Source organism: Pseudomonas sp. WC2 (assembly GCF_050586545.1).
Taxonomy (GTDB): Bacteria; Pseudomonadota; Gammaproteobacteria; order Pseudomonadales; family Pseudomonadaceae; genus Aquipseudomonas.
The window spans coordinates 112,595-169,376 of record NZ_JBOBDR010000014.1 but is presented as its reverse complement, the minus strand read 5'-3'; the positions used below and the strand labels follow the sequence as shown (position 1 = coordinate 169,376).

Below are 56,782 nucleotides of genomic sequence, written 5' to 3'. Positions count from 1 at the left end.
AACTGGCCTGACGGCTGCCGATCATGGCCTGGACTTCGCCGGTCTCCGGATTGGTCACGACCATCGCTGCTTCGACATCGTCGGAGCCTTTGCGCCCGGCCAGACGTTTAAAGGTGTCGTTGACCGACGCCTCGGCTTTCATCTGCAGGATCGGGTCGAAACTGGTGAAGATGCGCAGGCCCTCTTCGGTCAAGTCTTCGTCGCGGTAATCTTCACGCAACTGACGTTTGACCAGATCAATGAAGCCCGGGAAAGAACTGTCGGCCAGCTTGCCGCGCGTGGTCACGCCCAGTGGCATTTTCTTCGCCGCTTCGACCTGTTCGGCAGTCGCTACGCCTTGCTGGGCAAGCACGTCGAGCACCAGATTACGGCGCTCCAGCGCACGCTCAGGATTACGCCGCGGGTTGTAATAGGACGGGCCTTTGACCATGCCGACCAGCAACGCCACCTGATGCAGTTTCAGCTCGGACAATGGCTGACCGAAGAAGAACTGACTGGCCAGACCGAAACCGTGCACCGCACGCTGACCGTCCTGACCGACGAAGACTTCGTTGAGATAAGCCTCAAGAATTTCCTTCTTGTCGTAATGCAGCTCCAGCAGCATCGCCATCATCGCTTCGGTGAGCTTGCGGGTCAGGCTGCGTTCGCTGGTCAGGTAAAAGTTTTTCACCAACTGCTGGGTCAGCGTACTGCCGCCCTGAGTCATCTTGCCGCCTGAGGTGTTGACCCAGATGGCGCGGGCAATCGACTTCGGCGACACGCCCCAATGGCTGTAGTAATCGCGGTCTTCGACAGCGACCAGGGTGTCGAGCAGATACGGTGGCACCTGATCGAGTTTGATCAGAATGCGGTCTTCGAGATTCTTCGGGTAAATGCCGCCGATCATCAGCGGCTCAAGGCGCACCACGGACAATTTCGAGCCGTTGGTCGCAGAAAGCTCGGCGACGTAGTCGCCAGAGAAACGCACGCGCACCGGCTGCGGTTTTTCCAGGCCTTCATAGAACTGGAAGCCACGGGTATTCAGATCGACAGTATTGCCATTCACCGCAGCGGCACCGGGGCCATTGCTCACGGCTTCGCGACGATAGCCAAGGGCATCGAGTTCGGTGAGGAAATCGTCCTTGCTGAGCTTTTGTCCGACGAACAGCTCGAGCGGGCGCGCGTAGACCTTGGCCGGGATGGTCCAGCGCTTGCCGGAGAACTTCTCCTGCACCACGGCATCGAGGTAAACGGCGAAGCCAGCCAGCACCACGAGGCCGACCAGACTGAGTTTAATGGCCCAGCTCAACCATGGCCTCAGGCCCTTGGAGGGTGGTTTTTTCTTGGTACGGGGAGATCGAGTTCGAGTCATGGCGGCGGATTATACGCACTTTATTCATCCTCAACAGGCGCGCTCCGAGGTTTGCGTCAGGCTGGCGAGCGGCCATAATGGCCGCCTCGAATTTCCCCCCAGTCTCTGAAGGATCGCCCGTGAGCCAGTCACTGATCGCTGCCCTGCAAAACCCGGCCCTCTACCCGCACCCCGTCGAAGGGTTCCAGGTCATCGAAACCCATATCTCGTGGGTGATCCTCACAGGTCCCTTCGCCTATAAAGTGAAGAAACCGGTGAATTTCGGCTTCCTCGACTTCACCGGCCTCGAATCACGCGGCCATTTTTGCGCGGAAGAGCTGCGTCTCAACCAGCGCCTGACTGACGATTTGTATCTGGAAGTGTTGCCGGTGACCGGCAGCGTCGAGGCACCGCAACTGGGTGGCGAAGGGCCGGCGATCGAATATGTGCTGAAGATGCGCCAGTTCCCGCAAACCGGGTTGCTCAGCACCTTGCAAGCCAACGGCGAGCTGACGACCCAACATGTCGACGAAATGGCCGAACAAATCGCCCGTTTCCACTTGAGCGCGCCAAAGGTCCCGGCTGAACACGATGCCGGCACCCCGGACAGCGTGATGGCGCCGGTGTCGCAAAACTTCGAGCAGATCCTGCCGTTCCTCAGCGACAAAAACGATCTGCTGCAACTCGAGGCCCTAAAAGCCTGGGCTGAAAGCAGCTTTGAACGTCTCAAGCCTTTGTTCGCTCAGCGCAAGACCGAGGGCTTCACCCGTGAATGCCACGGGGATATCCACTTGGGCAACGCCACGGTCATCGACGGCAAAGTGGTGATCTTCGACTGCATCGAGTTCAACGAACCGTTCCGCTTCACTGACGTCTGGGCCGACACCGGTTTCCTGGCAATGGACCTGGAAGACCGTGGCCTGAAATCCCTGGCTCGCCGTTTCATCAGCCAATACCTGGAGCTGACCGGCGACTATCAAGGCCTGGAAGTGCTGAACTTCTATAAAGCCTACCGCGCCCTGGTTCGCGCCAAGGTCGCCCTGTTCAGCATGCCGGCAGACGCGACGCCGGTGCAGCGCGCCACCACCCTGCGCCAGTACCGCAACTACGCCAACCTGGCGGAAAGCTACAGCACCATTCCTTCGCGCTTCATGGCGATTACCCACGGCGTTTCTGCCGTCGGCAAAAGCCACGTGGCCATGCGCCTGGTGGAAGCGCTGGGCGCCATTCGTCTGCGTTCCGACGTTGAGCGCAAGCGCCTGTTCGGTGAGCAAACCGTCGCCAACGACGTACAGGCCGGCATTTATAGTGCTGACGCCAGCGTGGCGACTTACGCGCGCCTGCATGAAATTGCTGAAATCATCCTGCACGCCGGTTTCCCGGTCGTGATCGATGCGACTTACCTCAAGCGTGAACAACGCGACAACGCCGCGAAGATCACCGAAGCCACCGGCACGCCGTTCCTGATCCTCGACTGCAACGCGCCACAAGCGGTAATCGAGAGCTGGCTGGCGATTCGTCAGGCGGACAAACAGGATCCGTCCGACGCCACTCTGGCCGTGATCGAAGCGCAACAGACCAATCGTGAAGCGCTGACGCCGGAAGAAATCCTGCGCAGCAAACGCGTGCAGACCAATGAATCCGGGACGCTGGACACCGTGGTCGCGCAGATTCGCCAACGCCTGCCAGGCCTGTAAGAAACTCTTTCGGCCGTGGAGCCCTCGCTTGCTTCACGGCCGCCAAATAGTGGCACTATACTGGCGTCATAAAACCAACGGTGATATGACATGAGCCAGCCGAAACTTCTCGATTCCCCCCTGTATGTCTTGCTGCACAAAGACGACATCACAGGTTTCAACAAAGAACGCCCGCAAGATGGCGCGATCGATATGGTCGGCGGCGACTTCCGCGGTCTCGATCTGCGCGAACTGAATGCCGATGGCGTGGATTTCCGCGACGCTTACTTCCGTTCCGCTGATCTGCGTGGCATCGATTTCCGTAATGCTTCGCTTGAAGGGGCGAGCCTCGCTCATGCGCAGATTTCCGGGGCTTACTTCCCGGCGGAGTTGAGTGCTGACGAGATTCTGATGTCGATGAATTTCGGTACGCGTTTGCGTTATCGCACTCGCTGATATCTCCAAAGACTGTGGGAGCAGGCTTGCTCCCACATTTATTTCTGCGTTTCCCCCTCCTTTGTGCGTTCGCAGGCCTTTCAAGCCCCTTTCTTAGAAGCATTTGCGTCGAATCCGACCAAAGAACCACGCTTTTCCTACTGATGGCTACACTCCTGAGAAGCTCGCCCACGCACCATTCGGCCGTCGCAAGGAGGCTTGATGAATGATGAACTGCAACACCTGAAGAATCTTGGCAAGACGTCGGCGCAATGGCTGCATGCCGTGGGCATCCACAGCGCCTCGGACTTGCGTCGGCTGGGCGCTGTTGATGCCTACCGGGCCGTGCGTACCCGCGGGTTTCGCGCATCGAAGGTGTTGCTGTATGCGATCGAAGGCGCGTTGATGGATGTGCACTGGAACGATATTCCCGCCGAGCGCAAGGACGCCCTGAACAAGCAGCTCGAAGCCATTTCCGCGCGCCACAAGAACTGACCGGACACCGCCGCCATGTATTTGCTGGGGGAACAATCGGCGTACGCCGACGCTTTGATCATCCGTTTGCAGAACTTGTCTGCGCAGTGGCTCGAAAGTCTCGCGCCGTGTGGACCCGAGATCGAGTTTGTAGCGACCGATGATCTGTTGGCGCAGTTGCCGGGCGACCAACTGTTTCTGCTCAGCGAAGGCGTGATCACTGGCTGCATCGGTGCCCGGCCCCTGTTTTATTGGCAGGAAGGCGATTTGATTGGCCTGCAACGCGGCGATGCCTGGAGCGACTGCCGTTTGTACAGCGAAGGGCCATTGCGCCTGCTGCCCTATCGGCGCAGAGAAGTTTTTCAGCATTTGTATGCCGAGCCATCCCGAGCGGATCAGTTTCTCGAATACCTGCTGGGGCAAATGGCGCTCCTCGCCCATGCGGTGGCCGAACTGAAGCCGCAGGAGTTTCGCAGTACCCATGGTTTCAAACGTGTTGAGGCGGGTGAAGTGCTGATCCGTCAGGGCGACGTCGCCGATCATGTCTTTGTGATCATCGAGGGGCATGCCGAGGCGTTTGTCGATGATCTGAAGGTTGGTGAAGTGCCCAAGGACGAGATTTTCGGCGCCATGGCAGTGTTCACGGGCGAACCGCGCAATGCCACGGTGATTGCTCGGGACGCGAGCACGGTGATGTTGATTCCCGGTGATCATTTTTTGAGCATGACTCGCTCGAATCCAAAGATCGCCCACAGCCTGATCGAGAGCATGGCGCGGCGCATCGGCCAACTCAACAAACAGATCACTCGGCTGACCGCGATAAAAGGCTAACGTGCAGCCCGCTGTTTCCGGGGCATTCCGGTCATTTCGAAGACTAAATCACATAAATGCAGAATCAGTGGTTGACTCGGTAATGAGAATCGCTATGATTATCACAACTGGTCGCGAGATCAGTCGATATTCTGAAAAGCCCTTGGTTCGGACTCTCAGATTATCTCCTCATCAGGCTAATCACGGTTATTTGACCCGGTTTTTACCGGGTCTTTTTTTGCCTGTGGAAAAGTCATTTGCCGAATTGTTTGCGCATCTGTTCGCAGTAATCCTGCTTCGGCGTGGCGGGTGTGTACCAGACATAATCGGCCATCGCGGCGGTCACCTCGCCGCCCTGCTCTGCCAGCATCAAAACCGTGGGTGGCCGAGCCGCGCCCAAATCCAGCAAGTGCAGCGGCACGCCGACATCCTTGCGCGCGTGCCACGCTCCGGCCAACAACAGAGAAGGTTTCGCTTCAGCCAACAGGCGCTCGGCCATACGCCGATCACGTTGTTGCTGCACAGCGAGCATCGCCGGCATCTGTGATTCGGGCAGCAAACCGCAGTGGGAATCGCTGATCTGTTCCAGCAGCGTTCGCTTCACCGACGCCGCGTTACTGCCCGCCCCGGTCAGAACGGGAGGGTTGCGATAGAAAGCGCGGATTTCGCTGTTTTCGAGATTGGCCGCTCGCAGAGGATAAGGCTGCGCGAGGGCGAAGCGCACGATTGGGCCATAAAGATTCCAGTCCCAGCCATCCTGCCAGGCCAATGCAGCGGGAAGATCAGCGGGGGGCGAGGCAGACTGGCGCAGGGCATCGACCTTCGGCTGCTGATCCGGGGTCAGCATTTCCAGCAACAGACTGCCTTGCGCTCGTTGCTCGCCGAGCGACTGCAAGATCCACAACTGCGTGGCGTGATGATCTGCATTGTCATGTTGCTCACCAATGATCAGACGCTCAGGCACGGCGAGACGCTTTACCAGTTGCTGCGCTGTCAGCACCTCACCGCTGCGCAGATCGCGAATCTCGCCACTGATCGGCGGTGGCACACTTAGCTGCTGACACCCCGCGAGCCACACCACCGCCAACAGCCACAAGCCACGCATGCCATCACCTCGATAAAAATCAGCGGGCGATGATCAACGGATGCCCACGCTCCGGATGCGGCTGCACCAAGACTTCGAGACCGAACACAGCCTTCAGCGAATCCGGTCGCAGCACTTGCTCCGGCGTATCCAGCGCCACCGGGCGGCCGCCTTCAAGCAGCAGAATACGATCACAATAGCGTGCCGCCAGATTCAGATCATGCAGGATCACCAGCACCGCCGCGCCGCGATCGGCAAACTCGCGCACCGCTTGTAACGTCGTGTGTTGATGCAGCGGATCCAACATCGACGTCGGTTCATCCAACAATAGCGTCTGCCCGGCCTGCCCCGGCCAGAGTTGCGCCAGCACCCGCGCCAGATGCACGCGCTGACGTTCACCGCCAGACAGCGCCAGATAACTGCGCCCGCTCAGGTGCCCGGCATCGGCTGCCGCCAGCGCCGCCGCGATAATCTCGTCGTCACGCACTTGGCCGCTTTGATAGGGCAAGCGGCCCATGCCGACCACTTCCTCGACGCGAAAGGCGAAATCCAGGGTCGAGACCTGCGGCAGCACCGCCAGACGCTGGGCGCGCTGCGTGCCCGTCCAATGACCCAACGCCTCACAGTCCAGCGAGACCTCGCCCTCACTGGCCTTCAGCTCGCCGCACAAGGCACCGAGCAAAGTACTTTTGCCCGCACCGTTCGGTCCCAGCACACCGAGCACTTCGCCCGGTTCAAGTTGCAGGGAAACCTCGCTGAGCACGGTTTTGCGGCCCCGCTGGATGTGCAGATTGTGCGCACGCAACATCAGGCACGCCCTCGCAGCAGCAAATAAAGAAAGAACGGCGCACCGATAAACGCCGTAACAATGCCGATCGGCAGTTCCGCCGGGGCCAGCGCCAGACGCGCTACCAAGTCAGCCAGCAGTAACAAGCTCGCACCGGCGAGCACCGACGCCGGCAGCAACACTTTGTGATCCGGGCCGGCCAGCAAGCGCACCAGATGCGGCACCACCAACCCGACGAAACCGATCATGCCCGCCGCTGCCACTGCCGCACCAACGCCCAACGCCGTGCAAAACACCAACTCACGCTTGAGCCGCTCGACATCGATGCCCAAGTGCCCGGCTTCCGACTCACCGAGCAACAACGCGTTCAGCGCCTTGGCCCGACGCGGCAACCATAACGCCACACCGGCGCTGATGATCAGCAGTGGCCACAGTCGCGCGTAACTGGCGCCATTCAGACTGCCGAGGTTCCAGAAGGTCAGCGTACGCAACGTCGCGTCATCCGCCAGATACGTGAACAAGCCGACTGCCGAACCGGCCAGCGCGGTCAGGGCGATGCCCGCCAGCAACATGGTCGCGACATTGGTCTGGCCATTGCGTCGACCGAGTCGATAGACCAGCGCCGTCACCCCAAGACCGCCGAGAAACGCGCAGACCGACAACAGATATGGCCCGAACCATTCCGGCAAACCGCCAAAAAAAGAACCGCCGACAATCGCGATCGCTGCGCCCAATGCCGCACCGCTGGACACCCCGACCAATCCCGGATCGGCCAGCGGGTTACGAAACAAACCCTGCATCGCCACACCGGACAACGCCAGCACGCCGCCGACCGCCAGCCCGAGCAAGGTTCGCGGCAGACGAATCTGCCCGAGAATCAGCTCGGCCTGTTCCAGTCCATCCGGCGCCAGCGGCACGCCAAGCATGCGCAGCGCCGCGCGCAATGTGTCGAACAGCGGCAAACTCACCGGCCCCAGCGACAACGACAGCCAGATCGCCAGCACACACAGAAGCGTCAGGCCAATGAACAAGCCACGGGGTTTTACCAATGTGGTCATTGGCCGCTCTTGGCCGGGTAGAAACCGTCAGACAGGGTTTTCAGCGCTGCCGGCAAACGCGGCCCGAGCCCACCGACCAGCAGCGTCGGATCCAGCTCCAATACGCGCCCACTCTTGGCTGCGCGGCTGGAATTGAGAATCGGATTTTCCTTGAACAGTGCTGCTTTCGCCGCGTCACCGGTCAACGCACGGTCGGCGAACACCAGCACTTCAGGATCGAGGCTGGCGAGGGATTCCACGGAAAACGGCTTGTAACCGGTATGCGTCGCCAGGTTGCGCCCGCCGGCCTGTTGCAGCAGCCAGTCGGCGGCAGTGTCCTTACCGGCGATCAACGGCTTGCCACCCGCATGGCCAAGCAAAAACAGCACGCCCGGTGCTTTCTGTTTGCTCTGCACTTGAACAACCCGTGCCTTCTGAGCATCGAGTTGCTGTTGATAACGTTGCAGCAACTGCGCAGCCTGCGGTTCGGCCCCTAGCAACTGACCCAAATGAGTGAGGTTTTTTTCCAGCGTCGGCAAATCCGGCTGCGCCGAGAACAACTCCACCTGAACCTTGGCCGCTTTGACTTGTGCCAAAACCGGTGGTGGGCCCATTTCTTCGGTGCCGATCAAGATATCCGGGCGCAGACTGAGAATGCCCTCAGCCGACAGGCTGCGCTGATAGCCAATGCTCGGCAGCGCCTTCAACGATTGCGGATGCTGGCTGGTGGTATCGACGCCGACCAGTTTCGACTCGCCCCCCAGCGCCGTGACCCACTCCGACAATGCGCCGCCGGCACTGACCCAACGTTGCGGTAAATCCGCCGCTGCAGCCTGGTGGCTGACGAACAGTCCGGCACACAACACAGCCACGCGGGTACTCAGGCGCATACACAGCTTCCTTGGATAAGGTTTTTCCCGGGCGTCTGAATGGCCGGCCAAGTATCCTCGGCATCTGCCAGCCGCCCTGCGGACGAAGGCCGCCATTTGATAATTGTTTGCATTTAAACGTCAAGCTCGGACATATCCGGACACGAGCAGACACTAGAGGATAGCCATGAAGTTTCTCTGCGCAGGCGCTGAACTCGCCGAAGCCGCCAGCCGTGGTTTTGAAGTCGACGGGAAAAAGCTCTTCGCCGTGCGCCGTAACGGTCAGGCCTATGTCTATCTGAACCGCTGCCCACACCGCGGCGTCGGCCTGGAATGGCAACCCGACCAGTTTCTCGACCCGAGCAACAGCCTGATCCAGTGCGCCACCCACGGCGCACTGTTTCTGATCGAGGACGGTGAATGCGTCGCCGGGCCGTGCGCCGGGCAAGCACTCTCCGCTATCCCCAGCCGCGAAGACGGGCAAGGCCTGTGGATCGATGTTTAGCCGTTGAGCAATACGTCGAGACGGCGATCAATGACCATCTCTTCATGATCCAGACGAACGCCGTAAGCCAGCACTTCAACGCCACACGCCACCGCTTCGCGCAGGGCCTCGGCGTAGGCAGAATCGATTTCCTCGGCCGGACGCACCGCTTCAATCCCGCTCAAATTCACGCAGTACAACTGCACCGCGCGGATGCCGTCCCGGGCCAAATGCGCCAGCTCACGCAAATGCTTGGCACCGCGCTGGGTCACGGCATCGGGAAACGCCGCCACCGCGGTGCCGTCGAAGCCCAAGGTGACGCTTTTCACTTCCACATACGCCGGGCCACTCGGGTATTCGAGGCGGAAATCGATACGGCTCTTTTCCTGCCCGTAGGCGACTTCACGCTTCAACGCGGTAAAGCCGTTCAACTCAGTGATAACGCCAGCCTGCAACGCCTCTTCGACCAACCCGTTGGCACGAGCAGTATTGACGCAGAACAAGCGGCCCTGCGGCGTTTCGCCGATCTCCCAGGTGCCAGGCAATTTGCGTTTCGGATCGTTGGAACGGCTGAACCAGACCTGCCCGCCCTCGACCTGACAATTAAGCATCGAACCGGTGTTCGGGCAGTGAATAGTCAGCAACTCGCCGCTAATGGTCTCGATATCGGCGAGAAAACGCTTGTAACGACGAATCAGCCGCGCTTCTTCAAGGGGTGGATAAAAGCGCATCAGCCTTGCCAACTCTTCAAGCCACGGGCAATGCGCTCCACCGCTTCCTGTAAGCGTGGGAGGTTTTGCGTGTAAGCAAAACGCACATGGTGACTGGCCTGATAGCGACCGAAGTCTAGCCCCGGGGTAAACGCCACATGCTCGGTTTCGAGGAAATGTCGGCAAAACGCGAAGGCATCACCGCCGAACTGGCTGATATCGGCATACAAGTAGAACGCGCCCTCCGGTTCCACGGCGATGTTGAAACCCAGTTCACGCAAGGCCGGCAGCAGGAAGTCGCGACGACGGCCGAATTCGGCGCGGCGCTCCTCCAGAATCGCGATGGTGTCCGGTTCGAAACAGGCCAACGCCGCATATTGAGCCATGCTTGGCGCGCTGATGTAGAGATTCTGCGCGAGCTTTTCCAGATCGCTCACCGCAGCCTCCGGCGCCACCAGCCAGCCGAGGCGCCAACCGGTCATGCCGAAATATTTCGAGAAACTGTTCAGCACGAACGCGCTGTCATCGACCTCAAGAACGCTGGCCGCATCGGTGCCGTAAGTCAGGCCGTGATAGATCTCGTCCACCACCAAATGCCCGTGCCTGGCCTTGATGGCTGTGGATAACCCGGCCAGTTCATCGCGGGTCAGGATCGTGCCGGTCGGGTTGGCTGGCGACGCGACCAGTGCGCCGACGCTGGCGTGATCCCAATGCCGCTCGACCAGATCCGGGGTCAGTTGATAACGCACGTCCGGCCCTACAGGAACAAGCTGCGCCGCACCTTCGACCAGACGCAGGAAGTGCCGATTGCACGGATAACCGGGATCCGCCAGCAGCCAGTGTTTACCGGGATCGACCAGCAACGCACTGGCCAGCAACAGCGCACCGGAACCGCCCGGAGTGATCAGAATCCGTCGCGGATCGATATTCAAGCCATACCGCGTTTGATAAAACCCGGAAATGGCTTCGCGTAACTCGGGAATGCCACGCGCAGCGGTGTAACGCGTCTTGCCCGCCGTCAGCGCCGCCTGCCCCGCGCGGATGATCGGTTCGGCGGTGGTGAAGTCCGGCTCGCCGATCTCAAGGTGAATCACATCATGGCCGGCGGCCTGCAATTCATTGGCCCGCGCCAGCAGCGCCATCACATGAAACGGTTCGATAGCACGACTGCGCGCACTGTACGGCTGAGCCATTGGTTTTCCTTCGGCAGGGAAAAAGAGACGATTCTACCCATCTGCCGGAACGAGCGAGAACCCGCAGCGGTCACAGCCTCAAGAACGCTGGACTGTAACGATATGAGCGTACGCTCCAGGATTGACTAAAATCAGTGATTGAACAGGTCTTCAACACCACCAGACACGGCTTGCCAAACATTTGCAAGCGCCACCCGCCGGGGCCTCGACATCCGGGAGTAGCGCAGGCCGAATTGATCTGGTAAGTTCGCCCGCTTGCAGCCGCAGGGCCGGCAGGTGTCGGTGATGGAGCAATCCTGCGCAATGGATTACAAGAGTAGAGGCGGTCCATTTCATGCCCACCCAAGCAAAGCAACAGCAGCAAACGACGATCAGCGGTTTCGAACCTTACGTTCCGGCGAAAGGTGAGGAGTACATGGGCGCCCCGATGCGCGCGCACTTCACCAAGGTTCTGAACAAGTGGAAACAGGAGTTGATGCAGGAAGTCGACCGCACTGTTGACCACATGAAGGACGAAGCTGCCAATTTCCCGGATCCGGCCGACCGTGCCAGCCAGGAAGAAGAGTTCGCTCTTGAGCTGCGCGCCCGCGACCGCGAACGCAAGCTGATCAAGAAAATCGACAAGACGCTGCAACTGATCGAAGACGAAGAGTACGGCTGGTGTGATTCGTGCGGCGTCGAAATCGGCGTGAAGCGCCTTGAAGCACGCCCTACAGCCGACATGTGTGTCGACTGCAAGACCCTGGCTGAAATCAAGGAAAAGCAGGTCGGCAAGTAATTTCGACCTGAACGAAAAACGGAGCGTGCGAACGCTCCGTTTTTGTTTCTGTCTTTTGCCTTTGCCTTTTGCTCTTGTGGGAGCGAGCCTGCTCGCGAAAGCGGTGTGTCATTCAGCATTCAATCGTCTGACAGTACGCTTTTGCGAGCAGGCTCGCTCCCACAGGTTGACCGGCGTATAGCCTGAAAAGTAGTTTCGTTTCCATGACTGCCAAGAAATCCCCCGCCTACATCGGCCGCTTCGCCCCAACCCCCAGTGGCCACTTGCACTTTGGTTCGCTGGTCGCCGCCCTCGCCTCCTACCTCGACGCCCGTTCAGTCGGCGGTCGCTGGCTGGTGCGCATGGAAGATCTCGATCCGCCGCGCGAAGAGCCCGGTGCTCAGGCTGCAATCCTCAAGGCGCTGGAAAGCTACGGTTTCGAATGGGACGGTGACATGGTGCGCCAGAGCGACCGGCACGCTGCTTACGCTGAAGTCCTCAACAGCTTGTTCAACCACGGTCTGGCCTACGCCTGCACCTGCTCGCGCAAACAGCTCGAAGCATACAACGGCATTTATCCGGGTCTGTGCCGCAATGCCGGCCACGACCAGCAGGACGCCGCGATCCGCCTGCGCGTGCCGGAACTCGAATACCACTTCACTGACCGCGTCCAAGGCGAATACCGCCAGCATCTGGGCCGTGACGTCGGCGACTTCGTGATCCGCCGCCGTGACGGCCTCTACGCTTATCAATTAGCCGTGGTGCTCGACGATGCCTGGCAGGGCATCACCGACATCGTCCGCGGTGCTGACCTGCTCGACTCGACACCACGTCAGTTGTATCTGCAAGAACTGCTCGGCCTGCGTCAGCCGCGCTATCTGCACCTGCCGCTGATCACCCAACCCGACGGCAACAAGCTCGGCAAGTCCTATCGCTCGCCGCCGCTGGAGGCCGATCAAGCCACGCCGTTGCTGCTGCGAGCCCTGCGTGCATTGGGGCAAAACCCTGGCGCCGAACTGGCCCACGCCTCGCCGCAAGAATTGCTCAATTGGGGCAGTGCAAACTGGGATGCGACGAAGATCCCGCGCACACTGACCCTGCCCGAAGCGCAACTGCTATGACGACACTTGCAGTCGTGCGCCCATCCGTTACCATCGCCGCACGTTTTCGGGCACGCGCATAAAAAAGAGAGGCCGGGATGTACATCTATCGCTTGGTCCTGCTTTTAGTCGTGGGGATCTACCTGTTTTCCCCCGCCATCATGGATTGGTGGATCGACGCTACGGGCGCCTGGTATCGCCCCTATCTGCTCTGGCTGATCCTGATTGTCGTGACCTTCATCCTGCAGAGCCAAAAAGATGCCGATGAGCTTTAGCCTGACCCAGATGATCCTGATCAGCGCCGCGTACCTGGCGGCGCTGTTCGGCGTTGCCTGGGTCAGCGAACGGGGCATGATCCCGCGCGCGATCATTCGCCACCCGCTGACCTACACCCTGTCGCTGGGGGTTTACGCCAGTGCGTGGGCGTTCTACGGCACGGTCGGCTTGGCGTATCAGTACGGCTACGGCTTTCTCTCCAGTTACCTCGGCGTGTCCGGCGCATTTCTGCTGGCGCCGGTGTTGCTCTATCCGATCTTGAAGATCACCCGCACCTATCAACTGTCGTCGCTGGCCGACCTGTTCGCGTTTCGCTTTCGCAGCACCTGGGCCGGCGCGCTGACCACGATCTTCATGCTGATTGGCGTGTTGCCGTTGCTGGCCCTGCAGATTCAGGCGGTGGCCGACTCCATCGGCATCCTTACCGGCGAACCCGTGCAGAGCCGCGTGGCGCTGGCGTTCTGTGCACTGATCATTCTGTTCACGATTTTCTTCGGTTCTCGGCACATCGCCACCCGAGAGAAACACGAAGGACTGGTGTTCGCGATTGCCTTTGAGTCGGTGATCAAACTGGTCGCCCTCGGCGGGGTTGGCTTGTATGCGCTGTACGGCGTATTCGACGGCCCGCAACAACTTGAGCTGTGGCTGCTGCAAAACCAGACTGCCCTCGCCGCCCTGCACACGCCGTTGCAGGAAGGCCCGTGGCGCACGCTGCTGCTGGTGTTCTTCGCCTCGGCGATCGTGATGCCGCACATGTATCACATGACGTTTACCGAGAACCTCAATCCGCGCTCGCTGGTCAGTGCGAGCTGGGGTTTGCCGCTGTTTCTGTTGTTGATGAGCCTCGCGGTGCCGCTGATCTTATGGGCCGGCCTGAAACTCGGCGCCACGACCAACCCGGAATATTTCACCCTCGGCATCGGTATCGCTGCCAACAGCAAACCACTGGCGTTACTCGCCTATGTTGGCGGTTTATCGGCGGCCAGTGGACTGATCATCGTCACCACGCTCGCGCTGTCGGGCATGGCGCTGAACCATCTGGTGCTGCCGCTCTATCAGCCTCCGGCCGAAGGCAATATCTACCGCTGGCTGAAGTGGACGCGGCGCGCGCTGATCGTCGCGATCATCATGGCCGGTTTCGGCTTCTACCTGATGCTCGGCGCGGAGCAGGATCTGGCCAACCTCGGCATCGTCGCTTTCGTTGCCACACTGCAATTCCTGCCCGGCGTGTTGTCCGTGCTGTATTGGCCGACCGCCAACCGCCGTGGCTTTATCGCCGGTCTGTTGGCGGGGATTCTGGTCTGGGTAGTCACCATGCTGTTGCCGCTGGTCGGCAATCTGCAGGGCTTCTACATTCCGCTGCTGAACATGATTTACGTGCTCGACGACACCAGTTGGCACATGGCGGCCATCGCCTCGCTCGCCGCCAACGTATTGATGTTCACCCTGATCTCACTGTTCACCAACGCCAGCCCGGAAGAGGCCAGTGCCGCCGAAGCTTGCGCTGTGGATAACGTGCGACGCCCGCAACGGCGCGAACTGCACGCCGCCTCGCCACAGGAATTCGCCACACAACTGGCGAAACCGCTGGGCGCCAAGGCTGCGCAGAAAGAAGTCGAGCAGGCGCTGCGTGATCTTTATCTACCCTTCGACGAACGCCGCCCGTATGCCTTGCGCCGGTTGCGTGACCGCATCGAAGCCAACCTCTCCGGCCTGATGGGCCCGAGCGTCGCGCAGGACATGGTCGAGACCTTCCTGCCGTACAAGGCCGGCGGTGAAAACTATGTGACCGAAGACATCCACTTCATCGAAAGCCGCCTCGAGGATTACCACTCGCGGCTCACCGGTTTGGCCGCCGAGCTCGACGCCCTGCGCCGCTACCACCGTCAGACCCTGCAAGAGCTGCCGATGGGCGTCTGCTCGCTGGCCAAGGATCAAGAGATCCTGATGTGGAACAAGGCCATGGAAGAGCTGACCGGTATCGCCGCCCAGCGTGTGGTCGGCTCGCGACTGAGCACCATCGCCAATCCGTGGAAAGAATTGCTTCAGGGTTTTATCAACCTACCCGACGAGCACTTGCACAAACAGCATCTGGCCCTCGACGGCCAGACCCGCTGGCTGAACCTGCACAAAGCGGCCATCGATGAACCGCTTGCACCGGGTAACAGTGGCTTGGTGTTGCTGGTCGAGGATTTGACCGAAACGCAAATGCTCGAAGACAAACTGGTGCACTCCGAGCGTCTGGCCAGCATCGGACGTCTAGCGGCGGGCGTGGCCCACGAGATCGGCAACCCGGTCACCGGCATCGCCTGTCTGGCGCAAAACCTGCGCGAGGAGCGCGAAGAAGACGACGAGCTGACGGAAATCAGCGGGCAGATTCTCGAGCAAACCAAACGCATATCGCGCATCGTCCAGTCCTTGATGAGTTTTGCCCACGCCGGCAGCCATCAGCACAGCGACGAGCCCGTTTGTCTGGCGGAAGTGGCCCAGGACGCGATCGGACTATTGGCGCTGAACCGACGCAATTTCGAAGTGCAGTTCTACAACCTGTGCGATCCGGATCACTGGGTCGAAGGTGATCCGCAGCGACTCGCCCAAGTACTGATCAATCTGCTCTCCAACGCCCGCGACGCCTCGCCGCCGCACAGTGCGGTACGGGTCAAGAGCGAAGCCGGCGAACACACGGTCGACCTGATCGTCGAGGACGAAGGCAGCGGGATTCCGAAGAACATCATGGATAGATTGTTCGAACCCTTCTTCACCACCAAGGATCCTGGCGAAGGCACCGGTCTGGGCCTTGCACTGGTCTATTCCATCGTTGAAGAGCATTATGGACAAATCACCATCGACAGCCCGGCTGATGTACAAAGCCAACGCGGCACCCGTATCCGGGTGACCTTACCGCGTCATGTCGAAGCGACGTCCGCTGTGAACTGAGACCGTCGAGAGTATCGAATCAATGCCGCACATTTTGATCGTCGAAGACGAAACAATTATCCGCTCCGCCTTGCGCCGCCTGCTGGAACGCAACCAGTACCAGGTCAGCGAAGCCGGTTCAGTGCAGGAAGCACAAGAACGCTTCACCATTCCTACGTTCGATCTGATCGTCAGCGATCTGCGTTTGCCGGGCGCGCCAGGAACCGAGCTGATCAAGCTCGGCCAGGGCACGCCTGTGCTGATCATGACCAGTTACGCCAGCCTGCGCTCGGCGGTCGACTCGATGAAGATGGGCGCGGTCGACTACATCGCCAAGCCGTTCGACCACGATGAAATGCTTCAGGCTGTCGCGCGGATCCTGCGTGATCGTCAGTCAGCCCCTGCTGCCGGCGAGCCCGTTGCCGTGAAAGCGACCAACGGCAGCGGCAAATCCGCCGTCGACAACAGCAACGGCGAGATCGGCATCATCGGTTCCTGCCCGCCAATGCAGGATCTGTACAGCAAGATCCGCAAAGTCGCGCCGACCGATTCCAACGTGTTGATCCAGGGCGAGTCCGGCACCGGTAAAGAACTGGTGGCCCGCGCCCTGCACAACCTGTCGAAACGCGCCAAGGCGCCGATGATTTCGGTGAACTGCGCGGCCATTCCGGAAAGCCTGATCGAGTCCGAACTGTTCGGCCACGAGAAAGGCGCGTTCACTGGCGCCAGCGCCGGGCGTGCCGGTCTGGTGGAAGCGGCGGACGGCGGCACGTTGTTCCTCGACGAAATCGGCGAACTGCCGCTGGAAGCTCAGGCTCGCCTGCTGCGTGTGTTGCAGGAAGGTGAAATTCGCCGTGTCGGTTCCGTGCAGTCGCAGAAAGTCGATGTGCGCCTGATCGCGGCCACGCACCGGGACCTGAAAAGCCTGGCGAAAATCGGCCAGTTCCGTGAAGACCTTTATTACCGTCTGCACGTGATCGCGTTGAAACTGCCGGCCCTGCGCGAGCGCGGCGCCGACGTCAACGAAATCGCCACTGCCTTCCTGGCTCGCCAAAGCGCGCGCATCAATCGTACCGACCTCAAATTTGCTGCGGATGCCGAACAGGCCATTCGTCATTATTCCTGGCCAGGTAACGTGCGTGAGCTGGAGAACGCAGTCGAGCGCGCGGTGATTCTGAGCGAAAGCCCGGAAATCTCTGCCGATCTGCTGGGCATCGACATCGAGCTGAGCGATCTGGAAGACGACGAGTTCATCGGCCTGCCGCCGCAAACGGGCGGTAACGCCAGCAACAGCAGCCATGAGCCGACCGAAGACTTGTCGCTGGAAGACTACTTCCAGCATTTCGTCCTCGAGCATCAGGACCATATGACCGAGACCGAACTGGCGCGCAAACTGGGCGTCAGCCGTAAATGCCTGTGGGAGCGTCGTCAGCGTTTGGGCATTCCACGGCGCAAGACCGGCGTCGCCAGCGAGAGCTGAACGTTACCTGTCGAGTGTGCGGGTAACGGTTGAAGATGTGAAAAAACTGTTACCGCAGTCGATTCACGTAACAGAAGCCGGGGTTATCGGTAACGAAACCCCCGGCTTTTTTTCGCCTCGACAAAACGGTTATATCGACCTAACCCTTTGTTTTACTGGGCTTCGCTAAAGTTGGCACGGCCCCTGCTATATGTTTGGTACAAGAACAATAACAAGCAATGCACAAGACAATAAAAATAAGACGAATCGACTCACGCACAATAAAAACAAGACGGCGAGAGGCGCAGCTAACTGATTCTTTTGGAGAGGCGTTGTATTTGGGGCTTGCCCCACGACCAGGCCGAGAACAACAAAAACTGTCCTAAGACAGAGCCTGTACTGGTTGGATCGAGAGATCACTGCAATTCAGCGACCAAAGCAATCCGTTTGCTCTTGGCTCCCGATTGGGAGGGCCACGAAGGAAAAGCTTCGTGGCGAGGGCACTCAACAAAAACAAGAAGCCCGAATCAATAATAAAAAGAGCACGCAACTACTTCTTGGGGAGCTTCGGCTCCCCTTGTAGTTTCTCCTCCGCTGCAAAATCCCCTATTTTTATCGTGCGCGATGCCTGTAGCCTGCGGCTTGCAGCTCAAATCGGCCGTGTCCTACACCATCCCCCGACTAAATGCTAGAATCTGCGCCCATCATGCGGTCATTCTTTGGTATGGCCGAACATTCCTTCAAACAGTGCATCCCATGCTGAAGAAGTTGTTCCAGTCATTCCGAACTCCCGTGCGTCGTACGCAACACATCCGCAGCACCCCTGAAGTGCTCAACAGCGGTCAACATTCGCTGCAGAAAACGCAGTTCAGCCGCTATGCGGTGAATATCGTCGAACGCCTGCAAGGTGCCGGTTACCAGGCTTATCTGGTCGGCGGTTGCGTGCGTGACATGCTGCTGGGCATCACGCCCAAGGATTTCGACGTCGCCACCAGCGCCACGCCTGAGCAGGTCCGTGCCGAATTCCGCAATGCGCGGATCATCGGCCGTCGCTTCAAACTGGTGCACATCCATTTCGGTCGTGAAATCATCGAAGTCGCGACCTTCCGCGCCAATCACCCGGTCAACGAAGACGACGAAGACAGCAATCAGTCTTCGCGTAACGAGAGCGGGCGGATTCTGCGCGACAACGTTTACGGCACCCTGGAAGAAGACGCGCAACGCCGCGACTTCACCATCAACGCCCTGTATTACGATCCGGTCAGCGAGCGCATCCTCGATTACGCCAACGGCGTACACGACATCCGCAATCACCTGATCCGTTTGATCGGCGATCCGAAGCAACGCTATCAGGAAGACCCGGTGCGCATGCTGCGCGCCGTGCGTTTCGCCGCCAAGCTCAACTTCGGCATCGAGAAGCACACCGTGCAGCCGATCCGTGAACTGGCGCCGATGCTGCGCGAGATCCCGTCAGCGCGGCTGTTCGAAGAAGTGCTCAAGCTGTTCCTCTCGGGACACGGCGCGATCACTTTCGAAATGCTGGTCGACCTGCAACTGTTCGCCCCGCTGTTCCCGGCCAGTGCCGATGCACTGGAACACAACCCGGAATACACCCACACGCTGATCAGCGAAGCGCTGACCAACACTGACCTGCGCATCAAGCAGAACAAACCGGTGACCCCGGCGTTCCTGTTCGCCGCTTTGTTGTGGCCGGCCCTGCCGGCCCGCGTGTTGCGCTTGCAGGAACGTGGCATGCCGCCGATACCGGCGATGCAGGAAGGCGCCCACGAACTGATCGCCGAACAGTGCCAGCGCATTGCGATTCCAAAGCGCTTCACCATGCCGATCCGCGAGATCTGGGACATGCAGGAACGCCTGCCACGTCGCAGCGGCAAACGCGCCGACCTGTTGCTCGACAACCCGCGTTTCCGCGCCGGTTACGACTTCTTGCTGCTGCGCGAAAGCGCCGGCGAAGAGACCGATGGCCTCGGCGAATGGTGGACTGACTATCAGGACGCCAACGACAGCGAACGCCGCGACATGATCCGCGACCTCAGCGGCAAGGGTGATGACGCCAGCGGCGCGCCACGCAAACGTCGCCGCAGCAGTGGTTCCAAGCGCAAACGCGCCGGCGCCCCGAGCGCTTCGACCGGCGAGTAACGGCATGGAACGCATCTACATCGGCATGGGCAGCAACCTCGCTGACCCGGCCGAACAATTGCGCAGCGCCGTCGAGGCGCTGGGGCAATTGCCGCAGACCACACTCGTGGGCGTTTCCGCCTTCTACCAAAGCGACTCCCTGTTGCCCGGCCAACCGCGCTACACCAACGCGGTGGCGGCGCTCGACTGCTCGCTCGCCCCACTGGAACTGCTCGATGCATTGCAAGCCATCGAGAATGACCAAGGTCGCGAACGCCTCGAGCGTTGGGGCCCGCGCACGCTGGATCTGGATATTCTGCTGTTCGGCGATCGACTGATCGACGAGCCACGCCTGAAAGTCCCGCATTACCAGATTCAGGAACGCGCGTTCGTACTCTATCCCCTTGCCGAATTGGCGCCGCAAGATCTGCGTCTGGCCGACGGTCGGACCCTCCCCGACTTGCTGGCAGCCTGCCCGTTCGTCGGCCTGGAACGCGTCGCGACAGATTGATTGCAATCCCCTGTGGGAGCGAGCCTGCTCGCGAAAGCGGTGTGTCATTCAACGCTGTGTTGGCTGATCCACCGCTTTCGCGAGCAAGCTCGCTCCCACATTGGTTTATTCCACACCCGGGATTTTGTCGGACAAAAAACCGCCGAATCAGCCCCGCCGCACCGCTGAATCGCATCAGTAACGCCGGTAACACTCCCCTCGTAACAATGCGGTAACACACGCAATTGACTTCCTGTTGGCTCATCACGACTATAGGCGTCCCGCTGCCGCCAACCGGCACATACGGGCGCAATCCAGGCCTTATAAGCACGACAAAAGAGCGTGCGCCTGAGTAGATGACGAATCACGCGCGTTACTCGCAGTAGTTTCCAGAGCGCCTGAACGAGGATTTTTTACATGCCAGCCATTACCCTGACCACGCTCCAGAGCCTCAAGCAGAAAGGTGAAAAGATCACCATGCTGACCTGCTATGACGCGACCTTCGCCCACGCCTGCAATGAGGCCGGTGTCGAAGTGCTGCTGGTGGGCGACTCCCTCGGCATGGTCCTGCAAGGTCACGACAGCACGTTGCCGGTGACCACCGCAGAAATGGCCTACCACACCGCGTGCGTCAAACGCGGCAACACTGACGCGCTGATCCTCGCCGACCTGCCGTTCATGGCCAACGCCACCCTCGAACAAACCATGACCAACAGCGCCATGCTGATGCAGGCCGGTGCGCACATGATCAAGGTTGAAGGTCAGCTGTGGCTGGCAGAGTCGATTCGTCTGCTCGCCGAGCGCGGTGTGCCGGTTTGCGCACACATGGGCCTGACCCCGCAAGCGGTGAACATTCTCGGCGGCTATAAAGTGCAGGGCCGCAACGAGAACCAGGCGCGGCAGATGCGTGCCGATGCGATCTCACTGGAACAGGCTGGTGCGGCCATGCTGCTGCTGGAATGCGTGCCGAGTGAGCTGGCCGCTGAAATCAGCCAGGCCGTGAAGATTCCGGTGATTGGTATCGGTGCCGGCAACGCCACCGACGGCCAGGTTCTGGTGCTGCACGACATGCTCGGCCTGTCGATTACTGGCCGTGTGCCGAAGTTCGTGAAGAACTTCATGCACGGTCAGGACAGCATTCAGTCCGCGCTGAAGGCTTACGTCAACGAAGTCAAAGCCACCACGTTCCCTGGCATCGAACACGGATTCTCTGCATGAACACCGTAAAAACCGTGCGCGAACTGCGCGCCGCTGTCGCCCGCGCCCGCAACGAAGGCAAGCGCATCGGCTTCGTGCCGACCATGGGCAACCTGCACAGCGGCCACGTCGCGCTGATCACCAAAGCCACGCAACGTGTGGATTTCGTGGTCGCGAGCATTTTCGTCAACCCGCTGCAGTTCGGCGCCGGCGAAGACCTCGACAAGTACCCGCGCACCTTGGCGGCGGATCAGGAAAAACTCCTCGAAGCCGGCTGCTCCCTGCTGTTCGCGCCAACGGTCGAGGAAATGTACCCCGACGGCATGGCCGGGCAGACCCGGGTCAGCGTGCCGCAACTCTCCGAAGGCCTGTGCGGCGCCAGCCGTCCGGGGCACTTTGAAGGCGTGGCGACGGTGGTGAGCAAGCTGTTCAACATGGTCCAGCCGGATCTGGCGATTTTCGGCCAGAAGGATTACCAGCAACTGGCAGTGATCCGCGCGTTGGTGCATGACCTGAACATGCCGATCCAGATCATCGGCGAGCCAACCGTTCGCGCGGCCGATGGCCTGGCGCTGTCATCGCGCAATGGCTTCCTCAGCGAAGAGCAACGCGCCGTGGCACCGGTGGTTTATCGCAGCCTGAGCAACATTGCCGAGTCGATCAAGCAAGGCGAACGCGATTTCCCGGCGCTGATCAGCGACCAGTTGCAGCAGCTGGAAGCGGCGGGCCTGCGGCCGGATTACCTGGAAATCCGCCACGCCCTGACCTTGCGTCCGGCGACGGTGCAAGACCGTGATCTGGTGATTCTGGTGGCCGCGTTCCTGGGCACCACGCGGTTGATCGACAACCTGCACCTGAATCTGGACACCCCCGCTTAAAAACACCGCAATACCAACTGTGGGAGCGAGCCTGCTCGCGGAAGCGGTGTGTCATTCAGCACAAATGTTGACTGACACACCGCTTTCGCGAGCAGGCTCGCTCCCACAGTGGTTTGGGGCGTATGAAAGATCGCATTTCAGCTGTATTGCCGCCTTAAAAGCCTTCGGGCACACTGCCCGCCGTTCGATTCCAACCCGGGAAAACCCACATGCACGCGATCATGCTCAAGGCCAAACTGCACCGCGCCGAAGTCACTCATGCAGTGCTCGATTACGAAGGTTCGTGCGCCATCGATGGCGAGTGGCTGGACTTGTCCGGCATCCGGGAATACGAGCAGATCCAGATTTATAACGTCGACAACGGCGAGCGCTTCACCACTTATGCCATCCGTGGTGAGGAAGGCTCGCGGATGATCTCGGTCAACGGCGCCGCCGCGCACAAGGCCAAGGTCGGCGACCGCGTGATCATTTGCGCCTACGCCCACTACAGCGAAGCCGAACTGGAAAACTTCAAGCCGCGCATGCTCTACATGGCACCGGGCAATGAGCTGAGCCACACCAGCAACGCCATCCCGGTTCAGCTCGCCTGAACCCGAAACTGCCTCACCCCCTCCGTTTGTCGGCCAAATCCCCGTCGCGATGTTAAAAAAGTACAGGGATCTGGTCAGACAAAGTCAAGACAGAACGCAGCGCGAGGTTTACTGTATTCGCCCTGTGTCCAGAAATCGTGTCGACGCAGCTGGCCCCACGCCCAAACATGGCGTGCCGTGGCTGTTCCGTGTTCAAAAGGCCGTTCAAGTAAAAAGGAAAACCGCAGCGATGGCGTACTACCGCACTCCTCACGACGTTACCGCTCTGCCCGCCTGGCAAGCGTTGAAAGATCACCGCCAAGCCATGCAGGATTTCAGCATGCGCGAAGCCTTCAACGCCGATCCGCAGCGCTTCAATCAGTTCACCCTCAGCAGCTGCGGACTGTTTCTCGATTATTCGAAGAATTTGATCAACGCCGAGACCCGCAACTTGCTGGTGGGTCTGGCCAATGAAGTCGATCTGAAAGGCGCGATCAAAGCGCTGTTCGACGGCGAAATCGTCAACGCTTCCGAAGGCCGCCCGGCGCTGCATACCGCCCTGCGCCGTCCGGTCGGCGACAAGCTGTCGGTCAACGGCGTCAACGTGATGCCGGAAGTCCACAAAGTGTTGAACCAGATCACTGATCTGGTCGGCCGTATCCACGACGGTCTGTGGCGCGGTTACACCGAGAAGCCGATCACCGACGTGGTCAACATCGGCATCGGTGGCTCGTTCCTCGGCCCTGAGCTGGTTTCCGAAGCGCTGCTGTCCTACGCGCAGAAAGGCGTGCGTTGCCACTATCTGGCGAACATCGACGGCAGCGAGTTCCACGAGCTGACGCAAAAGCTGCGCGCCGAAACCACGCTGTTCATCGTTTCGTCGAAATCGTTCAACACCCTCGAAACCCTGAAGAACGCTCAAGCCGCCCGAGCCTGGTACTTGGCGCAGGGTGGTTCGGAAGCAGAGCTGTATCGTCACTTCATCGCCGTATCGAGCAACAATGCCGCGGCCGTGGCGTTCGGTATCCGCGAAGAAAACATCTTCCCGATGTGGGACTGGGTCGGCGGTCGTTACTCGCTGTGGTCGGCCATCGGTTTGCCAATCGCGCTGGCCATCGGCATGTCCAACTTCAAGGAACTGCTGTCCGGTGCCTACACCATGGACCAGCATTTCCAGACCGCGCCGTTCGAACAGAACATGCCGGTGCTGCTGGCGCTGCTCGGCGTCTGGTACGGCAACTTCTGGGGCGCGCAAAGCCACGCGATCCTGCCGTACGACCACTACCTGCGTAACATCACCAAGCACTTGCAACAACTGGACATGGAATCCAACGGCAAGAGCGTGCGTCAGGACGGCACTCCGGTGTCGACCGATACCGGCCCGGTGATCTGGGGCGGCGTCGGCTGCAACGGTCAGCACGCTTACCACCAGTTGCTGCACCAAGGTTCGCAACTGATCCCGGCCGACTTCATTGTGCCGATCGTCAGCTTCAACCCGGTCTCCGACCACCATCAGTGGCTGTACGCCAACTGCCTGTCGCAGAGCCAGGCGCTGATGCTCGGCAAGACCCTGCCGGAAGCCGAGCAGGAGCTGCGCGACAAAGGCATGAGCGAAGAGCAGGTGCACAAACTCGCGCCGCACAAGGTGATCCCGGGCAACCGTCCGAGCAACACCCTGGTGGTCGAACGCATCAGCCCGCGTCGTCTCGGCGCGCTGGTGGCGATGTATGAACACAAAGTGTTCGTGCAGAGCGTGGTCTGGGGCATCAACGCCTTCGACCAGTGGGGCGTGGAACTGGGCAAGGAATTGGGTAAAGGCGTTTACAACCGTCTGGTGGGCAGCGATGAAACCGTTGCCGATGACCCTTCCACCCAAGGCCTGATCAACTACTTCCGCGGTCGTCACCGCGGGTGATGTGAATGGGTTGCCCACAATTCCAGTGGGCAACCCATATCCAATGTGGGAGCAGTTGTTTTACACATGACTTGAACCTCGGCATCGCTCGGCGCATCTTTATTCCTGTCGCACCACAAGAATAAGGAACCGTCATGTTCGATATCAGCACGTTCCCCAAAGCCGATGCCGTCCGCCGGGCTGCGCAATTGAGTCAGGATGACTATCGGCGCCTGTACCGCGAATCCATTGAACACCCCGACACCTTCTGGGCCGAACAGGCCACGCGTTTCCTCGACTGGAGCACGCCGTGGCAGACCGTTCAGCGCTATGACCTGAAAACCGGTGAGGCCGCTTGGTTTGCCGGGGGCAAACTGAACGTCAGCTACAACTGCATCGACCGTCACCTGGAAAAGCGCGGCGCACAAATCGCCCTGCTCTGGGAAGGCGACGACCCTGCCGAGTCCGCGCAAATCACCTACCAAAAACTCCACCACCATGTCTGCCGCTTGGCCAACGTGCTGAAAAGCCGTGGCGTGAAGAAAGGCGACCGGGTGTGCATCTACATGCCGATGATCCCCGAAGCCGCGTACGCCATGCTCGCTTGCACGCGGATCGGCGCGGTCCATTCGGTGGTGTTTGGCGGTTTCTCCCCGGACTCCCTGCGTGACCGCATTCTCGATGCCGACTGCCGCACCGTGATCACCGCCGACGAAGGTGTGCGCGGCGGCAAGTTCGTGCCGCTGAAACAGAATGTCGACAAAGCCCTGCAAAGTTGCCCGGATGTCAGCACCGTCGTGGTGGTCGAACGCAGCCAAGGCAACGTCGACTGGGTCGAGGGCCGCGACCTCTGGTATCACCAAGCCGTGCGCGACGTCAGCGACGATTGCCCACCGGAGCCGATGGACGCCGAAGACCCGCTGTTCATCCTTTACACCTCCGGCAGCACCGGCAAACCCAAAGGCGTGCTGCACACCACCGGTGGCTACTTGCTGCAAGCGGCGATGACCTTCAAATACGTGCTCGATTACCGCGATGGCGAAGTGTTCTGGTGTACCGCCGACGTCGGCTGGGTCACCGGCCACAGCTACATCGTCTACGGCCCGTTGGCCAACGGCGCGACCACACTGATGTTCGAAGGCGTGCCGAGCTACCCGAGCAGTTCGCGTTTCTGGCAAGTCATCGATAAACACAAGGTCAACATCTTCTACACCGCCCCCACCGCCCTGCGTGCGTTGATGCGTGAAGGCGCCGAACCGTTGCAGGAAACCTCGCGCGCCAGCCTCAGATTACTCGGCAGCGTCGGTGAGCCGATCAATCCAGAGGCGTGGGAATGGTATTTCAACATCGTAGGAGAACAGCGCTGCCCTATCGTTGATACCTGGTGGCAGACCGAAACCGGCGGCATCATGCTCAGCCCGTTGGTCAGCGCACAACGGATCAAACCGGGTTGCGCGACACAGCCGATGTTCGGCGTGCAACCGGTGTTACTTGATGAACAAGGCAAGGAAATCCAAGGCGCCGGCAGCGGCGTGCTGGCGATCAAATCCAGTTGGCCGGCGCAGATCCGCAGCGTCTATGGCGACCCGCAACGGATGGTCGACACCTATTTCAAACCCTACCCCGGTTACTACTTCACCGGTGACGGCGCGCGGCGCGACGAGGACGGCGATTATTGGATCACCGGGCGCATCGACGACGTGATCAACGTTTCCGGCCACCGCATCGGCACCGCTGAAGTGGAGAGTGCTTTGGTCCTGCACGACAGCATCGCCGAGGCCGCCGTGGTTGGTTACCCGCACGACGTCAAAGGTCAGGGCATCTATGCCTTCGTCACGCCCATGAACGGCGCGGAACCGAATGACGAACTGAAGAAGGAACTGCTGGCCCACGTCAGCAAGGAAATCGGCAGCTTCGCCAAACCGGACCTGATCCAGTGGGCGCCAGCCTTGCCGAAAACCCGCTCAGGCAAGATCATGCGCCGCATCCTGCGCAAGATCGCTTGCAACGAACTCGACAGCCTCGGCGACACCTCGACCCTGGCCGACCCGAGTGTGGTGCAAGGCCTGATCGACAAGCGCCTCAATCAGTAACATCCCGGGCGCGGTCAATCGGCCGCGCCCGCCCTCCTTCATTGAGTGGTCATGGAATTCATCCGCAGCCGTATCGAACAGCAACTCATGAGCCTGACCGGGTTGTCCCTCGGTCAGCTCGACCTGGAAAACCCTAAGGGCGATCCCGGCCTGTTCGGCCCTGATTCGGTCAGTTGGCAAGTGCACGGCGACTTCAGCAGCATGTTGATCGGCGGCATCAGCGCACTGTTGTTGCAAGCGCTGCATCCACTGGCGCTGGCCGGGGTCTGGGATCATTCGAATTTTCGTCAGGACATGCTCGGGCGCTTGCGGCGCACCAGTCAGTTTGTTTCCGGCACTACCTTCGGTTCGCGGCGGGATGCCGATTGGCTGATCGAGAAAGTCCGCACCATTCACCTGCAAGTGGTCGGCACCGCGCCGGATGGCCGGCCTTACGCCGCCAGCGATCCGGACTTACTGACATGGGTGCATGTGGCCGAAGTCAGCAACTTCCTCGCCGCGCATTTGCGGTATCGCAATCCGCAGTTGTCGGGGGCGGATCAGGATCGTTACTACGCGGAAATTGCCGTGGTCGCCGAGCGCTTGGGCGCGCGAGCCGTACCGAAATCGCGGCAGGCCGTGGCTGACTACCTGCAACGCATGCAGCCGCAGTTGTTGTGTGATGGACGCAGCCGTGAAGTCTTGCGCTTGTTGCTGGCCGCGCCAGCGCCGAGTGTTTTGGCGCGGCCGTTTGGTGATCTGATGATGAAGGCAGGGATTGATCTGCTGCCGGACTGGGCCAGCGACATGCTTGAGGTGCGGCAGAGTTCGCTACAACGCCAGTTGGTTCGCGCCAGCGTTCGACGCAGCGCACCGATGCTGCGTTGGGCGATGCGCAATGGCTCGGTGCAACGAGCGAAACGCAGGATGGGGCTGAGCTGACGCTCAGAGCTGCAAGTTTGGAGCTTGAAGCTTGAAGCTTGGAGCTTGCAGCTCAGTAACTGCTAAACTCCCGCGCCCCAATTCTCTCCAGCAAGGCGCCCGCATGTCTTCCTTGAATCAGGCGCTGCGCGCCGCCCTCGATCAACGTCAGGACTTGCTCGCTGAGCTGCACAGCCAGGGCACCGATTGCTATCGCCTGTTCCATGGCAGCCAGGAAGGCGCCGGTGGTCTGACCATCGACCGCTACGGCCCGCAACTGCTGGTGCAGAGCTTTCACCAGACGCTTGAACGTGATGACCTGCTGCAATTGCACGCGATGGTCAGTCAGACGCTGGGTCTGGAATTGCTGTTGGTCTACAACGATCGCTCCCGTGGCAACTCGCGGATCGACCGCGAAGACAACGTCTACAAAGCCGACGAGGCGGCGCTGGCCGATCTGGTTGGCCACGAATGGGGCCTTAAGTACTGCGTACGCGGGCGTCATGCCGGGCAAGATCCGCTGCTGTTCCTCGACCTGCGTAACACCCGTGGCTGGGTCAAGGACCACGCCAAGGGCAAATCCGTGCTCAACCTGTTCGCCTACACCTGCGGCGTTGGCCTCAGTGCCGCTGCCGGTGGCGCCAGCGAAGTGTGCAATCTGGATTTCGCTGAAGGCAATCTGGCGGTCGGTCGCGAAAACGGTCTGCTCAACCCGCAATTGCCCGAGATGCAATTCATCCAGTCCGACTACTTCCCGGCGATCCGCCAACTCGCCGGCTTGCCGATCAGCCAGCGCCGCGGGCAGAAACTGCCGAGCTACCAGCGTCTGGAACAGCGTCAATACGATCTGGTGTTGCTCGATCCGCCGGCCTGGGCCAAGAGCGCGTTCGGCACCGTCGACTTGCTGCGCGACTATCAAAGCCTGCTCAAGCCAGCCCTGCTGACCACCGCCGACAACGGCGTGCTGATCTGCTGCAACAACCTGGCGAAAGTCAGCATGGACGATTGGCGCGAGCAAGTGCTGCGTTGCGCCGAAAAGGCTGGCCGACCAGTGCGCGAGTGGAGCGTAATGACCCCGGGGGCTGACTTTCCGTCCCTCGACCAGCAACCGCCACTGAAAACCCTGATCCTGCAGCTCTGATCCGCTGACAACTTTCCCATGTGGGAGCGAGCCTGCTCGCGAAAGCGGTGTATCAGGCAACAAATAAAGCGACTGATATGACGCCTTCGCGAGCAGGCTCGCTCCCACCTGTAATGAGTTCCTACAGAAGAATCTGAGCAATCCTGCAGCACGGCGGTTACTTCGGAACCAGAATCGCGTGCCATACTCCAAGGCACTCCGATTCAGACAGATGAAGCCGCACATGCCCAAAGGATTGATTCGCGCGATTGGCGCCTTGTTGACAGCTCTGGCCCTCTACAGCCTGCTGGGGTTTCTGATTTTGCCGGGTATCGCCCTGCGCGTGGCCAATCAGCAACTGGCCAACTATGCGACCGTACCTGCGCATATCCAGCGTATCGAACTCAACCCGTTCAGCCTTGAGGTCACCCTGTGGGGGCTGGTCATCGGCGAGCCGGGCAAGGAGCAGGTCGGCTTCGAGCGTCTCTACGCTGACCTGCAAATCGACAGCCTGTGGACCAAAGCTCTGCACCTGGCCAACATCGAACTGGACAAACCCAAGAGCGAAATCCTCTTCGCCAAAGACGGCAAGCTCAATCTGCTCGGCCTGTTCAACGTGCCAGCCAGCGAGCCAACCCCGGCCGATCCCAACGCCAAACCGTTCCCGCTGCGCATCGACAACATCAAACTGGCCGGCGGCGTCGTGCATTTTCAGGATGTACGCCCCAGCGAACCCATCGAATTCCTCTACGACGACCTCAGCTTCGAGCTGAAAAACCTCAGCACCCTGCCCGAAGACAGCGCCGACATGACCCTGGTCGCCATCGGCCCGGCCGGTGGGCGCATCGACTGGAGCGGCAATTTCAGCCTGATCCCGTTCACCTCCGAAGGCACCCTGAAAGTCACCGACGGCAAGATGAAAGCCTTCTGGCCGTACGTGCGTGACTCGGTGCCCTTGGTGCTCGAAGACGGCGTGATCAGCCTCAGCACTGAATACAAACTCAATCTGTCGAAAGAAACCGAACTGCTGCTCAACAACGTCGCCGTCAGCATTGCGCCGTTTGCGATCAAGGCTCCGGACGGGCGCCCACTGGCAAAACTCGAACGTCTGGACGTCAGCGAAACCTCCGTCGACCTGGCCAAGCAGCAAGTGGTGGTCGGCAAGGTTCGCAGCCAGAAACTGGAAACCTGGGCCGCGCTTGAAGCCGACGGCCAACTCGACTGGCAGAAGCTGTTCGCCAGCCAGCCGTCGAAACCGGCGGCCAAAGCCGCCGCAGAACCGGCCAGCACACCGGCAGCCGCTGATTCGCCGAAAGCTGAACCGAACGCCCCGAGCAAACCGTGGCAAGTGCTGCTCAAAGATGTGCAATTGCGCAACTACACCGTGCATGTGGCCGATCGTTCAGCGAATCCGCCGGTGGCGCTGGATATCACCCCACTGAACGTTGACCTGGAGGGTTACGACAGCCTCAACGGCTCGCCCTTCAAGCTCAAGCTCGACAGCGGGCTGGGCAAGCAAGGCAAGATCAGCGCCGACGGCACGGTCAATCTGGCCCCGGTCAACGCCCAGCTCAACGTCAAAACCCAAGACATCGACCTGCGTGTCGCGCAGTCCTACATCAACCCGTTCATTCGCCTCGAACTGCGCAGCGGCATGCTCGGCAGTGACTTGAAGGTCAACCTCAAGAGCACCGAACCGCTGGCGCTCAGCGTCACCGGGCGGGCGCAGATCGATCAGTTGCACACCCTCGACACCCTGAAAACCCGCGACTTCCTCAAGTGGCAGCAAGTGGTGGTCGAAGGGCTGAACTATCAACACGGCGACAGCCTGTCGATCGACAAGGTCAATCTGTTCCAGCCGTATGTGCGGTTCATGATCAACGATGACCGCACCACCAACATCGACGACCTGCTGATCCCGCAGCCAGCCGACGGTGGCGCAAAAACCGCCGCGGCCCAACCGGCCAGCAAAGACAAGCCGCTGGGCATTCACATCGGCGGCATCGCTATCAATGACGGCTCGGCCAACTTCGCCGACTTTAGCCTGACGCCGAACTTCGCCACCGCCGTCCAGCAGCTCAACGGTCAGATCGGCACCATCGACAGCCGTCAGGCAAAACCGGCCAGTGTCGACATCAAGGGCAAGGTCGACCGTTACGCGCCAGTGACCATCAAGGGTGCGGTCAATCCGTTCGATCCGATGGCCAGCCTCGACATCGCCACCAGTTTCAAGCGCGTCGAACTGACAACGCTGACGCCGTACTCCGGCAAGTTTGCCGGTTACCGCATCCGCAAGGGCCGGCTCAACCTCGACCTGCATTACCTGATTACCAAAGGCCAGCTCAAAGCCGAGAACAAAGTAGTGGTCGAGCAATTGCAGCTTGGCGAGAAAGTCGACAGCCCGGATGCCGTGAGCCTGCCGCTGAAACTGGCGATCGCCTTGCTCAAGGACGTCGACGGCAAGATCTCCATCGAGTTGCCGGTCACCGGTGATCTGAACAATCCGCAGTTCAGCGTGATGCCGATTGTCTGGCAGACCCTGCGCAACCTCATCGTCAAAGCCGCTGCAGCGCCGTTCAAGTTGATTGGCGGGCTGGTCAGCGGTGGTGGCTCACAGGATCTCGGCACCGTGTCGTTCGCCCCGGGTTCCAGCGAGTTGAACAAGGACGCCGAAGCCGCGCTGGTCAAACTGTCTCAGGCGCTGAAAGAGCGTCCGGCCCTGCGCCTGGAAATCGAAGGCACGGCGGCCAAAAGCAGCGACGGTCCGTTGATCGCCGAGCAGCGTCTGGAACGTGAATACCAGTACAACTACTACAAGATGCTCCAGCGTCGCGGCGACAAAGTCCCGGCTCAGGCCTCGCTGATCGAAGTGCCGGACAGTGAGAAAGGTCCGTTGCTTGAAGGCATCTACCGCACCCGCCTGAAAACCCAGCCGCCGGCTGAATGGAAGGATCTGGGCAAGGAAGAACGCACGGCGAAGCTGCGCGAAGGCGTGATCCAGTTCTGGAGTGGCAGCGATGTGCTGCTGCGTCAGCTCGGTCAAGACCGGGCCAGCAGCATCAAGGATTATCTGGTCGACAAGGGCCAATTGGCCGACGACCGCGTGTACTTCATCGACGCCAACCTGGGCGAGGCCGAAAGCGATGGCCGCGTAGTGACGCAAATGCACCTGGATGCCGAATGATGAAACGCCATTGGCTGGCCGTGCTGACACTGAGCTTCGCTGCCGGCCATGCCGCCGCGTCCGATACCCTGCGTTGCGGCAGCCAGCTGATCAGCCTGGGCGACCGCTCCAGCGAAGTGCTGCAGAAGTGCGGCGAGCCGGTCAGCCGCGACGTGCTGGGCTACAAGCGCAGCGCCAACCGGCGCGAGGAGTTTCAAGTCGAGGAATGGACCTACGGCCCGAGCAACGGCATGTACCAATACCTGCGCTTTGAAGGCAATCGCTTGCGGCAGATCAACAGCAAACGCGGTAACTAAACCAACACCAAACCCCTGTGGGAGCGAGCCTGCTCGCGAAAGCGGTGTGTCAGTCAAAGCTGTTTTGAATGACACACCGCTTTCGCGAGCAGGTTCGCTCCCACAATTGTTTTATGTTGCCCCTGAAATAGAACAGGCCCCGACACAAGTGGCGGGGCCCGTAATGGTCACATCCGTGTGACCGTTCGCATGAACTCTAAAGTTGCGGCAGACGTATGGCTCGGCCCGTCTGTCGCGCCTTCTCCCGGTCCAGGCGAGAAGTCATGCCTTACTCGGCTTTCAGGCCATCAGCGGAGACCGCTTTAACGCCTTTGATTTTCTTGGCGATCGCAACAGCGATGTCTTTCTGCGAATCGGTTACTGCAGTAGTCGACGACAGCGACACAACGCCTTTGTTGGTTTCTACTTTGATGTCGGTGCCTGGGATGCCTTTCTCGGTAACCAGGTCAGCTTTGACTTTGGTGGTGATCCAGGTATCTGAAGTAGCTTCTTTAGCCTGGGTAACTTCACCAGCAGCCAAAGTCATTGGAGCAGCCTGAGTGGTTTGGGCGAATGCGCCGGAAGCCATGGTCAGGGTCAGCGCGGTAGCAGCAGCGGCAGTGATAGCGAACTTCTTCATACGAGTAACTCCTGTTTTTCTGGAAAGTCTGCTGCATGTCTTGTCAGCAGGGTTACCGAGGTAGTTGCGAACGTTGTGCCAACTTTTTCAAACACATAAAAACCATATAAATCAATGAGTTATGAGAATCGAAAAATTCCGGATTCATGCAAAATGCATGACTCGGTAAATATTCACATGCAAGTTGCGGCTTTTTGGAAAGTTCCTAAGACGCTGAAATTATTGAAGCTTTTTTGAAGTACCGCGCAATGAAAAATGCCCCGCAAGTGCGGGGCATTTTTGTACAGCGACGAGGTTAAACGCCTGGGCAACTGGTGGTGCTGTAGTCTTTGGAGCCGGAGAACTTGCAGGTCCAACCGGCAGCGGCAGTACGGGTCAAGGTAACGGTTTGCCCCAGAACGGGCGCTGGAGCGTTGAGCAATGTGCAAGTAATAGTGCCCGTGCCATCGGCAACCTTGCCGGCCGCTGCCAATGTGCAGTTTTGGGTCGCTGATTTATCAGCGTTCACATTAGTGATGCTCGGATCAGCCGAACCAGCATTGATCACGTCTTCGAAATTGACCTTCAGCGCCGAAGCCTCGGCAATCCCTGCCGTCACCTTCGCACGCGCCTGATACTTGGAATACTGCGGCAAGGCGATGGTCGCCAGAATGCCGATGATCGCCACAACGATCAGCAGCTCGATCAGAGTAAAACCTTGTTGTTTTTTCATAGACACGCTCCATGCATGAGTCGAAATCTCATGATCTGAAAGTGACGCAGCATAGGCCATGCCAATGCGTTCGAGGCCCCATACTCGGGGCGTGAACCGCGAACAGCGCCATTTCCTACAACCTGCAACCGCACTATCTGACACTTTTTGTCACCTGCACCCGACGTGTTTGGCGCTGTCACTTGACTAGGCTATAAGTCATGAACTGCAAGCGTGCGGAATCCCCATGAATGACATCGCTCTGAGCGGTCTGGCCAAGCAATTGGTGCAGGCCGAACTGCTCACGGAAAAAAGTGCCCAGCAAGCCTGGCAGCAGGCCCAACGCAATCGCCAGTCGCTGGTCAGCTATCTGGTGCAGAACAAACAGGTGAAAGCCCTGCAGGTCGCCGAGATCGCGTCGGAGCATTTCGGCATGGCGTTTCTCGACCTTAACTGCCTGGACAAGGAAACCCAGCCCAAAGGTCTGGTCAGCGAGAAACTTGTGCGCCAGCACCACGCCCTGCCCCTGTGGCGGCGTGGCAACAAACTGTTCGTGGGGATTTCCGACCCGAGCAATCATCAGGCAATCAACGACATCCAGTTCAGCACCGGGCTGAGCACCGAAGCCATTCTGGTCGAGGATGACAAGCTCACCGATGCCATCGAGCGCTTCTTCGACACCCACGCTTCCGGCCTCGAAGACATGGCCGACGTTGACCTCGACGGCCTCGATGTTGAATCCGGAGATGACAACAAACAGGACGCCATTGGCGGGCTCGACGCCGACGATGCGCCGGTGGTGCGCTTCGTTCACAAGATGCTGCTGGACGCGATCAAAAGCGGTTCCTCCGACCTGCACTTCGAGCCGTACGAAAAGAACTACCGCGTGCGGGTGCGCACCGATGGCATCTTGCGCGAGGTGGCCAAGCCGCCGATCCAGTTGGCCGGGCGCATTGCCGCGCGCCTGAAGGTCATGGCCAGTCTCGACATCTCGGAACGGCGCAAACCCCAGGACGGGCGGATCAAGATGCGCTTGTCGAAAAGCAAGTCGATCGATTTCCGGGTCAACACCTTGCCGACCCTGTGGGGCGAAAAAGTGGTGATCCGGATTCTCGACCCTTCCAGCGCGCAAATAGGCATCGATGCGCTGGGCTATGAGCCGGCGCAGAAAGATTTGTACATGGCCGCGCTCAAGCAGCCGCAAGGGATGATTCTGGTGACCGGCCCGACCGGCTCGGGTAAAACCGTGTCGCTGTACACCGGCCTGAATATCCTCAACACCGTCGACATCAATATTTCCACCGCCGAAGACCCGGTGGAGATCAACATGGAAGGCATCAACCAGGTCAACGTCAATCCCCGGCAAGGGCTCGACTTTGCCCAGGCCCTGCGCTCGTTTCTGCGTCAGGACCCGGACGTGATCATGGTCGGCGAGATCCGTGACCTGGAAACCGCTGAGATCGCCATCAAAGCCGCGCAGACCGGTCACCTCGTACTCTCGACCCTGCACACCAACAGCGCAGCTGAAACCCTTACGCGTCTGCACAACATGGGTATTCCTGGCTTCAACATTGCGACGTCGGTCAGCCTGATCATTGCCCAGCGGCTGGCGCGCAAACTGTGCAGCCATTGCAAACGGCCCATCGAGATCCCCCGCGAAACGCTGATCAAGGAAGGTTTCCCCGCGGAACGCATCGGCCATTTCACGATCTACGAGCCGGTCGGTTGCGACCATTGCAACGGTGGCTACAAGGGCCGCGTGGGGATTTATGAAGTGGTGAAAAACACTGCAGAACTGCAACGGCTGATCATGGCCGAAGGCAATTCACTGGAAATCGATAGTCAAATGCGTCGCGACGGCTTCGACGATCTGCGCACCTCCGGGCTGCACAAGGCCATGCAAGGCATCACCAGCCTTGAAGAAATCAACCGGGTTACCAAGGACTGAACATGGCGGTCAAGGCAGCGAAAATGAACGTCTACGCCTGGGAAGGTACGGACAGGAAAGGCAGCAAGATCACCGGAGAGTTGAGCGGGCTGAATCCCGCACTGGTCAAGGCGCAGTTACGCAAACAGGGGATCAATCCCGGCAAGGTGCGCAAGAAATCCGCGTCCCTGCTGAGTTTCGGCAAACGCATCAAGGCCCAGGATATCGCCCTGTTCACCCGGCAAATGGCAACCATGATGAAGGCTGGCGTGCCATTGCTGCAGTCATTCGACATCATCGGCGAGGGCTTCGAAAACCCGGCGATGCGCAAACTGGTGGACGAGGTGAAACAAGAGGTCGCCGCCGGTAACAGCTTCGCCACAGCACTGCGCAAGAAGCCGCAGTATTTCGACGAGTTGTATTGCAACCTGGTCGATGCCGGCGAGCAGTCCGGTGCCCTCGATACGCTGCTGGAACGGGTCGCGACCTACAAGGAAAAAAGCGAACGGCTCAAGGCCAAGATCAAGAAAGCCATGACCTACCCCACCGCCGTGGTCTTGGTCGCTGCGGTTGTCACCGGGATTCTTTTGGTGAAAGTGGTCCCGCAATTCCAGTCGGTGTTCAAAGGGTTTGGCGCCGAACTGCCGGCCTTCACCCTGATGGTCATCAGCCTGTCGGAATTCATGCAGCAATGGTGGTGGGCGATTCTCGTCGCTTTGGTGGGGGCGATTTTTGGCACCCGCCATGCCCTGAAGAAATCCCAGGCCTTGCGTGATCGTCGCGACACCTGGCTGTTGAAACTGCCGCTGGTTGGCACATTGATGTACAAGTCCGCCGTCGCCCGTTTCGCGCGAACCCTTTCGACGACGTTTGCCGCCGGTGTGCCGCTGGTGGAGGCGCTCGACTCGGTGGCTGGCGCCACCGGCAATGTGGTGTTCAAACGCGCGGTGCTGCGCATTCGTCAGGATGTCGCGACCGGCATGCAGTTGAATTTTTCCATGCGCAGCACCGGTGTCTTTCCCAATATGGCCGTGCAGATGACCGCGATTGGTGAAGAATCGGGTGCACTCGACGACATGCTCGACAAGGTCGCAGGGTTCTACGAGGAAGAAGTGGATAACATGGTCGACAACCTCACCAGCCTCATGGAGCCGTTCATCATGGTCGTGCTGGGGGTGATCGTCGGCGGGCTGGTCGTGGCCATGTACCTGCCGATCTTCCAACTCGGCTCAGCGATCTGACATGCCTATCGACGAACTGTTTGTCCTGTACCCGCTGGCCTTTGTCGGCACCGCGCTGCTGTTGGGGCTGGTGGTCGGCAGCTTTCTCAACGTGCTGATCTGGCGTCTGCCGAAAATGCTCGAGCGCGATTGGCGCCAGCAGGCCCAAGACGTGCTCGGTCTACCCGGCGAAACGCCACTGCCCACCTACAACCTGATGCTGCCGCACTCCGAGTGCCCGCATTGTGCGCATCGCATCCGCCCGTGGGAAAACATTCCGCTGCTCAGTTATCTGTGGCTGCGCGGACGCTGTTCGGCCTGCGCCGCACCGATCAGCAAGCGTTATCCACTGACCGAGCTGGCGTGCGGTCTGCTGTCGGCCTTCATTGCCTGGCATTTCGGTTTTGGCTGGCCCGCGTGCTTGCTGATCTTCCTGACCTGGGGCTTGTTGGCGATGAGCCTGATCGACACGGAGCACCAGTTACTGCCCGATGTGCTGGTCATGCCGCTGCTGTGGTTGGGGTTGATCGTCAACAGTTTCGGGCTGTTCGTGCCGCTGCACGATGCTCTGTGGGGCGCGGTGGCGGGTTACATGGCGCTGTGGTCGGTGTTCTGGCTGTTCAAGTTGCTGACCGGCAAGGACGGCATGGGCCACGGTGACTTCAAGTTGCTGGCCCTGCTCGGCGCGTGGGGCGGCTGGCAGATTCTGCCGCTGACGATCCTGCTGTCGTCGCTGGTGGGCGCGATCATTGGCGTGCTTGTGTTGCGTTTGCGCAAGCAGGAAACCTCGACGCCGATCCCCTTCGGCCCCTATCTGGCAATTGCCGGCTGGATTGCCTTGCTCTGGGGTGGTCAAATAACCGACTTCTATTGGCAGTTTGTCGGTTTGAAATGAATACCCCTGTGGAAAAACCCTGGATTCTCGGCCTGACCGGCGGCATTGGCAGCGGCAAAAGCGCGGCGGCCCAGCACTTCATCGACCTCGGCGTTCATGTGGTCGATGCCGATCATGCAGCGCGCTGGGTAGTCGAGCCGGGCCGGCCGGCACTGGCGAAAATTGCCGAGCATTTCGGTCCCGACGTGTTACAAGCTGACGGCACGCTGGACCGTGCAGCCCTGCGCAAGCTGATCTTCGAAGTGCCGGAGCAACGGCGCTGGCTCGAAGCCCTGCTGCATCCATTGATCGGCGAGGAAATCGCTCATCACCTGGCACTGGCAAAATCGCCTTACGCGATTCTGGTTTCGCCGCTGTTGATCGAGTCCGGCCAATACGCGATGACCCAGCGCATCCTGGTGATCGACGCCCCGCAACAACTGCAGATCGAACGCACCTTGCAGCGTGACCAGACCAGCGAGCAGCAGGTTCAGGCGATCCTCAAGGCGCAATCCAGCCGTGAAGATCGCGTGAGCCGTGCCGACGACGTGGTGGTCAACGACCGCGACCTCACCTGGCTGCACAGCGAAGTCGAGCGTCTGCATCACTTTTACCTGACTTTATCCGGAGGCCAAGCATGAGCCAGATCCCCACCGTTGAATGCCCAACCTGCGGCGCACCCGTTGAATTCACCCCTGAAAACAAGTTTCGCCCGTTCTGTTCCGATCGCTGCAAACTGATTGACCTCGGCGCTTGGGCCTCGGAAGAACACAAGATTCCGGTCGCGCCGGATGCGGAAGACGAACTGTTTTCCGGCGATTTCGATCCGCGCCACTGATCCCGCTCAGGACAGCTCTGGTGGGAATCAAGGCTTGGGATCGTCGTCCTTCCACGGCGCCGAAAGGTAGCGCGTGCGGTTGAAGGTCTCGAGCCATTCCGGGCTGAACACCACGAGTGCACTGATGATCATGCCGTTGATGAACGCCTCGGGAAAAATGATCAGCCACAGGTAACCGATGAAATCCTCCAGCCATTCGGGCATGGCGAAGATGCCGTCGTACCAGAGCAACGTCAGGCTCAGTAGCAGGCAAAGCAATGCCGACAGCGCGGCTGACAGAAAACCGGAGCAGAAGATGTAGACGAATGGATTTCGTGGCTGCGCGCGCTCGACGAGGATTGCTATGCACTCAGTGATCAACACCGGCAGCAGAATGAACAGTGAGCCGTTGACCCCAAGCGCCGCGAGATCCTGACGCCCGAGCAGCACCAGACCAAGCTGCGCCACCAGCCCGCCGACAATCGCCAAGGGCCAATCGAGCAGCAACGTCACGGCAGTCATACCGATAAAGTGATAGGACACGCCGGTATCGAAATCCCTGCGCACCAGCCACAGCAGAAACAACGCGAACACCGTGCCGAACAACAAATGCTGACGGCGACTGTCGCTGAACAACTCGAGCCACGGCGAACGCATGATCGCCCACAGCAGCACAGGCAGGTAAATCAGCCAGCCGAGCGTCAGGCTTGTCGTCGAAAGCAGTTCAGCCCCGATCATCATTCCCTCACTTTATTCGCGGGTTTGCGTCCTTTATCGCAGTCTACACCGCCACCCGAGGAGCATCCGCCACGCAAAGCTTTCTGCTTGTCGCATTTGAACGCTAAGCTTGGGCCTATGGATGACTCAGATTATTTACGCCTGCTGACCATCGCGGCCGAGCAGGCCAACGCGTTCCTGTCCAATGCCCGCAAATGGGAGCGTGAGCGTTGGGTCTGCCAGCGCCTGCTGCAAGGCCTGAACATTCCCTATCGCGCCGACGAATTCGCCCCTGCCGGCGAGCCGCCGGACGTATTGTTTCGCGATGCCAATTTCGAAGTGTTCTTCGTCCTCGATGAAGGCCGACGGCTCAATGACGAGTGGCGCGACGAACTGCAGCGCCGGCGCAGTGCCTTTTCCCTCAGCCAACTGGTGCGTCGTGAAGCCAAGCCCAAGCGCATCCCGGCCAATGAATTTCTGATGCGACTGGCACCGACCTTGCGCAAAAAAGCGCATAACTACAAGGAACGCGGTATGGATCTGGGCGAACTGGACATCATCGCCTTCGCCAGCCTCAAGCGTGAAGTGCTGGATTTGAACAGCCACTTTCCGCCGCCCACCGAATATTTGCGTCAGGGCTGGCGTTCACTGTCCCTTGTCGGTCCGACCTTCGCCCGCGTGCTGTTCGCCCACCCGGACGCGCCGGATTTTCTGCGCAGCAACCTGGGGCGCAGCATAGTCTTTGATGTAGGAATCAGCCTGTGACGCCGCTTCAACAACTGATCGCCGACGTGCCGCAGACCGGGCGCGTGCGCTGGATTGGCGTGCGACCTGAATCCCGTGGGCCGATGATCGAGCTGGATGCCGTCGAGGCGCGGCTCGAGGCAGGGCTGACTGGCGACCACGCCCGTCCCGGTGTGCGCAATGCGCGGCAGGTGACGCTGATTCAGTGGGAACATCTGGCGGTGATCAGCGCCTTGATGGGCCGTCACGACGATCAGCCGGTCAGGCCTGAAGATCTGCGGCGCAATCTCGTTATCAGCGGTATCAATTTGTTTAGTCTGAAGGGTCGGCGCTTTCGCATCGGTCAGGCAATATTCGAAACCACGGGCTGGTGTCAGCCCTGCGCACGCCTGCAAAACAACCTTGGCCCCGGCACGTTTCAAGCGGTGCGCGGGCATGGCGGAATTACTGCGCGGGTGTTACAAAGCGGGATCATTCGCCTGGATGATGGCGTGTCTGTCGAGCCGGTTCCGGACAGCGGCTATGCTCCGTTCAACCCCGGATAAAAACCGCTGTAGCTTCTGCCCATTCAGCAACGTCTACCTGACGAGGCAAATATGACCAGCCGCCTGAACCCCAAAGACCAGAAACATGTCGAAGAGTACCTGCAACTGTCCCAACACCGTGTCGAGCGCCGGCCTTTCCGGCCGTGGATGCTCCTGGTGCTGGTGCTGGCAGTGACCATTGGTCTGGGCCTGTTGAGCCGATTTATCAGTTACCTGACGCTATGAGCTGCATCGCGCTCGCTTGGGTAACCGCACCGATTTCCTTTAAAAACCTTGCGAGTTATCCCTATGTCCCATCGTATTGTTATTGTCGGCGGCGGCGCCGGCGGTCTGGAGTTGGCTACCCGTCTGGGTAAGATTCTGGGCAAGCGCGGCACCGCCAGCGTGATGCTGGTCGACGCCAACCTGACGCACATCTGGAAGCCTTTGCTGCACGAAGTGGCCGCCGGATCGCTGAACTCCTCCGAAGACGAACTCAACTATGTTGCCCAGGCCAAATGGAACCACTTCGAGTTCCAGCTCGGGCGCATGAGCGGACTCGATCGCGCGCAGAAGAAAATTCAGCTGGCCGCGACCTATGACGAAAACGGCGTAGAACTGGTCCCGGCGCGTGAAGTGCAGTACGACTCGCTGGTGATCAGCGTCGGCAGCACCACCAACGATTTCGGCACCCAAGGCGCGGCGCAGCACTGCCTGTTCCTCGACACCCGCAAACAGGCCGAGCGCTTTCATCAGCAACTGTTGAATCACTATCTGCGTGCGCACGCCGGGCAAACCGATGTGGTCGAGCAGATCAGCGTAGCGATTGTCGGCGCCGGCGCCACCGGCGTTGAGCTGGCGGCAGAACTGCACAACGCGGCGCACGAATTGGCGGCGTATGGTCTGGACCGGATCAAACCGGAAAACATGCACATCACCCTGATAGAAGCCGGGCCACGGGTGCTGCCAGCACTGCCTGAACGCATCAGCGGGCCGGTGCACAAGACCTTGGAAAAACTCGGGGTCAATGTGATGACTAACGCGTCGGTCAGCGAAGTGACGGCTGATAGCCTGATCACCGCCGACGGCAACGAGATCAAGGCCAGCCTGAAAGTCTGGGCGGCCGGTATTCGCGCTCCGGGCTTCCTCAAGGACATCGATGGCCTGGAAACCAATCGCATCAATCAGCTGCAAGTGTTGCCGACCCTGCAGACCACCCGCGACGAGAATATCTTCGCCTTCGGTGACTGCGCGGCGTGCCCGCAACCGGGCACCGATCGCAACGTGCCGCCGCGTGCACAAGCGGCGCACCAACAGGCCTCGTTGCTGGCCAAGTCACTGAAACTGCGCATCGAAGGCAAGACCCTGCCGGAGTACAAATACACCGACTACGGCTCGCTGATTTCGCTGTCACGTTTTTCGGCTGTGGGTAACTTGATGGGCAACCTGACCGGCAGTGTGATGCTCGAAGGGTGGCTGGCGCGGATGTTTTACGTGTCGCTGTACCGCATGCACCAGATGGCGCTGTACGGCCCGTTCCGCACGGCGATGCTGATGCTTGGTAGCAAGATTGGTCGCGGGACTGAACCGCGTCTGAAGCTGCACTAAAATCAAGTCCTGTGGGAGCTGGCTTGCCAGCTCCCACAGTTGATCTTCATTGTCTGGAAGAAGCCTCGCACTCAGCGGGGCTTTTTCTCGGCTGTCGATTACAGCTGAAACCGCCGCACCATGCCTTGCAACGCATTGGCCAGTTGCGACAGTTCATGGCTCGACGCGCTGGTCTGGTCGGCGCCTGCCGCTGATCGCACCGACAGATCGCGAATGTTCACCAGATTGCGATCCACTTCCCGCGCCACTTGCGCCTGTTCCTCCGCCGCACTGGCAATTACCAGATTACGTTCGTGAATCTCGTGCACCGACGCCGTGATGGTTTGCAACGCTTCACCGGCACGCTCGGCCAACACCAGTGTGCTGGCGGCACGCGAGGCACTGGCCTGCATCGAGTCCAGCGCCAGGCTCGAACCATTGCGCATGCCTTGCACCATCTGCTCGATCTCCTGGGTCGATTGCTGCGTGCGATAAGCCAACGCTCGCACCTCATCGGCGACCACCGCAAAGCCTCTGCCGCTCTCCCCCGCGCGCGCCGCTTCAATCGCCGCATTGAGCGCCAGCAGGTTGGTCTGCTCGGCGATTGCCCGGATCACATCGAGCACTTTGCCAATGTCCTGAGACTGGTTCGCCAGTGACTGCACCAATTCGCCGGTGTGCTGCACATCGTTGCTGAGCGCGCTGATGGCGCTGGCAGTTTCGCTGACGCGTTCCTGCCCGGCATGCGCCGACTCGCTGGATTGCCGCGTGGCATCGGACGTGGACACGGCATTACGCGCGACCTCTTCCACGGCGGTGGTCATCTGATTGACGGCGGTGGCCGCTTGTTCGATCTCGTTGTTCTGCTGTTGCAGGCCCTGCGTGCTGTCGAGGGTCACCGCGCTGAGCTCGTCGGCAGCGGTGGCAAGTTGCGTGGCTGAACCGCTGATGCCTTGCAAGGTATCGCGCAAATTCTGCTGCATGGTTGCCAGGGCTTTGAGCAGGCGGCTGACTTCGTCATTGCCATGGGTTTCGATCGGCCGGGTCAGGTCGCCCTGCGCCACGCTCTCAGCGGCGCTGACTGCGCTGCTCAGCGGACGGACGATACTGCGCGTCAATAACATCGCCAGCGCCACCGTGGCCAACGCCGCCAGTGCAATGAACAGGCTGACAATGGTGCGAGACGTCTGGTAATGATCAGCGGACTTCTGGCTTTCCGCGGCGACCTGCTTGGCGAACAGATCCGCCAGGTCATTGAGTTGCTTGCCGGAGCCATCGACAACGGTTTTCATGTCGACCAGCAACAGCTTGGTCAACTCGTCGCGCTTGCCCTGCTGGGCGAGGGTGAAGGACTGAGCGATACCGGTCCGATACGCCGCAAAGGTTGTTTTGAATTGATCATAGAGCTGCTGGCCTTCCGGGGTGGTGACCAGCTTGTCGTAGGCGGCGATTTTCTCGCTCAGCTCCTTGTCACGGGTGTCCATCTGGCTGCGGTAGGTGGCGATATTGTTCGGATCCTGATCCAACGCCATGCGCAGCGAGATGGTGCGGATGCGCAGCATGATCTCGCGAATCTCGTCGCCGCCACGAATACTCGGCAACCACTGATTTTCTACCGCGACCTCACTGTCGCGAATGCTCGACATCTGCCCCAGCGCAAACACGCCCAGCAGAGCAACCAACACCGCGATCAGAGCGAACCCCAGGGCAGCCCGGGGAGCAATATTCAACTGACGAAGCAACATGACGAACGCCCTTATTCTTGTGTTGGCCAGATTCAAGGGGCGAAGCAGTGGCAGTCCCCTTTCGTTAGCGGGCTATCGGCAGGTTGTATGACGACTTGAAGGGGAAATGAGTTTTTGTCGGACAAAAAAAATCCCCGTATCTTTCGATACGAGGATTTTTAATATGGTCGGGGTAAGGGGATTCGAACTCCTGACATCCTGCTCCCAAAGCAGGCGCGCTACCGGACTGCGCTATACCCCGGTAAAAAAAAGGCGACCTTTCAAAGATCGCCTTCTTCGATCAGCGCTTTTGGCCTCTGATCTTAAGATTCGATCCCAGCGCTAACTGGTTTCAAAAATGGTGGGTCGTGTGGGATTCGAACCTACGACCAATTGGTTAAAAGCCAACTGCTCTACCAACTGAGCTAACGACCCAAAAATGGTCGGGGTAAGGGGATTCGAACTCCTGACATCCTGCTCCCAAAGCAGGCGCGCTACCGGACTGCGCTATACCCCGGCTTGAAATTGGCTCCGTGACCAGGACTCGAACCTGGGACCCAATGATTAACAGTCATTTGCTCTACCGACTGAGCTATCACGGAACTACATATTTCAATTTACAACGGTGAAACTTACTGCTTCCAGTCACTCGTTCGCATCGCTGCGTTCGTGTGTCTGAGGCGCGCTATTCTACAACCTAGAACACCTCTGTCAACCCCCTAAATTGCTTTCAAGTTAATGATTTGCAACTTATTTCAGATTTCAACTCAGTGAGCTGAGACCGTCTTGGCGACTGACTGCGGGGCGCACTTTACAAGCCTTTTCCTTTGAGTTCAACAGCCTAACGAAAAAAAAGGCCCCACAAGGTGGGGCCTGCCAATTTTCATTGGCGTTTGGCCTTAGTTGAAAACGATTTCGTCGTTCTCGACCACGCCAGTGGCCGTGTCGCCAGGCATGAAGTGACCGGAGAGAATCAGTTGCGCCAGCGGGTTTTCGATCCAGCGCTGAATCGCCCGTTTCAGAGGACGCGCGCCATACACCGGGTCGTAACCGACCGCGATCAGCTTATCCATCGCTTCCGGACTCAGTTCCAGCTTCAGCTCACGCTCAGCCAGACGTGTACGCAGACGACCCAACTGGATCTCGGTGATGCCCGCGATCTGATCCCGCGCCAGAGGCTCGAAGATCACCACTTCGTCGACCCGGTTGATGAATTCCGGACGGAAGTGCGACGTCAGCGCATCCATTACCGCAGCACGCTGCGCTTCACGATCACCGACCAGTTCCTGGATCTGTACCGACCCCAGGTTCGAAGTCATCACGATCACCGTGTTGCGGAAGTCCACCGTACGGCCATGGCTGTCAGTCAGGCGACCGTCTTCAAGCACTTGCAGCAAGATGTTGAACACATCCGGATGCGCCTTCTCGACTTCGTCCAGCAGGATCACCGAGTAAGGCTTGCGACGCACAGCCTCGGTCAGGTAACCGCCCTCTTCGTAACCGACGTATCCCGGTGGCGCACCGATCAGGCGAGCCACGGAATGTTTCTCCATGAACTCGGACATGTCGATCCGCACCATCGCCTCTTCAGTATCAAAGAGGAATTCGGCCAGCGCCTTGCACAGCTCGGTTTTACCGACACCGGTCGGGCCGAGGAACATAAACGAGCCGCTCGGACGATTCGGATCGGACAGCCCAGCGCGCGAACGACGTACCGCGTTAGCCACAGCGACCACCGCCTCTTCCTGACCGATCACCCGTTTGTGCAACAGGCTTTCCATCTTCATCAGTTTGTCGCGCTCGCCTTCGAGCATTTTCGACACCGGAATGCCGGTCCATTTCGACACGACTTCGGCGATCTCTTCTTCAGTCACCTTGCTGCGCAGCAACTGGTTTTCGCTCTTGCCGTGCTGATCGACCATTTGCAGGCTGCGTTCCAGATCCGGGATCACCCCGTACTGCAACTCGGCCATGCGATTCAGGTCGCCTTTACGGCGTGCGGCTTCCAGTTCCTGACGCGACTGCTCGATCTTCTGCTGAATCTGCGCAGAACCCTGCACCTCGGCTTTTTCCGAGTTCCAGATTTCTTCCAGATCGGAATACTCGCGTTCCAGTCGGACGATTTCTTCCTGGAGTTTCTCCAGACGTTTCATCGCCGCTTCATCGCTTTCTTTCTTCAGTGCCTGGGATTCCACTTTCAACTGAATCAGGCGACGTTCCAGACGATCGAGCACTTCCGGCTTGGAATCGATTTCCATACGGATGCGGCTGGCGGCCTCGTCGATCAGGTCGATGGCCTTGTCCGGCAACTGTCGGTCAGTGATGTAGCGATGGCTGAGCTTGGCCGCGGCGATGATCGCGCCGTCGGTGATCGCCACCTTGTGGTGAACCTCGTAACGCTCTTTAAGGCCACGCAGGATGGCGATGGTGTCTTCCTCGCTCGGCTCATCCACCAATACTTTCTGGAAGCGTCGTTCGAGCGCCGCGTCCTTCTCTATATATTGGCGATACTCGTTGAGCGTGGTTGCGCCAACGCAGTGCAACTCGCCGCGAGCCAACGCAGGTTTGAGCATGTTGCCGGCGTCCATCGAGCCTTCACCCTTACCGGCGCCGACCATGGTGTGCAGTTCGTCGATGAACAGAATGATCTGCCCTTCCTGCTTCGACAGCTCGTTGAGCAGCGATTTCAGGCGCTCTTCGAACTCACCGCGATACTTGGCACCGGCGATCAGCGCGCCCATGTCCAGCGAGAGCAGACGCTTGCCCTTGAGGCCGTCCGGCACTTCGCCATTGATGATGCGCTGGGCCAGACCTTCGGCAATGGCGGTTTTACCCACGCCAGGTTCACCGATCAGCACCGGGTTGTTCTTGGTGCGGCGTTGCAGAACCTGAATGGTGCGACGGATTTCGTCGTCACGACCGATCACCGGATCGAGCTTGCCGTCTTCGGCGCGCTTGGTCAGGTCAACGGTGTATTTATCCAGCGCCTGGCGCGACTCTTCGTGGTTGGCGTCATTCACCGCTTCGCCACCACGCAGATTGTTGATCGCGTTCTCCAGAGCTTTCTTGCTCACACCCTGGCCGAGCAGCAACTTGCCGAGCTTGCTGTTCTCGTCCATCGCCGCGAGCAACACCAATTCGCTGGAAATGAACTGATCGCCCTTCTGCTGGGCCAGACGGTCGGCCTGATTGAGCAGGCGTGCCAGATCCTGCGACATGTTGACGTCGCCGGTCGGGTTCTGGATTTTCGGTAATTGGTCGAGCTCTTTGGTCAGCTCTTTGCGCAAGCTGTTGACGTCGAAGCCCACCTGCATCAGCAGAGGTTTGATCGAACCACCCTGCTGCTCAAGCATGGCTTGCATCAAGTGCGCCGGCTCAATCGCCGGATGATCGTGGCCGACTGCCAACGACTGAGCGTCGGACAAGGCCAACTGTAATTTACTGGTTAAACGGTCTATTCGCATAAGTCACCTTCCTTTTGAGCAGGCCGGACCTAAGAAACCATCCTGAATAAAGAAACCTGCCAGATACCGCTATAGATGCGGTCGATTCTGCAAGATTCAAGCGTCAGAGAGTTGATGCAGATCAGACAGTCTAGCGGGTGAGCCAAACCAAGGAGGCGAAGCGACCAGTGCGTGAGGCACGGCGATAGGAGAAAAAGCGCGGATCGGTCACGGTGCAGAAACCGCCACCATAAACAGCAGTGACACCACGTGCTGCCAGACGCAGGCGCGCCAGCATATAGATGTCCGCCATGAACTTGCCGGCACTGGCGCTCGGCACGAAAGCTTCGGCTGCTTCGGGCAATTGATTGATGAAGACTTCGCGTACTTCCGCGCCGACTTCAAAGGCTTTCGGGCCGATGGCCGGGCCGAGCCAGACCAGAACGTCGTCAGCCGGAATATCGAGGCTATCAAGCGTCGCTTCAAGTACACCCGCCGCCAGCCCCCGCCAACCGGCATGGGCTGCCGCTACGCGAGTGCCAGCACGATCGCAAAACAACGCTGGCAGGCAATCCGCCGTCATCGCCGCGCAGGCAATACCGGGCGTTGCGGTACAGCTGGCGTCTGCGGTCGCAACGATGCCCGGATCAGCATGGGCCACGGTAATCCCGTGGACTTGCTGCAACCAGGCAGGCTGTATAGAGAAGTGATCGGTGAGACGCCGACGGTTTTCGGCAACGGCCTCAGGACGATCATCGACATGATCGCCCAGATTGAGACTGTCGAACGGCGCCTCGCTGACCCCGCCCTCGCGGGTGGTGACACAGGCTTTGACGCTGGCCGGCGCGGGCCAGTCCGGCGTCAGCCAGTTCATCCGATGAAGGCCTCGCGATCCTGCTTGAGCAAGGTCAGCAGCCAGACGAAATCTTCTGGCAGCGGCGATTCCCAACTCATGCGTACACCGGTCGTCGGATGATCCAGCTCAAGAAAGCGCGCGTGCAGGGCCTGACGCGGGAAGTGCTTGAGCGATTCAACCATTGTCGGGTTAGCGGCTGGCGGAATGCGGAAACGACCGCCGTATGCCGGATCGCCGACCAACGGGAAGTTAATGTGCGACATGTGCACACGGATCTGGTGAGTACGACCGGTTTCCAGCTTCACCCGTACGTGGGTGTGCGAACGGAAGCGCTCCAGCACGCGGTAGTGGCTGACGGCAGGCTTGCCGCCTTCCATCACCGCCATGCGCTGGCGCTGCTGGCCGTGGCGACCGATCGGGGCGTTGATCTTGCCACCGGCGGTGACCACACCAATCACGATGCACTCATAGATGCGGCTGACGCTGCGACTCTGCAATTGAGTAACAAGCTTTGTCTGCGCCTGAATGGTCTTGGCCACCACCATCAAACCGGTGGTGTCCTTGTCCAGGCGATGCACGATGCCGGCGCGCGGGACATTGATGATGTCCGGCACATGGTGCAGCAAGGCGTTGAGCAAGGTGCCATCGGCGTGCCCGGCAGCCGGGTGAACCACCAGGCCCGCAGGCTTGTTGATCACCAGAATGTCGTCGTCTTCATAGACGATGTCGAGCTCGATGTCCTGGGCGATCCACTCGCCTTGGGCTTCCTGCTCGGCAGTCAGCTCAAGGATGGCACCGCCGTGCACGATGTCGCGAGGGCGGATGACCGCCCCGTCCACAGTCAGGCGACCTTCTTTGATCCAGGCGGAAAGGCGCGAGCGAGAGTGCTCAGCGAAGAGTTGGGCAGCGACTTGATCGAGGCGTTGGCCGCCCAATTCGGACGGCACCTCTGCGCGAAGTTCAATTTTATCGGACATGCTCTGACTGTGCGTCGGCACAGCTTTTGGTTTCGGCTGCGCGCTTGTGGTTAAATACGGCGTCTTTTGCCCCGAGGCTTTTCAACGGGGCGCTCATCATAACAGGACGGCCCCGCCCAAGACAGCGGCCGTCATAGGGACGCAAGCCGCCATGCAAGTGAAACACCTGCTGCTGATCGCCATCCTCGCATTGACCGCTGCTTGCTCATCGAAGGAAGTCGTAGACGAAAACCTCAGCGAAGCCGAGCTGTATCAGCAGGCTCAGACTGACCTGGACAACAACAGCTACACCAGCGCCACAGCCAAGCTGAAGGCTCTGGAGTCGCGTTATCCGTTCGGTCGCTACGCCGATCAGGCACAGCTGGAGCTGATCTACGCCAACTACAAGAACGCCGAGCCGGAAGCTGCAAAGTCCGCTGCCGAGCGTTTCATTCGTTTGCATCCGCAGCACCCGAACGTGGATTACGCGTACTACCTCAAAGGTCTGACTTCTTTCGACCAGGACGTCGGCCTGCTGGCGCGCTTCCTGCCGCTGGACATGACCAAGCGTGACCCGGGCGCCGCGCGCGACTCGTATAACGAGTTCGCCCAGCTGACCAGCCGCTACCCGAACAGCCGCTACGCGCCGGACGCCAAGCAGCGCATGATCTACCTGCGCAACCTGCTGGCAGCCTACGAAATCCACGTGGCCGACTACTACCTGACCCGTCAGGCCTATGTAGCTGCTGCCAACCGTGGTCGTTACGTGGTGGAAAACTTCCAGGAAACCCCATCGGTCGGCGACGGCCTGGCGGTGATGACTGAGGCTTATCAGCGTCTGCACCTGGACGAACTGGCGACCACCAGCCTGGAAACCCTGAAGCTCAACTACCCGAACCACCCGAGCCTGCAAGACGGCCAGTTCGTGCCACGGGTTGCCGAAGCCGACAACCGCTCGTTCCTGAGCAAGGCGACGTTGGGTCTGATCGAGTCGCGTCCACCGCTGCCACCAGGCGAAACCCGCGCCAACCAGGACGTGCAGAAGCAGTTCCAGGACGCGAAAGACGCGATCCCGAACGAGCTCAAGCCTAAAGACGAGAACGGCGACGTGATCGAAGAGCCAGAGCCTGAGTCGAGCAGCACCGACCGTTCGTGGTTCAGCTACATGACTTTCGGCGTGTTCGACTGACCACACCGGCTGTACAGAAAAGGGAGATCTACGGATCTCCCTTTTTCATTTCTGCGATTTAATCCGCTGTGCGCTTGTCGGGACCTTGGCTAAACTGCCGGATCATCAGTCGAAAAGCCGCTCATCATGCTTCGTTTATTGTTCTGGATCGCCGTGATCTTCGCCGCCATTTGGCTGTGGCGTAAATTCAAGGCACCTGCCGCATCCTCTCAGTCCAATCGCAACTCACGCGAACAGGACGCCCCGCCGATGGTGCGATGTGCCCATTGCGGCGTGCACTTGCCCCGCGACCGTGCGCTGAGCGTTCAACAACAGTGGTATTGCAGCCAGGCTCACCTCGAGCAAGGCCCGGGCACTCGTGATCGCTAAGGCTGACGACGCCGACAGCAAACAGGCGCAGCGTCTGCTGCGCCTCTATCATCTCTACCGTTTAAGCGTCGGCATCACCCTGGTGCTGCTGATCTCCAGCAACATGGACAACCGCCTGCTGACGTCGATTGACGACGATCTGCTGCGCAGCGGCAGTTGGTCGTATCTGGTGTTGAACATCCTGCTGGTGGTGTTCCTCGAGAATACTCGGCGTCCGGCGCAGTTGTTCAGCTTGGCGCTGGTCGACGTCCTGCTGCTGTGCGGTCTTTTTTATGCCGCTGGCGGCGTTGCCAGCGCGATCGGCAACCTGTTGATCGTTTCAGTTGCGATTTGCAACACCCTCCTGCGTCGACGCATCGGCTTGCTGATCGCCGCCATTGGCGCCCTCGGCATTGTCGGCTCGAGCTTTCTCTTGAGTTTCAGCCATTCACTGAGCGCCAACGATTACTTGCAGGCCGGTACGCTCGGCGCGCTGTGCTTTGCCGCCTCCCTGCTGGTGCAAGGGCTGATTCGTCGCCTCGAAGTCAGCGAATCCCTCGCCGAACAACGCGCCAGCGAAGTCGTCGGGCTCGAAGCGCTGAATGCGCTGATCCTGCAACGCATGCGCACCGGCATTTTGGTGCTCGATGAACAGCGCCGGGTGCAATTGGCCAATCACAGCGCCCAGACCTTGCTCGCGCAAACCCACTTGCAGGGCCATTTGATCGCCGACTATTCGCCCGCCCTCGTCGATCGCCTGCAACTGTGGATGAACAACCCGACCCTGCGCCCACAGAGCCTGAAAATCCCCGGCAACGGCCTGGAACTGCAGCCGAGCTTCATCGCCCTCGAACAAAGTCCGAATCAGCAAACCCTGGTGTTTCTCGAAGACCTCGCGCAAATCGCTCAGCAAGCCCAACAACTGAAACTCGCCGCGCTCGGCCGCCTGACTGCCGGCATCTCCCACGAAATCCGCAATCCACTGGGCGCCATCAGTCATGCCGCGCAGCTATTGGGGGAGTCCGAGGAACTCGATGGCGCCGATCGGCGTCTGACGCAGATCATTCAAGATCACTCCAAACGCATGAATCGAGTCATCGAAAACGTCCTGCAATTGTCCCGCCGCCAACAAAGCGCACCACAGCGGCTGGACCTCAAGCCGTGGCTGGAAAATTTCGTCGCCGAAAGCCGCGAACAGGCGAGCGAGCGACAACAGATCCATCTGCGGATCAATTCCGGGGACTTCACCACGCTGATGGACCCCAACCAGCTCACGCAAATTCTCGACAATCTGTTGCGCAACGGCTGGCGGCACAGCGCTCTGCTGCATGATCAGGCCGAGGTCTGGCTGGCCTTGTTCGTCGACCCCGACAGCCAGCTTTCAGTGCTCGAAGTGCAGGACAATGGCCCCGGTGTGCCTGTCGATGAACAGCCGCATCTGTTCGAACCGTTCTTCACCACCAGCAGCCAAGGCACCGGCCTTGGCCTTTATCTGTCCCGTGAGCTGTGCGAAAGCAATCAAGCGCGCCTAGACTTCCAATCACGCCAAGGCGGCGGCTGCTTTCGCATCACCTTTGCTCACGGACGGAAACAAAGTTGAACACGAGCCCACGGCAAAAAATCCTTATCGTCGACGACGAACCCGATATCCGCGAACTCCTGGAAATCACCCTGGGACGGATGAAACTCGACACCTACAGCGCACGCAATCTGGCTGAAGCCCAAGCGCTGTTGCACCGCGAGTCATTCGACCTGTGCCTGACCGACATGCGCCTGCCCGACGGCACGGGGCTGGAATTGGTGCAGCACATTCAGCAGCGTTATCCACAACTGCCGGTGGCGATGATCACCGCCTACGGCAGCCTGGAAACCGCGATCAATGCGCTGAAAGCCGGGGCCTTCGATTTCCTGACCAAACCGGTGGACCTCACACGCCTGCGCGAGCTGGTCGGCGCGGCCCTGCGCATGCCGGCGGCGGGAGGCGTGTGCACGTCGATTGATCGGCGCTTGCTTGGTGACTCATCGCCGATGCGCAATCTGCGCAAACAGATCGACAAGCTCGCGCGCAGTCAGGCACCTGTTTACGTCAGCGGTGAATCCGGCAGCGGCAAAGAACTGGTCGCCCGGCTGATTCACGAACAAGGCCCGCGCGCCAGCCAGCCGTTTGTGCCGGTGAACTGCGGGGCGATTCCGTCGGAGTTGATGGAAAGCGAGTTTTTCGGCCATCGCAAGGGCAGTTTCACCGGCGCGGTCGAGGATAAACCGGGGCTGTTTCAGGCCGCCCATGGCGGCACCTTGTTTCTCGATGAAGTGGCGGACCTGCCGCTGTCGATGCAGGTGAAACTGCTGCGGGCGATCCAGGAAAAAGCCGTGCGCAGCGTCGGTGGGCAGCAGGAAAGCGTGGTCGATGTGCGGATTCTTTGCGCCACGCACAAGGATCTCGACGCTGAAGTGGCTGCCGAGCGTTTTCGTCAGGACCTCTATTACCGCTTGAACGTGATTGAACTGCGGGTGCCGTCCCTGCGCGAGCGGCGCGATGACATTGAAGTGTTGGCGGCGCACATGCTCAAGCGTTTGGCCAAAGACACCGGCCAACCGGCGGCGCGCCTGCATCCGCAGGCGTTGGAAGCGTTGAAGAACTACCGGTTTCCGGGAAATGTGCGGGAATTGGAGAACGTGCTCGAGCGCGCGCATACCTTGTGTGAAAATCGCACGATCGAAGCTGGGGACCTGCGCCTGAGCGAGGGCAACTGCGCGGCGGACGGCGGGATTGCTGATCTGACGCAGATCGACAATCTGGAAGATTATCTGGAGAACGTTGAACGCAAGCTGATTCTGCAGGCGCTGGAGGAGACCCGCTGGAATCGTACGGCGGCGGCTCAGCGGTTGAGTCTTTCGTTTCGGTCGATGCGCTACAGACTGAAAAAACTCGGTCTGGATTGAAGGCCCCTTCGCGAGCAGGCTCGCTCCCACAATTGATCTCGGTTGCTCACAAATTTTGTGGCCACTTGAGATTCAGTGTGGGAGCGAGCCTGCTCGCGAAAGCGCTCTGCCATACTCGTGAGAGATATCAGACTAGATGCGGCCTTCAGGCGCATATGGCGCCGGATCAATAATCGGCGCCCTACCCAGCATCACATCGGCAAACAACTGACACGAGGCCGGCGCCAGCACCAGCCCGTTGCGGTAATGCCCGCAGTTCAGCCACAACCCGTCAAACCCCGGCACCCGGCCAATGTACGGAATCCCCTCCGGCGAGCCCGGACGCAACCCCGCCCAATGCCCGACCACTTCGGCATCCGCCAGCGCTGGAATCAGCTCGATGGCCGAAGCCTTGAGGCTTTCCAGCGCTACGTCGGTCGGCGTCTTGTCGTAGCCTTCGTGCTCCAGCGTACTGCCGATCAGAATATGGCCGTCGCGACGGGGAATCGCATAACGCCCCTTGGCCAGCACCATGCTCGGCAGGAAATCCGCCGCACATTTGTAGAGAATCATCTGGCCTTTGACCGGCTCAACCGGCAGCGTCAGGTTCAGTGTCTTGAGCAGATCACCGCTCCATGCGCCTGCCGTCAGTACGATCTGATCGCCGTTGATCACGCCTGCCGAAGTTGCCACACCGACGACCTGTGCGCCTTCCCGGACAAACCCGCTGACTTCACACTGTTCGTGAATCGTTACGTTCGGCATGGCCTGCAACGCCGCCTTCAACGACTTGACCAGACGCGGATTGCGCACATTGGCTACATCGGCCATGTAGATCGCCCGCGAGAAACCGCCGCCGAGCACCGGCACCGCATCATGCGCCACCGAAATATCCACAGCCGTCAGCGGACGATTTTCCCGTTCGGCCCAGGCCAGCGCTTCGGCCTCATCGTCCAGATCCAGCCAGTACAGGCCAGTGGTGTGTACTTCAGGATCAACGCCAGTGTCGGCAAACAAACGCTCGCCGAGTTGTGGATAAAAATCCTGCGACCAGTGCGCCAGCGCGGTCACTGCCGGGCTATAGCGCCACGGGTACAGCGGCGAAACGATACCGCCGCCCGCCCAGGACGATTCCTGGCCCAGGTTCGAACGATCGAGCAGCACCACGCTGCGCACTTCGGAGGCGAGATTGTAGGCGGTGAGCAGGCCAATCACCCCGCCACCGACAATCACCACTTGCTGTTGCCTGGTCATGTTTGATCCAACCGTAAAAAGACAGTGGGCGCAAAAGGCGCCCGAAAGAAAGCGCCTCAGCGGCCCCAGCAATCCTTGGTGGTCAGCCCGGTGGTCGCGTTGTTCATGCTTCTGACACCGGTGTTGGTCAGGGTGAAATCACCGCACTTGTCAGTGGCCATCGCCGTGCCCGACTTACGGGTGGCGGTCAGCAGGAATGTCTGGTCAGCGATGGTCGGGGTGATCGTGTAGTAATCATTGCCCGTGCTGAGCCCAGTGACGCCGGTGTAGACATTGCTCTTGGTGTAGAAACGCTCGAGGGTCTGCGCCTGCTCCGAGAGCAGCCCCACCACTTCGGCGCGGCGGCCCTTTTTCACGTATTCGGTATAGCTCGGTGCGGCGATGGTGATGACGATCCCGATGATCGCAATCACGATCATGATTTCGATCAGGGTGAATCCGCGGATGGATCTGCGCATGCCTCAACTCTCGCTTACTGTATTTGTCGCCACATGATACGACGGCTGCCGCCGCCGGGTTTTTCCACCAGCGTGGTAATACCACCGCTGGAGTCGTTCACAATCTTGCGCGTGGCGCCGTTGACGATGGCATTCAGGGTCGGAATACCGCCGGAGAACACCACGCCACTGGAAATCGTGTCATTGCTGTCGACCACGCCATCGGCGTTGGTGTCGAGCACCGCATAGTTGAGCATCTTACCGCTGAACGCATCGAGTTCGACCAGTTTGCCGGTACCGAAGCTGGAACACGGGTCGGTGGTATCAACGCTGGCAGTAGTGAAGATGATCCGCCCTAGCACCAGGCTGGCCTGATTGATCACCCGCTCGCCGGTCAGCGCGTTGTTATACACCAAGGGCAGGTACCAGCCCTTCTCTCCCGGATAAGTCGTGTCGTTCTGCGTCGTCGTGACGAACTGCCCGGAGCTGCCTGAAAACACCCCCGTGACAGCTTGCGCCTGCAAACTGCTGATCGTGAGCTGGCCTGAACCACCGTCGGCATCCCACACCGAATAGAACGCCTGCAAATCCTTGTTGGTCTTGTCGGCTGTTTCATTGAATTTGCCGGTGCCGATGAAGATCTGTTTGCCGCCCAGTGAGTTGTCCGCCAGCAGCGGCTGCGCGGTGATCGGCTGCGTCGTCCCGCCTGCCGTGGTGAACAACGGCTTGCCGGAAAATGCTACGCCCCAACTGTCGGTGGAAGTGGCGCTCAGGTCGAACTTCCACAGGCGTCCCTTCAGGTCACCGCCATAAGCGGCTTGCACGACGTTCTGTGAGTTGACCTTGAGTTTCACCGAGGACAAGCCATTGGTGGTTTCCGTGCTGTCGATGACGATTTTCCTGATCAGCGATCCGTCGCGCACATCCAGCACATAGAGCGCTGCCACACCGGAGTTGCTGCCGTACCCATTGGAAATAAACGCCGCCCAGCGACCATCGGCCAAGCGTGCCACTTCCGGCCGGGCATAGGCGTAACCCAGATCATTGAAAGCGTTCGCAGTGTTAGCCGTCGCAGGTGCGCTGACTTCCCACAAGGCACGCAGAACATTGCCTGCCGAAGCGTCGAACAATTGCAGTGCGTAAAAGCTTTTGCCGCCGGCGCCAGTGCCTCCGATGGCCAATGTCTTCCAGGCACTGTTCAACTGAGCGTCATACACACCGACTTGGCCGTCGACGAGAAATTTGTGGCTTACACCGTTCACGTAATTGGTGTCAGCGATCAACCGCAGCGAAGGCAACACACTGGACGGCATGTAGGCGTAACGACGCGTGCCATTGGCCGTGTTGATGACGTTTACGAAGCCGTCATTGGCGTTCACCACCAGACTGGCGTTCATGTTTGCCGCTTTGGTGGTCAGGTAAGTGCTGTACGTAGTGTCCCCGGACAGATCGGACGCGGTTTTTTCTGTGGGTGAGGCCAGCACCAACGGCGAATTGATGATGTCACCCAGCAACACGCTGCGTACCTTGAGCCCGGCCTTGTTGATGCCTTTGCTCCACTCCACCAGATCAATACCCGTGATGCCCGTCGGTAGCCCCTGACTGAGTGTCGTTTGTTGCGCCGGGGAAAAATTGCCGTAGGCGAGCGTCACCGCAGCGTTGTTCAAGGTATTCCACGATTGATAGGTCGGCGCAGTCGCCCCGGGCACGATGGTCGTATCAGTGGTCCAGAGTGCCGTCGAAGTATTTACCGCGCCGGTAGATGTGAAACCGAAG

The 56,782-nt window shown here is 59.7% G+C and carries 51 protein-coding genes, 4 tRNA genes and 1 pseudogene (2 of these 56 cut by a window edge); 34 read left to right on the top strand and 22 right to left on the bottom strand.

Annotation, left to right across the window (positions count from 1 at the left end; all coding sequences use genetic code 11):
* Nucleotides 1–1,351, bottom strand: partial view of a penicillin-binding protein 1B gene (mrcB, locus tag ACQ4OE_RS18635; RefSeq protein ID WP_430947499.1) — the 5' portion only. Its footprint begins 974 nt before the window's first position; the window shows 1,351 of its 2,325 coding nt (coding positions 1–1,351); its start codon is at nt 1,349–1,351; the stop codon falls past the left edge of the window.
* A 119-nt stretch (nt 1,352–1,470) separates the two neighbouring features.
* On the opposite strand from mrcB, the gene ACQ4OE_RS18630 reads away from it, so the two are divergent.
* The 4 genes from ACQ4OE_RS18630 (at nt 1,471) to ACQ4OE_RS18615 (ending at nt 4,746) form a co-directional block, all read left to right on the top strand.
* Nucleotides 1,471–3,027, top strand: a complete 1,557-nt coding sequence (locus tag ACQ4OE_RS18630; RefSeq protein ID WP_430947498.1) for an AAA family ATPase — start codon at nt 1,471–1,473, stop codon at nt 3,025–3,027.
* 90 nt (nt 3,028–3,117) lie between these two features.
* On the top strand, nt 3,118–3,462 hold the full coding sequence (locus tag ACQ4OE_RS18625; protein WP_430947497.1) for a pentapeptide repeat-containing protein: 345 nt from the start codon (nt 3,118–3,120) through the stop codon (nt 3,460–3,462).
* 201 nt (nt 3,463–3,663) lie between these two features.
* Nucleotides 3,664–3,936 (top strand): TfoX/Sxy family protein, encoded by a 273-nt coding sequence (locus ACQ4OE_RS18620; RefSeq protein WP_016773175.1) that lies wholly within the window; start codon nt 3,664–3,666, stop codon nt 3,934–3,936.
* Nucleotides 3,937–3,951: 15 nt separating this feature from the next.
* Nucleotides 3,952–4,746, top strand: coding sequence for a Crp/Fnr family transcriptional regulator (locus tag ACQ4OE_RS18615; RefSeq protein WP_430947496.1), 795 nt, complete (start codon nt 3,952–3,954; stop codon nt 4,744–4,746).
* Nucleotides 4,747–4,978: 232 nt separating this feature from the next.
* On the opposite strand, the gene ACQ4OE_RS18610 is transcribed toward ACQ4OE_RS18615, so the two are convergent.
* From ACQ4OE_RS18610 to ACQ4OE_RS18595, 4 genes are read right to left on the bottom strand one after another with little or no spacing between them, the layout of a single operon-like run.
* Nucleotides 4,979–5,830 (bottom strand): ChaN family lipoprotein, encoded by an 852-nt coding sequence (locus tag ACQ4OE_RS18610; RefSeq protein ID WP_430947495.1) that lies wholly within the window; start codon nt 5,828–5,830, stop codon nt 4,979–4,981.
* Nucleotides 5,831–5,849: 19 nt separating this feature from the next.
* Nucleotides 5,850–6,617 carry a heme ABC transporter ATP-binding protein gene (locus ACQ4OE_RS18605; protein ID WP_430947494.1) on the bottom strand — a complete coding sequence of 256 codons (768 nt, stop codon included), beginning with the start codon at nt 6,615–6,617 and terminating at the stop codon, nt 5,850–5,852.
* Nucleotides 6,617–7,600 carry an iron ABC transporter permease gene (locus ACQ4OE_RS18600; protein WP_205933192.1) on the bottom strand — a complete coding sequence of 328 codons (984 nt, stop codon included), beginning with the start codon at nt 7,598–7,600 and terminating at the stop codon, nt 6,617–6,619. Before ACQ4OE_RS18600 ends, ACQ4OE_RS18605 begins: the two co-directional genes overlap by 1 nt.
* Before the next feature lie 50 nt (nt 7,601–7,650).
* Nucleotides 7,651–8,523 carry a heme/hemin ABC transporter substrate-binding protein gene (locus tag ACQ4OE_RS18595; RefSeq protein WP_430947493.1) on the bottom strand — a complete coding sequence of 291 codons (873 nt, stop codon included), beginning with the start codon at nt 8,521–8,523 and terminating at the stop codon, nt 7,651–7,653.
* Nucleotides 8,524–8,689: 166 nt separating this feature from the next.
* On the opposite strand from ACQ4OE_RS18595, the gene ACQ4OE_RS18590 reads away from it, so the two are divergent.
* The gene (locus ACQ4OE_RS18590; RefSeq protein ID WP_430947492.1) at nt 8,690–9,007 is read left to right on the top strand and encodes a Rieske (2Fe-2S) protein; all 318 of its coding nucleotides are present in this window, start codon (nt 8,690–8,692) and stop codon (nt 9,005–9,007) included.
* Here the strand turns inward: ACQ4OE_RS18590 and sfsA are convergent.
* Together sfsA and ACQ4OE_RS18580 are read right to left on the bottom strand one after the other, a co-directional pair.
* A complete protein-coding gene (gene sfsA / locus ACQ4OE_RS18585; RefSeq protein ID WP_430947491.1) occupies nt 9,004–9,717 on the bottom strand; it encodes a DNA/RNA nuclease SfsA in 714 nt (237 codons plus the stop codon). The genes ACQ4OE_RS18590 and sfsA overlap by 4 nt on opposite strands.
* Nucleotides 9,717–10,889 (bottom strand): pyridoxal phosphate-dependent aminotransferase, encoded by a 1,173-nt coding sequence (locus ACQ4OE_RS18580; protein WP_430947490.1) that lies wholly within the window; start codon nt 10,887–10,889, stop codon nt 9,717–9,719. Before ACQ4OE_RS18580 ends, sfsA begins: the two co-directional genes overlap by 1 nt.
* A 334-nt stretch (nt 10,890–11,223) precedes the next feature.
* Between ACQ4OE_RS18580 and dksA the strand changes: the two genes are divergently transcribed.
* From dksA to ACQ4OE_RS18500, 16 genes are all read left to right on the top strand, one after another.
* Nucleotides 11,224–11,667 carry an RNA polymerase-binding protein DksA gene (gene dksA / locus ACQ4OE_RS18575; protein WP_053123888.1) on the top strand — a complete coding sequence of 148 codons (444 nt, stop codon included), beginning with the start codon at nt 11,224–11,226 and terminating at the stop codon, nt 11,665–11,667.
* Between the two features lie 203 nt (nt 11,668–11,870).
* Entirely contained in the window at nt 11,871–12,767 is an 897-nt protein-coding gene (gene gluQRS, locus ACQ4OE_RS18570; protein ID WP_430947489.1) for a tRNA glutamyl-Q(34) synthetase GluQRS, read from the top strand.
* Nucleotides 12,768–12,844: 77 nt separating this feature from the next.
* Nucleotides 12,845–13,021 (top strand): hypothetical protein, encoded by a 177-nt coding sequence (locus tag ACQ4OE_RS18565; RefSeq protein ID WP_003176118.1) that lies wholly within the window; start codon nt 12,845–12,847, stop codon nt 13,019–13,021.
* A complete protein-coding gene (locus ACQ4OE_RS18560; protein WP_163005348.1) occupies nt 13,005–15,959 on the top strand; it encodes a sensor histidine kinase in 2,955 nt (984 codons plus the stop codon). The genes ACQ4OE_RS18565 and ACQ4OE_RS18560 overlap by 17 nt, the downstream gene beginning before the upstream one ends.
* 22 nt (nt 15,960–15,981) lie before the next feature.
* Entirely contained in the window at nt 15,982–17,418 is a 1,437-nt protein-coding gene (locus ACQ4OE_RS18555; RefSeq protein ID WP_122595402.1) for a sigma-54-dependent transcriptional regulator, read from the top strand.
* 735 nt (nt 17,419–18,153) lie between these two features.
* Nucleotides 18,154–19,557 (top strand): polynucleotide adenylyltransferase PcnB, encoded by a 1,404-nt coding sequence (locus tag ACQ4OE_RS18550; RefSeq protein WP_038369032.1) that lies wholly within the window; start codon nt 18,154–18,156, stop codon nt 19,555–19,557.
* Between the two features lie 4 nt (nt 19,558–19,561).
* The gene (gene folK / locus ACQ4OE_RS18545) at nt 19,562–20,047 is read left to right on the top strand and encodes a 2-amino-4-hydroxy-6-hydroxymethyldihydropteridine diphosphokinase (RefSeq protein WP_430947488.1); all 486 of its coding nucleotides are present in this window, start codon (nt 19,562–19,564) and stop codon (nt 20,045–20,047) included.
* A gap of 396 nt (nt 20,048–20,443) precedes the next feature.
* On the top strand, nt 20,444–21,244 hold the full coding sequence (gene panB, locus ACQ4OE_RS18540; protein ID WP_127929806.1) for a 3-methyl-2-oxobutanoate hydroxymethyltransferase: 801 nt from the start codon (nt 20,444–20,446) through the stop codon (nt 21,242–21,244).
* Nucleotides 21,241–22,101 (top strand): pantoate--beta-alanine ligase, encoded by an 861-nt coding sequence (gene panC, locus ACQ4OE_RS18535; RefSeq protein WP_430947487.1) that lies wholly within the window; start codon nt 21,241–21,243, stop codon nt 22,099–22,101. Before panB ends, panC begins: the two co-directional genes overlap by 4 nt.
* A gap of 209 nt (nt 22,102–22,310) precedes the next feature.
* Nucleotides 22,311–22,691, top strand: coding sequence for an aspartate 1-decarboxylase (gene panD, locus ACQ4OE_RS18530; protein WP_122592815.1), 381 nt, complete (start codon nt 22,311–22,313; stop codon nt 22,689–22,691).
* Between the two features lie 229 nt (nt 22,692–22,920).
* A complete protein-coding gene (gene pgi, locus ACQ4OE_RS18525; protein ID WP_122592814.1) occupies nt 22,921–24,585 on the top strand; it encodes a glucose-6-phosphate isomerase in 1,665 nt (554 codons plus the stop codon).
* A gap of 134 nt (nt 24,586–24,719) precedes the next feature.
* Complete coding sequence (gene acs, locus ACQ4OE_RS18520; RefSeq protein WP_430947486.1) at nt 24,720–26,657, top strand: acetate--CoA ligase; 1,938 nt, start codon at nt 24,720–24,722, stop codon at nt 26,655–26,657.
* Between the two features lie 51 nt (nt 26,658–26,708).
* Nucleotides 26,709–27,578, top strand: a complete 870-nt coding sequence (locus ACQ4OE_RS18515; protein WP_430947485.1) for an oxygenase MpaB family protein — start codon at nt 26,709–26,711, stop codon at nt 27,576–27,578.
* A gap of 103 nt (nt 27,579–27,681) precedes the next feature.
* Entirely contained in the window at nt 27,682–28,698 is a 1,017-nt protein-coding gene (locus tag ACQ4OE_RS18510; protein ID WP_430947484.1) for a class I SAM-dependent rRNA methyltransferase, read from the top strand.
* 211 nt (nt 28,699–28,909) lie between these two features.
* Nucleotides 28,910–31,861 (top strand): DUF748 domain-containing protein, encoded by a 2,952-nt coding sequence (locus ACQ4OE_RS18505; protein ID WP_430947483.1) that lies wholly within the window; start codon nt 28,910–28,912, stop codon nt 31,859–31,861.
* Entirely contained in the window at nt 31,861–32,157 is a 297-nt protein-coding gene (locus ACQ4OE_RS18500; RefSeq protein WP_430947506.1) for a DUF2845 domain-containing protein, read from the top strand. Before ACQ4OE_RS18505 ends, ACQ4OE_RS18500 begins: the two co-directional genes overlap by 1 nt.
* A 268-nt stretch (nt 32,158–32,425) precedes the next feature.
* Here the strand turns inward: ACQ4OE_RS18500 and ACQ4OE_RS18495 are convergent, their stop codons facing one another.
* Both ACQ4OE_RS18495 and ACQ4OE_RS18490 read right to left on the bottom strand, forming a co-directional pair.
* Complete coding sequence (locus ACQ4OE_RS18495) at nt 32,426–32,776, bottom strand: BON domain-containing protein (protein ID WP_430947482.1); 351 nt, start codon at nt 32,774–32,776, stop codon at nt 32,426–32,428.
* A 295-nt stretch (nt 32,777–33,071) separates the two neighbouring features.
* Nucleotides 33,072–33,488, bottom strand: coding sequence for a pilin (locus ACQ4OE_RS18490; protein WP_430947481.1), 417 nt, complete (start codon nt 33,486–33,488; stop codon nt 33,072–33,074).
* 226 nt (nt 33,489–33,714) lie between these two features.
* On the opposite strand from ACQ4OE_RS18490, the gene pilB reads away from it, so the two are divergent.
* The 5 genes from pilB to yacG are packed head-to-tail and all read left to right on the top strand — an operon-like array spanning nt 33,715 to nt 38,326.
* A complete protein-coding gene (gene pilB, locus ACQ4OE_RS18485) occupies nt 33,715–35,415 on the top strand; it encodes a type IV-A pilus assembly ATPase PilB (RefSeq protein WP_430947480.1) in 1,701 nt (566 codons plus the stop codon).
* Between the two features lie 2 nt (nt 35,416–35,417).
* Nucleotides 35,418–36,635: a type II secretion system F family protein gene (locus ACQ4OE_RS18480; protein WP_122592805.1), complete on the top strand. Its 1,218-nt coding sequence runs from the start codon at nt 35,418–35,420 to the stop codon at nt 36,633–36,635.
* A 1-nt stretch (nt 36,636) separates the two neighbouring features.
* Nucleotides 36,637–37,509 (top strand): prepilin peptidase, encoded by an 873-nt coding sequence (locus tag ACQ4OE_RS18475; RefSeq protein WP_430947479.1) that lies wholly within the window; start codon nt 36,637–36,639, stop codon nt 37,507–37,509.
* A complete protein-coding gene (gene coaE / locus ACQ4OE_RS18470) occupies nt 37,506–38,129 on the top strand; it encodes a dephospho-CoA kinase (protein ID WP_122592803.1) in 624 nt (207 codons plus the stop codon). The genes ACQ4OE_RS18475 and coaE overlap by 4 nt, the downstream gene beginning before the upstream one ends.
* Nucleotides 38,126–38,326: a DNA gyrase inhibitor YacG gene (gene yacG, locus ACQ4OE_RS18465; protein WP_007959585.1), complete on the top strand. Its 201-nt coding sequence runs from the start codon at nt 38,126–38,128 to the stop codon at nt 38,324–38,326. Before coaE ends, yacG begins: the two co-directional genes overlap by 4 nt.
* Before the next feature lie 27 nt (nt 38,327–38,353).
* Here yacG and ACQ4OE_RS18460 read toward each other — a convergent pair whose 3' ends face one another.
* A complete protein-coding gene (locus ACQ4OE_RS18460; RefSeq protein ID WP_430947478.1) occupies nt 38,354–39,043 on the bottom strand; it encodes an energy-coupling factor ABC transporter permease in 690 nt (229 codons plus the stop codon).
* A gap of 117 nt (nt 39,044–39,160) precedes the next feature.
* On the opposite strand from ACQ4OE_RS18460, the gene ACQ4OE_RS18455 reads away from it, so the two are divergent.
* The 4 genes from ACQ4OE_RS18455 to ACQ4OE_RS18440 all read left to right on the top strand — a co-directional run bounded on the left by ACQ4OE_RS18455 (nt 39,161) and on the right by ACQ4OE_RS18440 (nt 41,898).
* Nucleotides 39,161–39,787: a DUF1780 domain-containing protein gene (locus ACQ4OE_RS18455; RefSeq protein WP_008078503.1), complete on the top strand. Its 627-nt coding sequence runs from the start codon at nt 39,161–39,163 to the stop codon at nt 39,785–39,787.
* Nucleotides 39,784–40,311, top strand: coding sequence for an MOSC domain-containing protein (locus ACQ4OE_RS18450; RefSeq protein WP_430947477.1), 528 nt, complete (start codon nt 39,784–39,786; stop codon nt 40,309–40,311). Before ACQ4OE_RS18455 ends, ACQ4OE_RS18450 begins: the two co-directional genes overlap by 4 nt.
* Before the next feature lie 51 nt (nt 40,312–40,362).
* The gene (locus ACQ4OE_RS18445; RefSeq protein ID WP_430947476.1) at nt 40,363–40,536 is read left to right on the top strand and encodes a DUF3094 family protein; all 174 of its coding nucleotides are present in this window, start codon (nt 40,363–40,365) and stop codon (nt 40,534–40,536) included.
* A gap of 63 nt (nt 40,537–40,599) precedes the next feature.
* On the top strand, nt 40,600–41,898 hold the full coding sequence (locus ACQ4OE_RS18440) for an NAD(P)/FAD-dependent oxidoreductase (protein WP_430947475.1): 1,299 nt from the start codon (nt 40,600–40,602) through the stop codon (nt 41,896–41,898).
* Between the two features lie 98 nt (nt 41,899–41,996).
* Here the strand turns inward: ACQ4OE_RS18440 and ACQ4OE_RS18435 are convergent, their stop codons facing one another.
* From ACQ4OE_RS18435 to rluD, 9 genes and pseudogenes are all read right to left on the bottom strand, one after another.
* Entirely contained in the window at nt 41,997–42,860 is an 864-nt protein-coding gene (locus ACQ4OE_RS18435) for a methyl-accepting chemotaxis protein (protein WP_430947505.1), read from the bottom strand.
* Nucleotides 42,852–43,622, bottom strand: a pseudogene (locus tag ACQ4OE_RS18430) (MCP four helix bundle domain-containing protein); the annotation flags it as partial. The pseudogene ACQ4OE_RS18430 and the gene ACQ4OE_RS18435, both read right to left, overlap by 9 nt.
* Nucleotides 43,623–43,786: 164 nt before the next feature.
* Nucleotides 43,787–43,863, bottom strand: a tRNA-Pro gene (locus tag ACQ4OE_RS18425).
* A gap of 97 nt (nt 43,864–43,960) precedes the next feature.
* Nucleotides 43,961–44,036: transfer RNA gene (locus tag ACQ4OE_RS18420), tRNA-Lys, on the bottom strand.
* A 5-nt stretch (nt 44,037–44,041) separates the two neighbouring features.
* Nucleotides 44,042–44,118: transfer RNA gene (locus ACQ4OE_RS18415), tRNA-Pro, on the bottom strand.
* Nucleotides 44,119–44,127: 9 nt separating this feature from the next.
* Nucleotides 44,128–44,203, bottom strand: a tRNA-Asn gene (locus ACQ4OE_RS18410).
* 297 nt (nt 44,204–44,500) lie between these two features.
* Entirely contained in the window at nt 44,501–47,065 is a 2,565-nt protein-coding gene (gene clpB / locus ACQ4OE_RS18405) for an ATP-dependent chaperone ClpB (RefSeq protein WP_007909871.1), read from the bottom strand.
* A 130-nt stretch (nt 47,066–47,195) separates the two neighbouring features.
* Nucleotides 47,196–47,918, bottom strand: coding sequence for a peptidoglycan editing factor PgeF (gene pgeF, locus ACQ4OE_RS18400; RefSeq protein WP_430947474.1), 723 nt, complete (start codon nt 47,916–47,918; stop codon nt 47,196–47,198).
* A complete protein-coding gene (gene rluD / locus ACQ4OE_RS18395) occupies nt 47,915–48,877 on the bottom strand; it encodes a 23S rRNA pseudouridine(1911/1915/1917) synthase RluD (RefSeq protein ID WP_122592797.1) in 963 nt (320 codons plus the stop codon). Before rluD ends, pgeF begins: the two co-directional genes overlap by 4 nt.
* A 151-nt stretch (nt 48,878–49,028) precedes the next feature.
* Between rluD and ACQ4OE_RS18390 the strand changes: the two genes are divergently transcribed.
* The 4 genes from ACQ4OE_RS18390 to ACQ4OE_RS18375 all read left to right on the top strand — a co-directional run bounded on the left by ACQ4OE_RS18390 (nt 49,029) and on the right by ACQ4OE_RS18375 (nt 53,336).
* Nucleotides 49,029–50,045, top strand: coding sequence for an outer membrane protein assembly factor BamD (locus tag ACQ4OE_RS18390; RefSeq protein WP_122592796.1), 1,017 nt, complete (start codon nt 49,029–49,031; stop codon nt 50,043–50,045).
* Between the two features lie 126 nt (nt 50,046–50,171).
* Nucleotides 50,172–50,414, top strand: coding sequence for a PP0621 family protein (locus ACQ4OE_RS18385; protein ID WP_122592795.1), 243 nt, complete (start codon nt 50,172–50,174; stop codon nt 50,412–50,414).
* Nucleotides 50,404–51,993: a sensor histidine kinase gene (locus ACQ4OE_RS18380; protein WP_430947473.1), complete on the top strand. Its 1,590-nt coding sequence runs from the start codon at nt 50,404–50,406 to the stop codon at nt 51,991–51,993. The genes ACQ4OE_RS18385 and ACQ4OE_RS18380 overlap by 11 nt, the downstream gene beginning before the upstream one ends.
* On the top strand, nt 51,990–53,336 hold the full coding sequence (locus ACQ4OE_RS18375) for a sigma-54-dependent transcriptional regulator (RefSeq protein ID WP_430947472.1): 1,347 nt from the start codon (nt 51,990–51,992) through the stop codon (nt 53,334–53,336). Before ACQ4OE_RS18380 ends, ACQ4OE_RS18375 begins: the two co-directional genes overlap by 4 nt.
* A gap of 132 nt (nt 53,337–53,468) precedes the next feature.
* Here the strand turns inward: ACQ4OE_RS18375 and thiO are convergent, their stop codons facing one another.
* The 3 genes in view from thiO to ACQ4OE_RS18360 are tightly spaced (at most 56 nt apart) and all read right to left on the bottom strand, a layout consistent with a single transcriptional unit that may run on beyond the window.
* Entirely contained in the window at nt 53,469–54,569 is a 1,101-nt protein-coding gene (gene thiO, locus ACQ4OE_RS18370) for a glycine oxidase ThiO (protein WP_430947471.1), read from the bottom strand.
* Between the two features lie 56 nt (nt 54,570–54,625).
* The gene (locus ACQ4OE_RS18365) at nt 54,626–55,027 is read right to left on the bottom strand and encodes a type IV pilin protein (RefSeq protein ID WP_430947470.1); all 402 of its coding nucleotides are present in this window, start codon (nt 55,025–55,027) and stop codon (nt 54,626–54,628) included.
* Nucleotides 55,028–55,041: 14 nt separating this feature from the next.
* A protein-coding gene (locus ACQ4OE_RS18360; RefSeq protein WP_430947469.1) for a pilus assembly protein crosses the window boundary here: on the bottom strand, nt 55,042–56,782 show its 3' portion. 1,343 nt of this gene lie beyond the right edge of the window; the window shows 1,741 of its 3,084 coding nt (coding positions 1,344–3,084); the start codon falls outside the window, past its right edge; the stop codon is at nt 55,042–55,044.

What these genes read in the sequence shown, in the direction of transcription:
- ACQ4OE_RS18510 (WP_430947484.1), top strand. Translation starts at nt 27,682, where the DNA reads ATGTCTTCCTTGAATCAGGCGCTGCGCGCCGCCCTCGATCAACGTCAG.
- ACQ4OE_RS18615 (WP_430947496.1), top strand. Translation starts at nt 3,952, where the DNA reads ATGTATTTGCTGGGGGAACAATCGGCGTACGCCGACGCTTTGATCATC.
- ACQ4OE_RS18625 (WP_430947497.1), top strand. Translation starts at nt 3,118, where the DNA reads ATGAGCCAGCCGAAACTTCTCGATTCCCCCCTGTATGTCTTGCTGCAC.
- ACQ4OE_RS18460 (WP_430947478.1), bottom strand. Translation starts at nt 39,043, where the DNA reads ATGATCGGGGCTGAACTGCTTTCGACGACAAGCCTGACGCTCGGCTGG.
- pgi (WP_122592814.1), top strand. Translation starts at nt 22,921, where the DNA reads ATGGCGTACTACCGCACTCCTCACGACGTTACCGCTCTGCCCGCCTGG.
- acs (WP_430947486.1), top strand. Translation starts at nt 24,720, where the DNA reads ATGTTCGATATCAGCACGTTCCCCAAAGCCGATGCCGTCCGCCGGGCT.
- ACQ4OE_RS18365 (WP_430947470.1), bottom strand. Translation starts at nt 55,027, where the DNA reads ATGCGCAGATCCATCCGCGGATTCACCCTGATCGAAATCATGATCGTG.
- ACQ4OE_RS18595 (WP_430947493.1), bottom strand. Translation starts at nt 8,523, where the DNA reads ATGCGCCTGAGTACCCGCGTGGCTGTGTTGTGTGCCGGACTGTTCGTC.
- ACQ4OE_RS18495 (WP_430947482.1), bottom strand. Translation starts at nt 32,776, where the DNA reads ATGAAGAAGTTCGCTATCACTGCCGCTGCTGCTACCGCGCTGACCCTG.
- folK (WP_430947488.1), top strand. Translation starts at nt 19,562, where the DNA reads ATGGAACGCATCTACATCGGCATGGGCAGCAACCTCGCTGACCCGGCC.
- ACQ4OE_RS18385 (WP_122592795.1), top strand. Translation starts at nt 50,172, where the DNA reads ATGCTTCGTTTATTGTTCTGGATCGCCGTGATCTTCGCCGCCATTTGG.
- ACQ4OE_RS18565 (WP_003176118.1), top strand. Translation starts at nt 12,845, where the DNA reads ATGTACATCTATCGCTTGGTCCTGCTTTTAGTCGTGGGGATCTACCTG.
- panC (WP_430947487.1), top strand. Translation starts at nt 21,241, where the DNA reads ATGAACACCGTAAAAACCGTGCGCGAACTGCGCGCCGCTGTCGCCCGC.
- rluD (WP_122592797.1), bottom strand. Translation starts at nt 48,877, where the DNA reads ATGTCCGATAAAATTGAACTTCGCGCAGAGGTGCCGTCCGAATTGGGC.
- dksA (WP_053123888.1), top strand. Translation starts at nt 11,224, where the DNA reads ATGCCCACCCAAGCAAAGCAACAGCAGCAAACGACGATCAGCGGTTTC.
- ACQ4OE_RS18455 (WP_008078503.1), top strand. Translation starts at nt 39,161, where the DNA reads ATGGATGACTCAGATTATTTACGCCTGCTGACCATCGCGGCCGAGCAG.
- panB (WP_127929806.1), top strand. Translation starts at nt 20,444, where the DNA reads ATGCCAGCCATTACCCTGACCACGCTCCAGAGCCTCAAGCAGAAAGGT.
- pgeF (WP_430947474.1), bottom strand. Translation starts at nt 47,918, where the DNA reads ATGAACTGGCTGACGCCGGACTGGCCCGCGCCGGCCAGCGTCAAAGCC.
- ACQ4OE_RS18605 (WP_430947494.1), bottom strand. Translation starts at nt 6,617, where the DNA reads ATGTTGCGTGCGCACAATCTGCACATCCAGCGGGGCCGCAAAACCGTG.
- ACQ4OE_RS18580 (WP_430947490.1), bottom strand. Translation starts at nt 10,889, where the DNA reads ATGGCTCAGCCGTACAGTGCGCGCAGTCGTGCTATCGAACCGTTTCAT.
- yacG (WP_007959585.1), top strand. Translation starts at nt 38,126, where the DNA reads ATGAGCCAGATCCCCACCGTTGAATGCCCAACCTGCGGCGCACCCGTT.
- thiO (WP_430947471.1), bottom strand. Translation starts at nt 54,569, where the DNA reads ATGACCAGGCAACAGCAAGTGGTGATTGTCGGTGGCGGGGTGATTGGC.
- gluQRS (WP_430947489.1), top strand. Translation starts at nt 11,871, where the DNA reads ATGACTGCCAAGAAATCCCCCGCCTACATCGGCCGCTTCGCCCCAACC.
- ACQ4OE_RS18435 (WP_430947505.1), bottom strand. Translation starts at nt 42,860, where the DNA reads ATGCAGCAGAATTTGCGCGATACCTTGCAAGGCATCAGCGGTTCAGCC.
- ACQ4OE_RS18490 (WP_430947481.1), bottom strand. Translation starts at nt 33,488, where the DNA reads ATGAAAAAACAACAAGGTTTTACTCTGATCGAGCTGCTGATCGTTGTG.
- ACQ4OE_RS18475 (WP_430947479.1), top strand. Translation starts at nt 36,637, where the DNA reads ATGCCTATCGACGAACTGTTTGTCCTGTACCCGCTGGCCTTTGTCGGC.
- ACQ4OE_RS18590 (WP_430947492.1), top strand. Translation starts at nt 8,690, where the DNA reads ATGAAGTTTCTCTGCGCAGGCGCTGAACTCGCCGAAGCCGCCAGCCGT.
- coaE (WP_122592803.1), top strand. Translation starts at nt 37,506, where the DNA reads ATGAATACCCCTGTGGAAAAACCCTGGATTCTCGGCCTGACCGGCGGC.
- ACQ4OE_RS18445 (WP_430947476.1), top strand. Translation starts at nt 40,363, where the DNA reads ATGACCAGCCGCCTGAACCCCAAAGACCAGAAACATGTCGAAGAGTAC.
- ACQ4OE_RS18620 (WP_016773175.1), top strand. Translation starts at nt 3,664, where the DNA reads ATGAATGATGAACTGCAACACCTGAAGAATCTTGGCAAGACGTCGGCG.
- ACQ4OE_RS18390 (WP_122592796.1), top strand. Translation starts at nt 49,029, where the DNA reads ATGCAAGTGAAACACCTGCTGCTGATCGCCATCCTCGCATTGACCGCT.
- ACQ4OE_RS18550 (WP_038369032.1), top strand. Translation starts at nt 18,154, where the DNA reads ATGCTGAAGAAGTTGTTCCAGTCATTCCGAACTCCCGTGCGTCGTACG.
- ACQ4OE_RS18610 (WP_430947495.1), bottom strand. Translation starts at nt 5,830, where the DNA reads ATGCGTGGCTTGTGGCTGTTGGCGGTGGTGTGGCTCGCGGGGTGTCAG.
- ACQ4OE_RS18505 (WP_430947483.1), top strand. Translation starts at nt 28,910, where the DNA reads ATGAAGCCGCACATGCCCAAAGGATTGATTCGCGCGATTGGCGCCTTG.
- panD (WP_122592815.1), top strand. Translation starts at nt 22,311, where the DNA reads ATGCACGCGATCATGCTCAAGGCCAAACTGCACCGCGCCGAAGTCACT.
- pilB (WP_430947480.1), top strand. Translation starts at nt 33,715, where the DNA reads ATGAATGACATCGCTCTGAGCGGTCTGGCCAAGCAATTGGTGCAGGCC.
- sfsA (WP_430947491.1), bottom strand. Translation starts at nt 9,717, where the DNA reads ATGCGCTTTTATCCACCCCTTGAAGAAGCGCGGCTGATTCGTCGTTAC.
- ACQ4OE_RS18500 (WP_430947506.1), top strand. Translation starts at nt 31,861, where the DNA reads ATGAAACGCCATTGGCTGGCCGTGCTGACACTGAGCTTCGCTGCCGGC.
- clpB (WP_007909871.1), bottom strand. Translation starts at nt 47,065, where the DNA reads ATGCGAATAGACCGTTTAACCAGTAAATTACAGTTGGCCTTGTCCGAC.
- ACQ4OE_RS18560 (WP_163005348.1), top strand. Translation starts at nt 13,005, where the DNA reads ATGCCGATGAGCTTTAGCCTGACCCAGATGATCCTGATCAGCGCCGCG.
- ACQ4OE_RS18440 (WP_430947475.1), top strand. Translation starts at nt 40,600, where the DNA reads ATGTCCCATCGTATTGTTATTGTCGGCGGCGGCGCCGGCGGTCTGGAG.
- ACQ4OE_RS18480 (WP_122592805.1), top strand. Translation starts at nt 35,418, where the DNA reads ATGGCGGTCAAGGCAGCGAAAATGAACGTCTACGCCTGGGAAGGTACG.
- ACQ4OE_RS18515 (WP_430947485.1), top strand. Translation starts at nt 26,709, where the DNA reads ATGGAATTCATCCGCAGCCGTATCGAACAGCAACTCATGAGCCTGACC.
- ACQ4OE_RS18555 (WP_122595402.1), top strand. Translation starts at nt 15,982, where the DNA reads ATGCCGCACATTTTGATCGTCGAAGACGAAACAATTATCCGCTCCGCC.